Origin of the sequence: Sphaerisporangium rhizosphaerae, from assembly GCF_042665155.1 — a bacterium.
Taxonomy (GTDB): domain Bacteria; phylum Actinomycetota; class Actinomycetes; order Streptosporangiales; family Streptosporangiaceae; genus Sphaerisporangium; species Sphaerisporangium rhizosphaerae.
Genome location: NZ_JBHTCG010000002.1, coordinates 227,000 through 284,249 on the forward strand (window position 1 = coordinate 227,000; position 57,250 = coordinate 284,249).

Annotated in this window: 48 protein-coding genes (2 of these 48 cut by a window edge); 30 read left to right on the plus strand and 18 right to left on the minus strand. The window is 72.4% G+C overall.

What is annotated here, in order from left to right; all coding sequences use genetic code 11:
- Positions 1 to 1,123, plus strand: partial view of a PH domain-containing protein gene (locus tag ACFQSB_RS03710; protein ID WP_380824218.1) — the 3' portion only. The gene continues 476 nt to the left of window position 1, outside the view; only the last 1,123 of its 1,599 coding nucleotides appear in the window; the start codon falls outside the window, past its left edge; its stop codon occupies positions 1,121 to 1,123.
- A gap of 225 nt (positions 1,124 to 1,348) precedes the next feature.
- Here the strand turns inward: ACFQSB_RS03710 and sepH are convergent, their stop codons facing one another.
- Entirely contained in the window at positions 1,349 to 4,141 is a 2,793-nt protein-coding gene (sepH, locus tag ACFQSB_RS03715; RefSeq protein WP_380824219.1) for a septation protein SepH, read from the minus strand.
- Positions 4,142 to 4,671: 530 nt separating this feature from the next.
- Here sepH and ACFQSB_RS03720 point away from each other — a divergent pair.
- Positions 4,672 to 5,646 (plus strand): hypothetical protein, encoded by a 975-nt coding sequence (locus ACFQSB_RS03720; protein WP_380824220.1) that lies wholly within the window; start codon positions 4,672 to 4,674, stop codon positions 5,644 to 5,646.
- A gap of 28 nt (positions 5,647 to 5,674) precedes the next feature.
- On the opposite strand, the gene ACFQSB_RS03725 is transcribed toward ACFQSB_RS03720, so the two are convergent.
- Positions 5,675 to 6,955 (minus strand): D-arabinono-1,4-lactone oxidase, encoded by a 1,281-nt coding sequence (locus ACFQSB_RS03725; protein WP_380824221.1) that lies wholly within the window; start codon positions 6,953 to 6,955, stop codon positions 5,675 to 5,677.
- 173 nt (positions 6,956 to 7,128) lie between these two features.
- Positions 7,129 to 8,343 carry an MFS transporter gene (locus ACFQSB_RS03730; protein ID WP_380824222.1) on the minus strand — a complete coding sequence of 405 codons (1,215 nt, stop codon included), beginning with the start codon at positions 8,341 to 8,343 and terminating at the stop codon, positions 7,129 to 7,131.
- Positions 8,344 to 8,477: 134 nt separating this feature from the next.
- Here ACFQSB_RS03730 and ACFQSB_RS03735 point away from each other — a divergent pair, with 134 nt between their 5' ends.
- Complete coding sequence (locus tag ACFQSB_RS03735) at positions 8,478 to 10,052, plus strand: lytic transglycosylase domain-containing protein (protein ID WP_380824223.1); 1,575 nt, start codon at positions 8,478 to 8,480, stop codon at positions 10,050 to 10,052.
- Positions 10,053 to 10,067: 15 nt separating this feature from the next.
- Here the strand turns inward: ACFQSB_RS03735 and ACFQSB_RS03740 are convergent, their stop codons facing one another.
- Positions 10,068 to 11,030: a ferrochelatase gene (locus ACFQSB_RS03740; protein ID WP_380824224.1), complete on the minus strand. Its 963-nt coding sequence runs from the start codon at positions 11,028 to 11,030 to the stop codon at positions 10,068 to 10,070.
- Between the two features lie 195 nt (positions 11,031 to 11,225).
- Between ACFQSB_RS03740 and ACFQSB_RS03745 the strand changes: the two genes are divergently transcribed.
- Together ACFQSB_RS03745 and ACFQSB_RS03750 are read left to right on the plus strand one after the other, a co-directional pair.
- Positions 11,226 to 13,211, plus strand: coding sequence for a S9 family peptidase (locus ACFQSB_RS03745; protein WP_380824225.1), 1,986 nt, complete (start codon positions 11,226 to 11,228; stop codon positions 13,209 to 13,211).
- Entirely contained in the window at positions 13,208 to 14,023 is an 816-nt protein-coding gene (locus tag ACFQSB_RS03750; protein ID WP_380824226.1) for an inositol monophosphatase family protein, read from the plus strand. Before ACFQSB_RS03745 ends, ACFQSB_RS03750 begins: the two co-directional genes overlap by 4 nt.
- Before the next feature lie 95 nt (positions 14,024 to 14,118).
- Here ACFQSB_RS03750 and ACFQSB_RS03755 read toward each other — a convergent pair whose 3' ends face one another.
- Positions 14,119 to 14,283, minus strand: coding sequence for a hypothetical protein (locus tag ACFQSB_RS03755; RefSeq protein ID WP_354851015.1), 165 nt, complete (start codon positions 14,281 to 14,283; stop codon positions 14,119 to 14,121).
- A 324-nt stretch (positions 14,284 to 14,607) separates the two neighbouring features.
- On the opposite strand from ACFQSB_RS03755, the gene ACFQSB_RS03760 reads away from it, so the two are divergent.
- From ACFQSB_RS03760 to ACFQSB_RS03780, 5 genes are all read left to right on the plus strand, one after another.
- Entirely contained in the window at positions 14,608 to 15,261 is a 654-nt protein-coding gene (locus tag ACFQSB_RS03760; RefSeq protein WP_354851018.1) for a response regulator transcription factor, read from the plus strand.
- Between the two features lie 416 nt (positions 15,262 to 15,677).
- Complete coding sequence (locus ACFQSB_RS03765) at positions 15,678 to 16,955, plus strand: sensor histidine kinase (RefSeq protein ID WP_380824514.1); 1,278 nt, start codon at positions 15,678 to 15,680, stop codon at positions 16,953 to 16,955.
- Positions 16,956 to 17,230: 275 nt separating this feature from the next.
- Positions 17,231 to 17,530: a DUF4193 domain-containing protein gene (locus ACFQSB_RS03770; protein WP_114029376.1), complete on the plus strand. Its 300-nt coding sequence runs from the start codon at positions 17,231 to 17,233 to the stop codon at positions 17,528 to 17,530.
- 16 nt (positions 17,531 to 17,546) lie between these two features.
- Complete coding sequence (locus tag ACFQSB_RS03775; RefSeq protein ID WP_354919569.1) at positions 17,547 to 18,380, plus strand: hypothetical protein; 834 nt, start codon at positions 17,547 to 17,549, stop codon at positions 18,378 to 18,380.
- Between the two features lie 254 nt (positions 18,381 to 18,634).
- Positions 18,635 to 20,047, plus strand: coding sequence for an alpha,alpha-trehalose-phosphate synthase (UDP-forming) (locus ACFQSB_RS03780; protein WP_354851025.1), 1,413 nt, complete (start codon positions 18,635 to 18,637; stop codon positions 20,045 to 20,047).
- 24 nt (positions 20,048 to 20,071) lie between these two features.
- Here ACFQSB_RS03780 and ACFQSB_RS03785 read toward each other — a convergent pair whose 3' ends face one another.
- Positions 20,072 to 20,377 carry a DUF4235 domain-containing protein gene (locus tag ACFQSB_RS03785; protein WP_354851027.1) on the minus strand — a complete coding sequence of 102 codons (306 nt, stop codon included), beginning with the start codon at positions 20,375 to 20,377 and terminating at the stop codon, positions 20,072 to 20,074.
- A 78-nt stretch (positions 20,378 to 20,455) separates the two neighbouring features.
- Here ACFQSB_RS03785 and valS point away from each other — a divergent pair, with 78 nt between their 5' ends.
- The 6 genes from valS (at position 20,456) to ACFQSB_RS03815 (ending at position 27,005) form a co-directional block, all read left to right on the plus strand.
- Positions 20,456 to 23,008, plus strand: coding sequence for a valine--tRNA ligase (valS, locus tag ACFQSB_RS03790; protein WP_380824227.1), 2,553 nt, complete (start codon positions 20,456 to 20,458; stop codon positions 23,006 to 23,008).
- 159 nt (positions 23,009 to 23,167) lie between these two features.
- Complete coding sequence (locus ACFQSB_RS03795; protein WP_380824229.1) at positions 23,168 to 24,487, plus strand: AI-2E family transporter; 1,320 nt, start codon at positions 23,168 to 23,170, stop codon at positions 24,485 to 24,487.
- A gap of 195 nt (positions 24,488 to 24,682) precedes the next feature.
- A complete protein-coding gene (dut, locus tag ACFQSB_RS03800; protein WP_354851036.1) occupies positions 24,683 to 25,117 on the plus strand; it encodes a dUTP diphosphatase in 435 nt (144 codons plus the stop codon).
- A 22-nt stretch (positions 25,118 to 25,139) separates the two neighbouring features.
- Positions 25,140 to 25,808 carry a DUF3710 domain-containing protein gene (locus ACFQSB_RS03805; protein ID WP_380824231.1) on the plus strand — a complete coding sequence of 223 codons (669 nt, stop codon included), beginning with the start codon at positions 25,140 to 25,142 and terminating at the stop codon, positions 25,806 to 25,808.
- A 55-nt stretch (positions 25,809 to 25,863) separates the two neighbouring features.
- Positions 25,864 to 26,253 (plus strand): OB-fold nucleic acid binding domain-containing protein, encoded by a 390-nt coding sequence (locus ACFQSB_RS03810; protein WP_354851042.1) that lies wholly within the window; start codon positions 25,864 to 25,866, stop codon positions 26,251 to 26,253.
- 74 nt (positions 26,254 to 26,327) lie between these two features.
- Positions 26,328 to 27,005, plus strand: a complete 678-nt coding sequence (locus tag ACFQSB_RS03815; RefSeq protein ID WP_380824232.1) for a DUF3159 domain-containing protein — start codon at positions 26,328 to 26,330, stop codon at positions 27,003 to 27,005.
- A gap of 176 nt (positions 27,006 to 27,181) precedes the next feature.
- On the opposite strand, the gene ACFQSB_RS03820 is transcribed toward ACFQSB_RS03815, so the two are convergent.
- Both ACFQSB_RS03820 and ACFQSB_RS03825 read right to left on the minus strand, forming a co-directional pair.
- The gene (locus ACFQSB_RS03820; RefSeq protein WP_354851047.1) at positions 27,182 to 27,841 is read right to left on the minus strand and encodes a potassium channel family protein; all 660 of its coding nucleotides are present in this window, start codon (positions 27,839 to 27,841) and stop codon (positions 27,182 to 27,184) included.
- Entirely contained in the window at positions 27,841 to 28,509 is a 669-nt protein-coding gene (locus tag ACFQSB_RS03825; RefSeq protein WP_354851050.1) for a potassium channel family protein, read from the minus strand. Before ACFQSB_RS03825 ends, ACFQSB_RS03820 begins: the two co-directional genes overlap by 1 nt.
- 138 nt (positions 28,510 to 28,647) lie before the next feature.
- Between ACFQSB_RS03825 and ACFQSB_RS03830 the strand changes: the two genes are divergently transcribed.
- The 4 genes from ACFQSB_RS03830 (at position 28,648) to ACFQSB_RS03845 (ending at position 33,036) form a co-directional block, all read left to right on the plus strand.
- Positions 28,648 to 30,660 (plus strand): APC family permease, encoded by a 2,013-nt coding sequence (locus tag ACFQSB_RS03830; RefSeq protein ID WP_354851053.1) that lies wholly within the window; start codon positions 28,648 to 28,650, stop codon positions 30,658 to 30,660.
- Positions 30,657 to 31,922, plus strand: coding sequence for a class I SAM-dependent RNA methyltransferase (locus tag ACFQSB_RS03835; protein ID WP_380824233.1), 1,266 nt, complete (start codon positions 30,657 to 30,659; stop codon positions 31,920 to 31,922). The genes ACFQSB_RS03830 and ACFQSB_RS03835 overlap by 4 nt, the downstream gene beginning before the upstream one ends.
- 96 nt (positions 31,923 to 32,018) lie before the next feature.
- Positions 32,019 to 32,573 carry an SDR family oxidoreductase gene (locus ACFQSB_RS03840; RefSeq protein WP_380824234.1) on the plus strand — a complete coding sequence of 185 codons (555 nt, stop codon included), beginning with the start codon at positions 32,019 to 32,021 and terminating at the stop codon, positions 32,571 to 32,573.
- A gap of 13 nt (positions 32,574 to 32,586) precedes the next feature.
- Positions 32,587 to 33,036: an NUDIX hydrolase gene (locus ACFQSB_RS03845; RefSeq protein WP_380824235.1), complete on the plus strand. Its 450-nt coding sequence runs from the start codon at positions 32,587 to 32,589 to the stop codon at positions 33,034 to 33,036.
- A 215-nt stretch (positions 33,037 to 33,251) separates the two neighbouring features.
- Here the strand turns inward: ACFQSB_RS03845 and ACFQSB_RS03850 are convergent, their stop codons facing one another.
- Together ACFQSB_RS03850 and ACFQSB_RS03855 are read right to left on the minus strand one after the other, a co-directional pair.
- The gene (locus tag ACFQSB_RS03850) at positions 33,252 to 34,010 is read right to left on the minus strand and encodes a protein phosphatase 2C domain-containing protein (protein WP_380824237.1); all 759 of its coding nucleotides are present in this window, start codon (positions 34,008 to 34,010) and stop codon (positions 33,252 to 33,254) included.
- 168 nt (positions 34,011 to 34,178) lie between these two features.
- Positions 34,179 to 34,880 carry a hypothetical protein gene (locus ACFQSB_RS03855; protein WP_380824238.1) on the minus strand — a complete coding sequence of 234 codons (702 nt, stop codon included), beginning with the start codon at positions 34,878 to 34,880 and terminating at the stop codon, positions 34,179 to 34,181.
- A gap of 459 nt (positions 34,881 to 35,339) precedes the next feature.
- On the opposite strand from ACFQSB_RS03855, the gene ACFQSB_RS03860 reads away from it, so the two are divergent.
- The 5 genes from ACFQSB_RS03860 (at position 35,340) to ACFQSB_RS03880 (ending at position 41,972) form a co-directional block, all read left to right on the plus strand.
- Entirely contained in the window at positions 35,340 to 35,537 is a 198-nt protein-coding gene (locus ACFQSB_RS03860; RefSeq protein WP_354851071.1) for a transposase, read from the plus strand.
- 635 nt (positions 35,538 to 36,172) lie between these two features.
- The gene (locus ACFQSB_RS03865; protein WP_380824240.1) at positions 36,173 to 36,343 is read left to right on the plus strand and encodes a hypothetical protein; all 171 of its coding nucleotides are present in this window, start codon (positions 36,173 to 36,175) and stop codon (positions 36,341 to 36,343) included.
- Between the two features lie 2,640 nt (positions 36,344 to 38,983).
- Complete coding sequence (locus ACFQSB_RS03870; RefSeq protein ID WP_380824242.1) at positions 38,984 to 39,439, plus strand: hypothetical protein; 456 nt, start codon at positions 38,984 to 38,986, stop codon at positions 39,437 to 39,439.
- 397 nt (positions 39,440 to 39,836) lie between these two features.
- Positions 39,837 to 40,217, plus strand: a complete 381-nt coding sequence (locus tag ACFQSB_RS03875; RefSeq protein WP_380824243.1) for a hypothetical protein — start codon at positions 39,837 to 39,839, stop codon at positions 40,215 to 40,217.
- A 279-nt stretch (positions 40,218 to 40,496) separates the two neighbouring features.
- Positions 40,497 to 41,972 carry a S1 family peptidase gene (locus ACFQSB_RS03880; RefSeq protein WP_380824245.1) on the plus strand — a complete coding sequence of 492 codons (1,476 nt, stop codon included), beginning with the start codon at positions 40,497 to 40,499 and terminating at the stop codon, positions 41,970 to 41,972.
- A gap of 163 nt (positions 41,973 to 42,135) precedes the next feature.
- On the opposite strand, the gene ligD is transcribed toward ACFQSB_RS03880, so the two are convergent.
- Positions 42,136 to 43,101 (minus strand): non-homologous end-joining DNA ligase, encoded by a 966-nt coding sequence (ligD, locus tag ACFQSB_RS03885; protein ID WP_380824246.1) that lies wholly within the window; start codon positions 43,099 to 43,101, stop codon positions 42,136 to 42,138.
- Positions 43,102 to 43,214: 113 nt separating this feature from the next.
- Here ligD and ACFQSB_RS03890 point away from each other — a divergent pair, with 113 nt between their 5' ends.
- Positions 43,215 to 44,138: an LLM class F420-dependent oxidoreductase gene (locus tag ACFQSB_RS03890; RefSeq protein WP_380824247.1), complete on the plus strand. Its 924-nt coding sequence runs from the start codon at positions 43,215 to 43,217 to the stop codon at positions 44,136 to 44,138.
- A gap of 75 nt (positions 44,139 to 44,213) precedes the next feature.
- Here ACFQSB_RS03890 and ACFQSB_RS03895 read toward each other — a convergent pair whose 3' ends face one another.
- The 5 genes from ACFQSB_RS03895 to ACFQSB_RS03915 all read right to left on the minus strand — a co-directional run bounded on the left by ACFQSB_RS03895 (position 44,214) and on the right by ACFQSB_RS03915 (position 51,024).
- On the minus strand, positions 44,214 to 45,545 hold the full coding sequence (locus ACFQSB_RS03895; RefSeq protein ID WP_380824249.1) for a hypothetical protein: 1,332 nt from the start codon (positions 45,543 to 45,545) through the stop codon (positions 44,214 to 44,216).
- 11 nt (positions 45,546 to 45,556) lie between these two features.
- A complete protein-coding gene (locus ACFQSB_RS03900) occupies positions 45,557 to 46,825 on the minus strand; it encodes an OmpA family protein (protein ID WP_354919603.1) in 1,269 nt (422 codons plus the stop codon).
- Positions 46,822 to 47,634 (minus strand): hypothetical protein, encoded by an 813-nt coding sequence (locus ACFQSB_RS03905; protein WP_380824250.1) that lies wholly within the window; start codon positions 47,632 to 47,634, stop codon positions 46,822 to 46,824. Before ACFQSB_RS03905 ends, ACFQSB_RS03900 begins: the two co-directional genes overlap by 4 nt.
- Positions 47,635 to 47,758: 124 nt before the next feature.
- Complete coding sequence (locus tag ACFQSB_RS03910) at positions 47,759 to 49,966, minus strand: hypothetical protein (protein ID WP_380824252.1); 2,208 nt, start codon at positions 49,964 to 49,966, stop codon at positions 47,759 to 47,761.
- The gene (locus tag ACFQSB_RS03915; protein WP_380824253.1) at positions 49,963 to 51,024 is read right to left on the minus strand and encodes an AfsR/SARP family transcriptional regulator; all 1,062 of its coding nucleotides are present in this window, start codon (positions 51,022 to 51,024) and stop codon (positions 49,963 to 49,965) included. The genes ACFQSB_RS03910 and ACFQSB_RS03915 overlap by 4 nt, the downstream gene beginning before the upstream one ends.
- A gap of 106 nt (positions 51,025 to 51,130) precedes the next feature.
- Between ACFQSB_RS03915 and ACFQSB_RS03920 the strand changes: the two genes are divergently transcribed.
- A complete protein-coding gene (locus ACFQSB_RS03920) occupies positions 51,131 to 51,340 on the plus strand; it encodes a DUF397 domain-containing protein (protein ID WP_354919614.1) in 210 nt (69 codons plus the stop codon).
- Positions 51,341 to 51,396: 56 nt separating this feature from the next.
- On the opposite strand, the gene ACFQSB_RS03925 is transcribed toward ACFQSB_RS03920, so the two are convergent.
- Positions 51,397 to 52,272: a helix-turn-helix domain-containing protein gene (locus ACFQSB_RS03925; protein ID WP_354919617.1), complete on the minus strand. Its 876-nt coding sequence runs from the start codon at positions 52,270 to 52,272 to the stop codon at positions 51,397 to 51,399.
- A 347-nt stretch (positions 52,273 to 52,619) separates the two neighbouring features.
- Between ACFQSB_RS03925 and ACFQSB_RS03930 the strand changes: the two genes are divergently transcribed.
- The 3 genes from ACFQSB_RS03930 to ACFQSB_RS03940 are packed head-to-tail and all read left to right on the plus strand — an operon-like array spanning position 52,620 to position 56,991.
- Positions 52,620 to 52,853: a hypothetical protein gene (locus ACFQSB_RS03930; protein WP_380824255.1), complete on the plus strand. Its 234-nt coding sequence runs from the start codon at positions 52,620 to 52,622 to the stop codon at positions 52,851 to 52,853.
- Between the two features lie 60 nt (positions 52,854 to 52,913).
- Positions 52,914 to 54,485, plus strand: a complete 1,572-nt coding sequence (locus ACFQSB_RS03935; RefSeq protein ID WP_380824256.1) for a 3' terminal RNA ribose 2'-O-methyltransferase Hen1 — start codon at positions 52,914 to 52,916, stop codon at positions 54,483 to 54,485.
- A complete protein-coding gene (locus tag ACFQSB_RS03940; RefSeq protein WP_380824257.1) occupies positions 54,478 to 56,991 on the plus strand; it encodes a polynucleotide kinase-phosphatase in 2,514 nt (837 codons plus the stop codon). Before ACFQSB_RS03935 ends, ACFQSB_RS03940 begins: the two co-directional genes overlap by 8 nt.
- Before the next feature lie 29 nt (positions 56,992 to 57,020).
- Here the strand turns inward: ACFQSB_RS03940 and ACFQSB_RS03945 are convergent, their stop codons facing one another.
- On the minus strand, positions 57,021 to 57,250 hold the 3' end of the coding sequence (locus ACFQSB_RS03945; RefSeq protein ID WP_354838798.1) for a DUF6879 family protein. 418 nt of this gene lie beyond the right edge of the window; 230 of the gene's 648 nt are visible here — the last part of the coding sequence; its start codon lies off the right edge, out of view; the stop codon is at positions 57,021 to 57,023.

The window sequence follows — 57,250 nt, forward strand, 5'->3', positions numbered from 1 at the left end:
GGGTGCGACGGCCAGGGCGGACCTCGAGGACATGGCGGGCACGACCGGCACGACCGGCACGGCGGGCGCGGCGGGCGCGGGGGGTGCGGCGCGTGCGGCGGCGTCCGGCTCCGTTCCCGGGGCCTGGCCCGCGCCGATGGCCACGCCCGTCAGCGAGCCGGAGCAGGTGTACGCGCGGGTTCCCTGGCGTTGGCTGCTGTACGGCCCGCTGTCCGGGGCGTTCCTGTTCACCCCGTTCGCCCTGCTGGGCGGCGCGGTCGGCCTGGCGTTCCAGTGGGGCAACGAGTTCGGCCTGAGCGAGCGCGCCGCCATCGGCGTGGGGGAGTGGCTGTGGCACCGACCTCTCCTGCTCGTCGCGGTCGCCATCGCACTGGTGCTGGCGATGCCGGTGGCCGGGGCCGTCATGTACGCGGTATTCAACTGGCACTTCACGCTGAGCCGGCGCGGATCCTCGCTGGTGGCCGAACGGGGGCTGATCACACGGCGCAGCGTGGCGCTCGAACACGCCAGGATCCGTGGTTACGAGATCGCCGACGGCGTCCTCGAGCGGCGCGTGAAGATCGTGCGACTCTGGGCGATCGTCACCGGCCTCGGCGACTCACGGACACGAGGCCAGTTGCTCCCCGTCGCGCCGCGTGACTTCGCCGTCCGCGTGGCGGCCGAGGCGATCGGCCCCTTCGGCGCGGCGCTGCGTCCGCACCCCCCGAAAGCACTGCAGAGGCGGCTCTTCCGCGCCGTGGCCCCCGGCGCCGCCGTCGCCGTGGTCGCCTTCCTGCTCGGCTGGGTCGTGGTCGGCGTCGTCGCGGTCATCGTCGCCGCGCTCGGCGTACCCCTCGGGCTCGACCGCTATCGCTCGCTCGGCCACGCCTACGACGGCGCCCGCCTTGCCGTGCGGTCCGGGTCGCTTCCCCGGTCGCAGGCCGTGGTGGAACGCCGCGCCGTGGTGGGCTGGACTCTGCGGCAGACCTGGTTCCAGCGGCGGTCGAGGGTCCTGACGGTCATCGCCGGCGTTGGCGCCGGAAGCGGAGGCTACGCCGCGATCGACACCGGCGAGGAACAGGGCGTCCGATTCGCCGCCGAGGTCACCCCCGACTGGATCACCCCCTTCACCACCGAACGCTGAACCGACGAACGCCTCCCAAGTCGAGGCCCAGCTCACCGGTCCATCGATCGGCCCCCACTCAAGGTCGACTCTCACCGGGCCCTGGGCCGGCCGGTCCGAAGTCGAAATCCGCGGGCCATCGGTCGGTGAAGGGTGAGCCGGCCGGGGGAGTGGCGCGGGTTCTTGGCAGGCCCGCCGGTTGGGGGCCGGTGGACCTGCCATGGGTGGTGCCGTTGGGTGGTGAGGTCAGTCCTGGCGGCGGGCGCCGAACATGATCTCGTCCCAGGTCGGGACGGAGGCACGGCGGCCACGCGACCCCTTGCGCGCGGGCCGCGGCTTGGGAGCCTGCGGAGGAACGGCGGGTTCGGCGGCCTTCGGCTCCTTCTCCGGCTGCTCGGCCTTCTCGGGTTCGGCGGCGGCCGCGGGACGGTCGGCCGCCTCGCCGCTGGTGCGCGCCGCCGGGACGGCGACCGCGGCATCCTCCGCCTCGGCCTTCCTGGCGGCCGCGGACTTCTTGGCGCCGGGCGCCGGGCGGGCCACCGGAGCGGCCGAGGGCGCGGGTCGCGCGACCAGCGCCGCCGAGGGGGCCGGTCGGGCGACCGGGGCGGCCGTGGGTGCGGGCCGGGCGACCGGGGCGGCCGTGGGTGCGGGCCGTGCCACGGGGGCGGCCGTCGGTGCCGGGCGTGGCACAGGGGCGGCGGTCGGCGCGGGCCGGGCCACCGGGGCCGCTGCGGGAGCGGGTTCGGCAATGGTCGCCGCGGCCGCTGGGGCGGGAGCAGCTTGGGGAGCGGGCTGCGCCACCGGTGCGGCGGGCACGTCCTGCCGCGTGGCCTCGCTTTCGGGCCGCTCCGCATCGGCCGGCGTCCGCTCGGCGTCTGCCGCGTCCGGCGCGACGGTCGTGGCCGACTCGGCCGACGGCGTCCGCGTGCCCTGGGCGGCCGGGATGGCGGCCTCCCGGCGCGTCTCGTCCGCCGGCGAAGCAGCCGAGGCCGCATCAGGCTCCGCTGTGGCCGCTGTGGCCGCCGGGGCGCTGATGGCCGGTGCCGCCGGCACGTTCGCGGCGGCCTGCTGAACGGCGGCCTGCTGAACGGCGACCGGCTCGGCCGGGTCCGTTTGTACGACCGGGTTCGCCTGCGCGGTCGAATCGCCCTGCGAGGTCGAATCCGCCTCGACGGGTCGCTGAGCGTGCGCCGATTCCGTCCGGGCGGTGGCCTGCGCGTTCGTGGCGGGTTCGGCGTGCGCCGTCGACTGAGCGTGCGGAGCCGGTTCCGTCTGGGCGGTCGGCTGAGCGTGCGCGGCCGGTCCGGGCTGGGCCGTCCGCTGGGTGTTCGCGGGCTCCGCCTGGGCGGTCGGCTGCGCGTGCGCGGCGGGTTGCGTCTGGACGGCCGGCCGCGTGTCGGGGGCCGAGTCGGCGTGCGCGGCCTGCTGCGCGTGCGCGGCTGGTTCCGTCTCGACCGTGGTCTCAGCCCGGGCGACGGGCCGCGCCGTCATCGGGGCGGGCGCGTCGTGGGGCTGGCCGGCTGCCGGGTGCTGGGAACCCTCGGACGCGGCGAGTGCCGTCAGGTACGGCTCGGCCGCTTCGGTGGCATGCCGCGGCTGCTCCTGCTCGGACTCCAGGCGCTCGTGCTGCGGCTGCTCGTGCCGCAGGTGCTGGACGTGCGCCGGGTCGTGGGCGGGCACCGGCTCGGCGTGGGACGGCGCGGCCGGCTCCTGGCGGTAGGCCGCCGGTTCGTCGTGCCGCGGGGTGGCGGGCTCGTGCGGATCCGCCTGTGCGGGCTGGCGCAGGTCCGCGTGTGCGGGCTCGCGCAGGTCCGTACGCGCGGGCTCGCGCAGGTCCATACGCGCGGGCTCGCGTGGGCCGGCCTGCGTGGAGTCGCGTGGTTCCGTACCTGCCGGCTCGCGTGGGTACGACTGCGCGGGCTCGCGCAGGTCGGCCCCTGCGGAGGCGCGCGGGGACGCGGGCGCGGGCTGCGGGAACTCGTGGAGATCGGCGCGTGACGGCTCCGCAGTGGGCGCCTGGCGGGCGTGCGGGGGGAGGGCCGAGTAGGTGGGCTCGAGGCGATCGCCGCGCGGCGGCTCCTGGTGGATGCGCGCGGACTCCGAGTAGGGCCGGGGTGCCTCGGGGGAGGTCCGTGGCGCCTCAGGATGGGGCCGGAAGGCGTCCGGGTGGGTCCGTGAGGTGTCCGCGTGGCTCCGGGGAGCGTCCGGGTGGTCGTGGGAAGATTCCGGGTGGGGCCGGGAAGCCTCTGCGCCGGCGCGGGAGACTTCGGGGCGCGAGTGGTCGCCGTGGTCGCGGGGGTACTCCGCCCGCGGCTGCTCCGAGTGGTCGCGCAGGCCGGAGTCGTGTCGCGGGACGCCGGGCAGGGATGAGGGCGCCTCGACCGGGATGGCCGGGACGGGCGCGAGCTTGGCGGCGAGCCTCGGCACGAAGGGCGTCACCGTCGCTTCCTCGGATGGCTCGACGTACTCGGTGGCCGACAGCCGCAGCGCCTCGTCGTCGTAGGGGGTGACATGGCGCCGCCGCAGGTCGAACAGCCACTCGGCGTTGCGGGTGTGACCGTTCCAGACGAAGCCCAGCTTGATGCGCCACAGGCCGTCGTCACGCTTGCAGGAGTCCCAGTCGATCTCGTCGGCGGGCACGCCGCGGCGGCTCAGCCGCTCGGTCACGAGTTCGCCGAGGGTGGGTCCGGGGGTGGACTCGCCGGGCAGTCGCACGGCGACGCGCTGAGCCTGCTGCGCGGTGTACTCGCGTTCCTGCAGAACCGGTCCTTCGAACCAGCGGACACGCTCCACCGGAATACCCGCGGTGGCGGCGATCTCCTCCGCGGTCTCCCCCGCACGGATGCGGGCCTGGATCTCCTTGGGGCGCAACGGACTCTCCACTTCGATCTCGTACTGGCCGAGACGGGAGAAGTTGCCGCGGACCGCCGCTCGGAGCCGTTCGTCGACGGGAAGCGTGAACCGCGTACCCCTGCCGGCCGTGGCCAGCACGAGGTATGTTCCGTCCTCGCTCACCGCGACGAGTCGGAGCTCCTGCATGCGAGTCCCTTCGTCGTCGTGCTCAATCTTCCCCCGGACCCTTGAGTCTCTCGCGTGAGCCGGTTGCCTGCCAGCACCGTACCCGGCATGTCCGAACATCGCCTTCCTCAAAGACGCGGGAAGCGATGAGAGGCGGTTCAAATGTCGCATTCACCCTATCCACCGGCTGCTCGATATGCAGCAAACGGGGTTAGGCGTCCTTCCCAGATTCTCGCGAATCACGCGACTCCGCACCCTCCACTTCACTGAACGGACACCGGATCGGCATGGAGCGATCCGTCCCGCGGTGCGCCGGGGGACGGGCGAGCGGGGACGGTGAGAAGCGGTCGATCGCCGACTGACCGGCCAAAACAGGGTGAAATGGTTGTTTCGTTCCATCCCGGATAGAAGCGATGCGGCGGTGTTCCGATCTCTCCGGCGCGCCCCGAGACGCCCCGTGCCGCGCGCGGCCACGGCGGCGCCGTCGCGGGGAGGCCGGGGGGAGCGGGCCGCCGTGGACGCGGGACGACGAACGGCGGGCGAGGAGACCGATGGGCGACAAGCAAGGGCTGGACCTGAGCGCACCGCAGATCGCGGGCAGTGCACTGGCGGCGGCCACGGCGGCCGTGGCGGCGTCCTTCCTCGGGGTCCACGGGACGGTGATCGGGGCGGCGCTGGCCAGCGCCGGCACCACGGTCGGCAACGCGATCTACACCCACTACATCCACCGCACGAAGGACCGGCTCCTGGAGGCGCACTCGCTGATCACCGGGCAGCGGGAGAGCGACGAACTGGCCGAGCGGGCCGAGGAGACGGTGGTCGCGCGGGCCGGAGACGAGGGCCTGGCGACGGCCGTGCACGCCACCGTCCGCGATCACGGGCCCGCCGATCTGCCCGTCGGCGCGGGCGACCCGGTGCGGCTGAGCGGGCGCGACGGGGAGCCCGTCCGGCTGGCCGGGGGCGACGGGGACTCCCGCCCGGCCGGCGGGAATGACGGCGATCCGCTTCCTCCGCACCGGAAGACGGGACGCAGGCCGCTCTGGGTGACGATGATCGCCGCGGCGGTGGCCACCTTCGGGCTGAGCATGGGCGGGATCGTGGCCTTCGAGCTGGTCAGCGGCAAGCCGCTGACCGCGACCGTGCACGGCGCGCAGGGCTCGGGGACGAGCTTCGGCGGAACGGTGTCCGATCGGGAAGACCCCTCGCCGGCGCCGTCCGCTCCCGGAGAGGAATCCGGCAAGGCGCCGGCGGGCGAACCTTCGGCCGGCGGGTCCGCCAAGCCGACCACGGACGAGTCAGGGCAGACCGGCGGAGGCTCGCAGAAGCCGTCGGTCGAGCCGTCGGACGTCGCGTCGCCGCAGAGCACCGGCGGCGCCACCGGGGGGCCGACCGCCGACCAGGACACCGGCGGTCAGCGAGACTCCTCGGGCGGGACGGACGGAGGCTCCGGCACCTCCGGTACGTCCGGCACCGGCACCTCGGGCACCTCGGGAACCTCGGACGGCTCGGCGGTCACTCCCAGGTAGGGGCCACCGGCGGTGACGGGATCCGGCGTCAGCCGAGGACGCCGGTCAGGTAGTCGTTGGCGAACAGGCGGCCCGGATCCAGTTCATGGCGCAGGGCCGTGAAGTCGGTGAAACGCGGATAGACCGTCGCTAGATAGGCGGCGTCCCGGGTGTGCAGCTTCCCCCAGTGCGGGCGCCCGCCGAGCCGCGTCATGATCGCCTCGACGCCCTCGAAGTACGCGGGGTTGGGCGTCGGGCGGTAGACGTGGCAGGCGATGTACGCCGACTCCCTGCCGTACGCCGTGGACAGCCACGCGTCGCTGGGCGGGGTGACCCGCACCTCGATGGGGAAGGTGATCAGCCAGTCGCTGAGCTCGATGAGGTCGCGGGTCTCGCGCAGCGCCTGGCCGAGCCGCTCGCGCGGGATCGCGTACTCCATCTCTAGAAAGCGCACATTGCGCACGCTGGTGAACACCTTGTACGCCTTGTCGGTGTGACAGGAGGCGGACAGCGCGCCCGCGGAGATGCCGTTCAGCGTGGGGATCGCCTCCGGGAAGCGCCCGCCGACCGCGCACAGCGCGTGGAAGAGCGTGTTCTCCATGAAGACGCTGTCCAGCCAGTGACGCAAGGCGCCGGGCGGCGCGGCGGGGCCGGGCGTGCGGTTGTTGCGCTTGGTGAGGCAGGTGTCGGTGTGCGGCAGCCAGAAGAAGTCCAGGTGCTCGTTCTCGCCGGTCATCTCCGGAAGGGAGTCGAGCATCTCGCCCAGCGCCATGGGCCGCCGGTCGCTGCGCAGCAGGAACGACGGCTCGACCTTGAACGTGACCGCCGTGAGGATGCCGAGCGCGCCGAGGCCGACCCGGGCCGCGTCGAACAGGTCACCCTGGGACACCGTGACGACCGATCCGTCGGCGAGCACCATCTCCAGCTCGGTGACCTGGTCGGCCAGGCCGCCGACGTCGCGGCCGGTGCCGTGGGTGCCGGTCTGGATCGCGCCGGCGACGGTCTGCTCGGTGATGTCGCCCATGTTGGCGAGCGCGAGCCCCCGCCGGTCGAGTTCCTCGTTCAGCACGCGCAGCGGCGTGCCGGCCGCGACCCGCACCCGGCCGTCGCCGGCCTCCTGGACGCCGGTGAGCGCGTCCGGCCGCAGCAGGATGCCATCGGTGATCGCCACTCCGGTGAAGGAGTGCCCGGTGCCGACCATGCGGACCCGCAGGCCGCGCGCGGCGGCGTCCCGCACGGCCTGGGACACCTCGCCGGCGGAGGCGGGGGTGCGGACCTCGGCGGGGACGGCGGACTGGTTGCCGGCCCAGTTGCGGAAGACGGCCTTCATGCACGAGCACGATAACCACGTGGCACGCCGAAGACCAGAGATGTGAGCGGCTCTCATGTGCGTCGCCCGCGGCCGGATCCGCCGGCCTCGCCGCCGGGCTCCGGCGCCGCCGTCGGGCTGCGGCCCCGCGACGAACGCGAACGGGACGCGGGGGCCGGAGGGTGGGGGGAAGATCAGGTGGCGGGGGAGGTGGCCTCGGCATGGCCGGCCTCGGGCGTGCGCAGCAAGGGGCTGCCGCCGAGGCCGATCGCCACGGCCAGCAGTGCGCACACGAACGAGAACGCGTAGGCGTTGGACGCGCCGAAGGCGTCGGTCAGCCGTCCCGCCGCCCAGGCGCCGATGGCGACGCCGAAGCCGACCGCCGTGGACACCCACGACATGCCCTCCGTGAGCAGGTGACCCGGCACCAGCCGCTCGATCAGCGCGTACCCGGTGATGATCGTGGGGGAGATGGCCAGCCCGGCGAAGAACAGGGCGATCGCCATGACCTTGATGTCCCCGATCAGCAGGATCGGCGTCAGGCCGACGGCGAACACCGCGATGCCGCGCGTGAACCGCCGGCGCAGCGAGATGCGCCAGTGCCGCGACCCGTACCAGAGCCCGGAGACCATGCTGCCGCCCGCGAACGACCCGAGCAGCAGGCCGGAGGCCGCCTTGGCGCCGTGGTCCTCGGCGAAGGCCACGGTGATCAGGTCGACCGATCCGAAGACCGCGCCCATCGCCAGGAACACGCACGACAGCAGCGCGACGCCGGGGATGGTGATCGGGCTGCCGGACTGCGCGTGCGCCGGGCGCACGGGCGGCTCGGTGCCGCGCTGCAGCGAGAACGCCACCGTGCCGACGACGGTGGACACCAGGGCCAAGATCAGGCCTGCGTACAGGTTCACCAAGGTGGTCAGGCCGGTGACCAGGGCGGGCCCGGCCACGAAGATCACCTCGTCGGCCACCGACTCGAACGAGAACGCCGTGTGCAGCTTGGCGGAGCGGCCCAGGATGTGCGACCAGCGGGCCCGCACCATCGAGCCGAGCGAGGTCGCGGCGCCGCCGACGACCACGGCCGACACGAACAGCGCCCACATGGGCGCGCCCAGGGCGGTGCACAGCATGAGCACGATCAGCGCGGCGCCGTGCAGCAGCACCAGCGGCATGAGTACCCTGGCCTGGCCGAAGCGGTCGACCAGCCGTCCGGACAGCGGGGCGGCGACCGCGTAGGCGATGGCGACCGTCGCCGAGATCGCTCCCGCGGTCGCGTACGAGCCGGTGAGGGCCGAGATGAGCAGCACGATGCCGATGCCGAGCATCGACATGGGCATCCGCCCGACGAACCCGGCGATCACGAAGCCTCTGGTGCCGGGCGCGCTGAACAGATCTCGATACGGCCCGACCACGATCTCGCCCCTTTCGCACGCCCCCGGCGCACGTCTTACGGTGTCGCATCACCTTCGCGCACCATCGAAGCGCGGCTCAAGTGATTTTCCGGCAACGTACACGAATACGGACTCCTGGGGCTAACGTGGGTCAAGTGTCCCCTCCCCCTCGGCCGCTGACGGCGCGCGCCGTCATGGCCGGGCTGGCACTGCTGATCGTCCTCGGCGTCGCGGCCGGGGGAGCCTTCCTGGTCAGCCGTGGCACGGCCGGCGCCGTTCCCGCCGCCGCCCGCACCCAACTGGCCGGCGTCGGCGACCTGTCCACGCAGGTGTCGCCGTTCCCCGTCCTCACGCCGGGCCCGATCGTGGCCGGGTCGCCGCTCCCGTCCTCCGCCGCCACCGTCCCGGACGGCGGCACCGGCCTCAGGACGACCGCCGACCCGAGCACGACGGCGAACCCCACGGCGACCCCGGACCTCAGGACGCCCGCGGCTCCGAGAACCACCGTCGACCCCAGGACGAGTCCGGGACCGAACATGACGGCGGGACCGAAGAGCGACACGGGACCGAAGACGACGACCCCCACGCGCGATCCCGACGCGAACGCCCGTCCGGACGCGACCGCTGGTCCCGACGCGAACACCGGTCCGGACGCGACCGCCAGGCCTACGACGACCCCTTATCCCGAGGCGACCGCCTCCGGCTCGGCGGCGTACCAGCGGGTGGCCGCCACGCCGCCCCGGCTGATCGCCGTGGCCCGCGCGCCGGTGACCGAGGCGGCGCTGCGGCGGATCGCCGCGCTGAAGTACGTCGGCAAGGTGACGCCGGCCGACGCCGGGGCGGTGCGCTTCTCCACGGCCACGCTGAACCTGCTCGCCGTCGACCCGGCGGAGTTCCGCCCGTGGGCGCCGAAGGCCGTGGCCGAGGAGCCCGAGGTGTGGAGCGCGCTGGCGCGCGGGGAGTTCATCGCCGAGTCAAGGACGGCCGACCGTTACCTGCTCCAGCTCGGCGGCGAGTACGAGGCGGGCGCCGGTTCGCGGTTGCGCGTCGCCGCGTCGGCGCCGTTCGGGCTGCCGGGCGTCGACGGGCTGGTCGGCAAGGAGGTGGGCCGCGCGCTCGGCCTGGTCCCCGGTGTGGCGGTTCTCGTGCACACCCCGGCGGGCAAGGCGGCGGCCGTGGGCGTGCGGGTGAGGCGGCTGCTGGGCGCGGGCGCACAGGTGGTGGTGGTCGGCGCCCGGAGCGCGGCCGGCACGCCCGTGCCGGTGGCCCCGCCGAGCGCTGCGCCGAGCGCTGCGCCGAGCACCGCCCCGCTGACGGCGCAGGCCCAGCCGGGGACCTACCGGGTCGGCCGGCCGGCCGGCTACCTGGACCTCTACAAGCTCTCGGCCCAGGGCTGCCCTGGGCTGTCGTGGACCGTCCTGGCCGCCATCGGGCAGGTCGAGAGCGGCCACGGGCGCAACAACGGCCCGTCCTCGGCGGGCGCGCTCGGCCCGATGCAGTTCATGCCGGCCACCTGGAAGGCCTACGGCGTGGACGGCGACGGGGACGGCAGGTCCGACATCTGGAGCCCGTACGACGCCGTGCCCGGCGCCGCCCGCTACCTGTGCGCCAACGGCGCCGGGCAGGGCGGCGCGAAGCTCCGCTCGGCGGTCTTCCGCTACAACCACTCCTGGGACTACGTGAACAAGGTCCTCGGCATCGCCGACGCCTACGCCCGCGCCTACGCCTGAGCGCGAGGTCCGCGCCTACGCGTGGGGGCGGGGGCGGGGGGCGGGACAGCAGGTGGCGAGGCAGGCCGCGGGCTCGGGTTCGTCCAGCAGTTCGCGGACCATGGAGACGAACCGCGGATGGGTGCCGGCCGTCGCGGCGCGGGTGAGGTGCATGCCGAGGTCGCGGGCGACGGCGGCGGCCTCGGTGTCGAGGTCGTAGACGACCTCCATGTGGTCGGAGACGAACCCGATGGGCACCAGCACCACGGCGCTCGTGCCGCCCTCGTGCAGGGCGGCGAGGTGGTCGCACACGTCGGGTTCCAGCCACGGCACCTGGGGCGGGCCGCTGCGGCTCTGCCACACCAGGTCCCACGGCCGGTCGCCGGCGACCAGCGCGGCGGCGGCGCGCAACTGGGCCTCGTACGCCCCGCCGGACGGGCCGGAGGAGGCGGCCATGGACACCGGGATGCTGTGGGCGGTGAAGACCAGCCGGGCGGCGTCGCGGTGCTCCTGGGGGAGCCGTTCGACGGCCTCGCGGGTGTGGTCGGTCATCGCGGCGATGAAGCCGGGGTGGTCGTAGTAGTGGCGCAGCCGGACGATCTCCGGAGCGCCGGGGACCTCGGCCCTGGCCCGGGCGATGTCGTCCAAATATTGACGGCAGCTGGAGTAGGAGCTGTAGGCGGCGGTGATGAAGGCCGCCGCGCGGGTGACGCCGTCGGCGGCCATCTTGCCCAGCGTGTCGCGCAGGAACGGGTGCCAGTTGCGGTTGCCCCAGTAGATCGGCAGGTCCACCTCGGGGCGCAGCGCCTCGATCAGGTCGCGGCACTGCTGATTGATCGGGCTGACCCCGCCGAAGCCCTGGTAGTGGGCCTCCACCTCCAGCAGCCGCTCGCGGGGGACGCCCCGGCCGCGGACGACGTTCGCAAGGAACGGCATGACGTCTTCGGGCTTCTCGGGCCCGCCGAAGGAGACGATCAGCAACGCGTCGTAACGAGCCATGCCTCCATCCAACCCCATCGCGCGGGATGCGGTGTCGGCGAGCACCGTGCGAAGGCGAGGCGGCGCCCGCGCGAGGCACGGAGGGAGGGGTGTGCGGCGGCGCGAGGCGCGAAGGGCAGGCTCTGCGGCGCCGGCGCGAGGTGGGGTGGGTGTGGTGTTGGGGCGGCGGCGGGAGAGGGGGGTAGGTTCGGGGAAGTGAGCCTCTTCAAGGACATACGCCAATTTGTCGCCATTCCCCGAGTGCTGTCGCTGCAACTGTCCCCGGACGGGTCCCGGTTGGTGTCCGTCGTCCAGTCGCTGAACCCCGATGGGAAGTCCTACGGAACCTCCATCTGGCAGGTGCCGGTCGAGCCCGAGGGTGAGGCGTTCCGGCTGACCCGCTCGGCCAAGGGGGAGACCGGCGCCCGGTTCACCCGGGACGGCGACCTGCTGTTCGTGTCGCGGCGTCCCGACCCGGACGTCAAGGACCAGCCCGAGGACGAGGTGCCCGCGCTGTGGCTGCTGCCCGCCAAGGGCGGCGAGGCGCGCAGGGTGGCCGACCGGCCCGGCGGCATCGGCGCCGTCGAGACCGCCGGCGACGGCGTGGTCTTCACCGCGGACGTGCTCGACGGCGACGCCGCCTCCGAGGCCGAGCGCCGCAAGGCCAGGAAGGACGCCGGGGTCAGCGCGGTCCTGCACGAGGGATACCCCGTCCGCTTCTGGGACCACGACCTCGGCCCCGCGCGGACGCGGCTGTTCGCCGCCGCGCTCCCGGCGCTCGCCGAGCCGCGCGATCTGACCCCCGACCCGGGTGGCGCACTGCAGGAGGTCTCCTTCGCGCTCACCCCCGACGGCTCCACCGTCGTCACCTCCTGGGGCGTGCCGCTGCCGACCGGCGGCGTCCGGTTCGAGCTGGTGGCGATCGACGTGGCCACCGGCGAGCGGCGCACCCTGGTGTCCGACCCCGCCCTCGAGGTCGCGGGACTGGTGACCGTCTCCCCGGACGGCCGTCACGTCGCCTGCCTGATGATGCGCCCCGGCGCCGTGGACCGGCCGGTCGAGTACACGGTGTGGATCGGTCCCCTGGACGCCGGGCATGACGGCGGGCAGGCGAGCACCGTCGCCCTGCCGGCCGCGGGCCTCGCCTGGGCGCCCGACTCGGGCTCGCTCTACGTCGCCGCCGACGACCACGGCAGGCGTCCGATCTTCAAGGTGGGCCTGTCCGGCGAGCACGAGCGCCTCACCCCGCCCGACGGCGCCTACCAGGAGCTGTGCCCCTCGCCCGACGGGCGGCGCCTGTACGCGCTGCGCAGCTTCCCCGACGCCCCGCCCGCCCCCGTCGCCATCGACCTGGGGAGCGGCGAGATCACCGAGCTGCCGTCCCCGGCGCCGAAGGTCGAGATCCCCGGGACGCTCACCGAGGTGTCCGCGGTCGCCGACGACGGCGTGGAGATCAGGGCCTGGCTCGCGCTGCCCGCCGGCGCCTCGGCGGACAACCCCGCGCCGCTGCTGCTGTGGGTCCACGGCGGCCCGATGGCGAGCTGGAACGACTGGATGTGGCGCTGGAATCCCTGGATCATGGCCGAGCACGGCTACGCCGTCCTGATGCCCGACCCGTGCATGTCCACCGGGTACGGGCAGGACATGATCGCGCGCGGCTGGGGCAAGTGGGGCCCGCGCACCCATGCCGACCTGATGGCGGTCACCGACGCGTGCGTCGCCCGCCCGGACATCGACGGCGGGCGCACGGGCATGATGGGCGGGTCCTTCGGCGGCTACATGGCCAACTGGATCGCCGGGCACACCGACAGGTTCCGCGCCGTCGTGACGCACGCCTCGCTGTGGAACCTCGAGCAGTTCGCCGGCACCACCGACGCCTCCGACTACTGGGAGCGGGAGTTCGGCCCGGTCGGCGCCGATCTGTACCGGGAGCTGTCGCCGCACCACTGGCTCGGCGAGATCACCACCCCGATGCTGGTGATCCACGGCGACAAGGACTACCGCGTGCCGATCGGCGAGGCGTTGCGCCTGTGGTGGGACCTGCGCAGGTCGCAGGTGGAGTCGAAGTTCCTGTACTTCCCCGACGAGAACCACTGGATCCTCAAGCCGGGCAACGCGGTCGCCTGGTACGAGACCGTGCTGGCCTTCCTCGGTCAGCATGTGCTCGGCGAGAAGTGGAAGCGCCCGGAGTCGGTGGCATGACCGACTTCCTGTGGCTGGCCGCCGACATCGCGCGCGAGGCGGGGGACATGCTGCTCGCCAAGCGCACCGCGCGCCCGGAGGCGATCGAGACCAAGTCCAGCAGGACCGACGTGGTCACCGCCCTGGACCGCGCCTCCGAGGAGCTGATCAGGCAGCGGGTCAGGGCCGAAAGGCCGCATGACGCCTTCCTCGGCGAGGAGGAGGGCGAGACGGCGGGCGCCGAGACCGGGGAAGGCCGCGTCCGCTGGATCGTCGACCCCATCGACGGCACGGTCAACTTCATGTACGGCCTGCCGGACTGGGCGGTCAGCATCGCCGTGGAGGTCGACGGGGAGGTGGTCGCCGGCGTGGTGAACGTGCCGCCGCGCGGCGAGCTGTACGCGGCGGCCAAGGGCGGCGGGGCCGAACTGCTGCGCGAGGGCGTCGCGGCCGAGCGGCTGCGCTGCACCGCCGGGGTGCCGCTCGCCGAGGCGCTGATCGCCACCGGGTTCGGCTACCTGCCCGAGCGGCGGGCCGTCCAGGCCGAGGTGCTGACACGGGTGCTGCCGGTGGTGCGCGACATCCGCCGGGGCGGGTCGTGCGCGGTGGACCTGTGCTCGGTCGCGGCCGGGCGGGTGGACGGGTACTACGAGCGAGGCCCGCAGATCTGGGACTTCGCGGCCGGCGGCCTGATCGCCGTCGAGGCGGGGGCCAGGATCGGCGGGCTGAACGGGCGGCCGCAGAGCCGCAAACTGACGCTGTGCGCGGCGCCCGGCCTGTTCCAGGACCTGCACGACCTGCTCGTCCCGCTGAACCCCGAGCGCGACCTGTAGCCCGGCGCCGCCGGACGTCCGCGCGGCTCCCCGGCATGCGAAGGGCCCGCCCCATGGGTGGGGGGCGGGCCCGGCGCCGTGGGCGAGGAGGCCGGTCAGGTCTGGATCGGCACGCCGTTGTCGACGGCGATCCGGCGCAGATCCTCTATCTCGGCGGTGAGAGTGTCGGCGAGGAAGTCGTCGCCGCTCGTGCGCGCCTCCTGGAGACCTTTATAGGCCTGGTCGAGCCGGTATGTGATCGTGCTGGTGAACTCGCCCATCTCACCTTCTTTCTCGAGGGGCGAAGGAGCAGTGTGGCCACCTACCGCCTGGGGAGAGCACAAGGTCTTCCCCGGCCGTGTGAGTGGGTCTTGCGGGTCTACCCACCGCTCTGTCGCGCTTAAACCCGCCATGCCTTATGTCCAGGGTGTGCTTTATGTCACGCGTCCGGCGCACGGTGGAGGAGTGCTTACCATGCGCTTAAGCCGGATGTGGCAAGAATGGGCCTGCGCGGGGTACGGCCACGGGCGCGGGAAGCGCAACCGCCCGGCCGTGGAGCAATGACCGATCGCGCGAGGTCGCGACTAGCAGGAGGTGCCAGGGCCGTGCGAGTGCTTGTGGTGGAAGACGAGCGGGTGCTCGCGGATGCGATCGCGACGGGGCTGCGCCGGGAGGCGATGGCCGTCGACGTCGCCTACGACGGCGCCGGCGCGCTGGAGCGCACGGGGTACATCGACTACGACGTGATCGTGCTGGACCGCGACCTGCCGAAGATCCACGGGGACGAGGTGTGCCGGCGCCTGGTGGCCGGCCGCACCGCCTCGCGCATCCTGATGCTCACCGCGTCGGGCGAGGTGGACGACAAGGTCGAGGGCCTGGAACTCGGCGCCGACGACTACCTGGCCAAGCCGTTCGCCTTCATGGAGCTGGTGGCCCGCGTGCGGGCGCTCGGCCGCCGCTCCGCGCCGGCGCTGCCGCCGGTGCTGGAGCGCTCGGGCGTCCGCCTGGACCCGGGCAAGCGCCTGGTCACCAGGGACGGCAACGAGATCGCGCTGACCAAGAAGGAGTTCGCCGTCCTTGAGGAGCTGATGCGGGCCGAGGGCGCCGTCGTCAGCCAGGAGGACCTGCTCGACAAGGCCTGGGACGAGAACATCGACCCCTTCACCAACGTGGTGCGGGTCACGATGATGACGCTGCGCAAGAAGCTCGGCGAGCCGGCGGTGATCGAGACGGTGCCGGGAGTGGGTTACAAGCTGTGAGCGACGAACACGACGCGGCGCGGGACGCCGAGGCCGGGCGTCCCACCTTCGCCGCCCCCCAGCCGGTCATCGTCCCGCCCGGTTCCCCGCTGCCCGCGGGCGCCGAGGACGCCGGCGCCGCGCCGGGACCGGCGGCCCTGTCGGTCCGCGCGGGCGCCCAGAACGCCGCGCAGGTCCGCACGGGTTCCCAGAAGGCCGCACCGGTCCGCGAGCGCGCCCAGAACGCGGCGCCGGTCCGCGCGGGCGGGCAGGGCACGGCGGCGGGGCAGCGGCCGGCGGGCTCACCGCCGCGCGCGGCCACGGCCACCCCCGTCGCCCAGCCCTCGTCCTCGGCGGGCGCCGCCGAGCCGGGCCCCCGCGTCCCCGCGCAGCCCGACAAGACGCAGGCCGCCTGGGGAGGCGGCCGGCGGAGCGAGGTGTTGTCGTCCGAGGGCGGCCGCCAGCCGTTCCGCCCCAAGGCGGCGCCTCCGCCGCCGAGCGGGCCGCCCGCCTGGGACGGGCCGCCGCCCATCGCCCCGAGACCGGTCGCCGAGCACCTCCTGGCCCGGCTGAGGCGGGTCACCGGGCGCATGAGCATCCGGGTGCGGCTGACGCTGACCTACGGCGCGCTGTTCTTCGCCGCGGGCGCCCTGCTGCTCTTCGTGATCTACTCCTTCGTCGGCAAGGCGATCTGGGATTCCTGGCCCGCCTTCCCGTTCGACCTGGAGAACGTCCGGCCCGACTACGCCGCCATCCTCCAGGACAAATGGGCGAACTTCCGCGCCGACACGATCACCGCCGCCCGGCACCAACTGCTGATCAGGTCGCTGCTGGCCCTCGGCGGCGTGGGCATCCTGGCGCTGCTGTTCGGCTACTTCGTGGCCGACCGGGCGCTGCGCCCGATCCAGAAGATGACCACGACCGCGCGCCGGCTGTCGGAGACCTCGCTGGCGCACGAGCGCATCGACCTCCAGGGCCCCAACGACGAGATCAAGGAGCTCGCCGACACCTTCGACGCGATGCTCACCCGGCTCAACCGGGCCTTCGACGCCCAGCGGCGCTTCGTGGACAACGCCTCCCACGAGCTGCGCACGCCCCTCGCGATCAACCGCACCGTGCTGGAGGTCGCGCTCGGCGACTCGCGCGCCTCGGAGGACCTGAAGGTCCTCGGGCGCACCCTGCTGGGCACCAACGCCAGGAACGAGCACCTCATCGAGGGTCTGCTGCTGCTCGCCCGCAGCGAACGGGAGCTCGCCACCCGCAAGCCGGTCGACCTGCGCGACGTCGGGCAGACCGTGGTCGAGCAGCACGCGTCCTTCGCCGAGGAGACGCAGGTGAGCGTGCACGCCGACCTGCGCCCCGCGCCCACGATGGGGGACCCGGTGCTGCTCGAACGCCTGGTCGCCAACCTGGTGGAGAACGCGATCAAGCACAACATCGGCGAGTCCGGAGAAGTCTGGCTCCGTACGGGAATGGTGGACGGCACTCCGGTTGTTCAGGTGGCCAACACCGGGCCGCACGTTCCCGCGTACGAGGTGGACGACCTGTTCGAACCTTTCAGGCGCCTGCACTCCGACCGCGTGGAATCGGCGCGCGGTGCGGGGCTCGGGTTGTCCATCGTGCGCGCGGTCGTCCGCGCTCACCAGGGGACCGTGAAGGCGATCCCCAGGGAAGGCGGGGGACTGGTGATGACGGTGAGACTTCCGGCGGGCTGATACGGCGGGGGGCGTCTCGTTCGCGCCAGACATGTGGTTGGATGTGCCGTCGAACACGGTGGGTCCTGTCGCCAATGCTTAGGTTTTCGCCATATTTGGCTAACCGTGCGGCGAAGGCGGCAAGACCCTCACGTGTCAGGAGGTTCGTCCACCGTTCCGACGGGGTACCGATTGCAAAATTCCCCGAGAGATGCGGGCACAAGATGGATCGCCCAGACGTTACAGACGCGCGACGCGCGACGCGCACGCAATAGATGAGGGGGATGAATACGCAAATGGCCACCGATTACGACAGCCCGCGCAAGACCGACGACGACCTGAGTGAGGACAGCCTCCAGGAACTCCAGGCGCGGCGGACCGACAAGTCCTCCGGCAGCATCGACATCGACGAGACCGATCTGGCCGAGTCGCTCGAGCTTCCCGGTGCCGACTTGTCCAACGAGGAGCTCTCGCTCCGGGTGATCCCCAGGCAGGCGGACGAGTTCACCTGCTCGCGCTGCTTCCTGGTGCATCACCGCAGCCAGCTCGCCTCTGACAAGGGCGGGCAGCAGATCTGCCGGGAATGCGCCGCCTGAGACTCTTGGAGGGTCCGTGACATCTGGAACGGATCGAACACCGCAGGACCAGCCCGGGCGGCCGGAGCTCCCGCCCCCGGGGGACCAGACCGGAGCGGAAGCCGAGGTCGCCGAGCTCGTCGGCAAGCTTTCCGGCGGCGGCGACATTGACGGGGCCGAGCGGCGACGGCTGCTCGGCCGCCTCAGCGCGGCGCTCATGACGGCCCAGAAGCGGGCCCGCAGGTCGGGCGCCGCGCGGGGCCGCTGGCTCGCCGACATGTTCGCCGCGATCGCGCCGCGCCTGCCGATCCGCGACCTGGCGACGCTGCAGGAGCACCACTACGGCCTGTCCGGCGACGCGCTCGCCGACGACCTGGTGCGCACCGCGGGCAAGGCGACGATGGCGGTGGGAGCGGTCGGCGGGGTTCTGGCCGCCGCCGAGTTCGCCGCGCCGCCGCTGCTGCTGTCGGCGCCCGCGCAGCTCGTGGCCGAGACGCTCGTCGTCGCCGCCATCGAGGTCAAGCTCATCGCCGAGCTGTACGAGGTGTACGGCGTGCAGGTGCCGGGCAGCGGCAGCCAGCGGGCGATGGCGTTCACCGTCGCCTGGTCCAAGCAGCGAGGGGTCGACCCGCTCGCCCCCGCGTCGGTGCAGGTGGCCCTCGGCGCCGCCGCCAAGGCCGCCCTGCGCAACCGGCTGATGCGCACGCTCGGCCGCCACCTGACCACCTTAGGGCCGTTCCTGACCGGCGCCGTCGCCGGAGGCGCCCTCAACAGGGCCGCCACGAAGCGCCTCGCCGAGGCCGTCCGCAAGGACCTCGGCCGCCAGCTCGCCCTCCCCGCCCCCGACCAGCGCTCCTCCATCACCGACTGACCCCCGTCGACCCCCCGGCCGGCGTCCTTCCCCTCACCGCGACGGCGCCGCGCTCTTCCACCTCCCCGGGCACCGAACGGCCCTCCGCACCGCCGGCCCCCTGACCCCCGGCCCCGGCGCCGCTCCGCACCCCCTCGCCGTGACCCCCGCGAGCCGGTCGATCTCTCTCGTCGCGCCCCGCGCCGTCGCCCGCCTGTGACGCCCGCCACCTGAGGCCCCGTACAGAGAGCCACACCCGGTTTCGTATGGTGGTCATGGACCGATCACAAGGCAACGAGGGAGGACGTGTGCGCAGCTCGTTTCTGATCGTCGCGAACCGGTTGCCCGTGGACAGGACCATCACGGCGGACGGCACCGCCAGTTGGCGGCGCAGTCCCGGGGGCCTGGTCACGGCGATCGCGCCCGTGATGCAACGCCGCGACGGCGCGTGGCTGGGCTGGCACGGGGCTCCCGACGAGGAGCTCAAGCCCTTCGAGCACGACGGCATGAACCTCATCCCCGTCCCGCTCTCGGCCGGCGAGGTCGAGCTCTACTACGAGGGGTTCTCCAACGCGACCCTGTGGCCGCTGTACCACGACGTCGTGGCGACGCCCGTCTTCTCCCGCGTGCTGTGGGACGCCTACCGCGCGGTCAACGAGAGGTTCGCGCGGGCCGCCGCCGACGCCGCGGCCGAGAACGCCGTTGTTTGGATCCAGGACTACCAGCTCCAGCTCGTCCCCTCGATGCTGCGGGCCCTGCGGCCCGACCTGCGCATCGGCTTCTTCCTGCACATCCCCTTCCCGCCCGCCGAGCTGTTCTGGCAGCTCCCCTGGCGGCGCGAGATCCTCGAAGGGCTGCTCGGCGCCGACCTGGTCGGCTTCCAGCGGCCCGGCGGCGCCTCCAACTTCATCCGGCTGTGCCGCCGCCAGCTCGGCCTGCAGAACCAGCGGCAGGAGATCTTCGTCGGCGACCGCACCGTCCGCGCCGAGGCGTTCCCGATCTCGGTGGACTTCGGCGAGCTGGACTCCCTGGTGCGCGAGCCGCACATCCTGGCCCGCGCCAAGGAGATCCGCGCCGAACTGGGCGAGCCGGAGCACGTCCTGCTCGGCGTCGACCGGCTCGACTACACCAAGGGCATCGGCCAGCGGCTGAAGGCCTTCGGCGAGCTGCTCGCCGACAAGACGATCAGCCCGGGCGAGGCGGTGTTCGTCCAGATCGCCACGCCCAGCCGCGAGCGGGTCGAGAGCTACCGCGCCCTGCGCGACGAGATCGAGCTGCGGGTGGGGCGCATCAACGGCCAGCACGGCGTGCTCGGCGTCCCGCCGCTGAACTACTTCCACCAGTCCTACGACCGCGAAGAGCTGGCCGCTCTGTACTGCGCCGCCGACGTCATGGTGGTCACGCCGCTGCGCGACGGCATGAACCTGGTCGCCAAGGAGTACGTCGCCTGCCGGCACGACCTGCGGGGCGCGCTCGTGCTCAGCGAGTTCGCGGGCGCGGCCGACGAGCTCAAGCACGCCTTCCTGGTCAACCCCTACGACGTCGAGGGGCTCAAGCGGCAGATGGTCGCCGCCATGCGGGCCACCCCGCACGAGCTGTCGCGGCGGATGCGCTCCATGCGCCGCCGCGTCGCCACCTATGACGTCGACCGGTGGGCGGGGGAGTTCCTGGCGGCCCTGGAGCGCTGACCGCCCTACGACCTGACGACCGCCCTACGACCTGACGACGCGCTCGGCCTTCTCGGGGATGGCCTTCCACGCCCGGTACCTCTTGTGGGCCGAGCGCGTCACCACGATGCGGGCGACCTCCATGCCCACGCCCAGCACCACCGCGAAGCCCACCGCCTCGGCGAGGCTGGTCTCCAGCGAGTTGGGGTCGGCAGGCGGCTTCTTGCCGGTGGTCTTCTGCCAGCCGATCTCGATGGCCTTGCGGGTGGCGTACCCGACGCCCAGCGCGACCACCGCGCCGATGAGCCGCCACGCCATGTCGGGCTTCTCGACCTCGTCTGATTTGGCCATGACTTCTCCCCTCGTCGATCTAGATGAACCCTAGCCCCTCGTGCCGGAGGGCGGGGTGACGCCATACCATAGGGCGCCATGACCCAACAGCGACCGCGCCATGTCACCGTCCCCGAAAGGCCCTCTCTCGATGGCCTGGAGCCGGTATGGGCGGCCCGCTGGGAGGCCGAGGGCACCTACCGCTTCGACCGGGCCAAGACCCGCGAGCAGGTGTACTCCATCGACACCCCGCCGCCGACCGTCTCGGGCGCCCTGCACGTCGGCCACGTCTTCTCCTACACCCACACCGACACGATCGCCCGCTTCCAGCGCATGCGCGGACGTGAGGTGTTCTACCCCATGGGGTGGGACGACAACGGCCTGCCCACCGAGCGCCGCGTGCAGAACCACTTCGGCGTGCGCTGCGACCCCTCGCTGCCCTACGACCCCGGCTTCCGCCCGCCCGGCAAGCCCGACCCCAAGCGCCAGGTCCCCGTCTCGCGGCGCAACTTCATCGAGCTGTGCGAGCAGCTGACCACCGAGGACGAGAAGGCCTTCGAAGAGCTGTGGCGCCACCTCGGGCTCTCGGTCGACTGGTCGCTGACCTACGCCACGATCGACGAGGCCTCCCGGGCCGCCTCCCAGCGGGCGTTCCTGCGCAACCTGGCGCGCGGCGAGGCGTACGTCGCCGAGGGGCCCACCCTCTGGGACGTGACCTTCCGCACGGCCGTCGCCCAGGCCGAGCTGGAGGACCGCGAGTGGCCGGGCGCCTTCCACCGCATCCGGTTCGGCGGGGTCCCCGGCACCGCGTACGCCGACGGCGTCGCCATCGAGACCACCCGCCCCGAGCTGATCCCGGCCTGTGTGGCCCTGGTCGCCCACCCCGACGACGAGCGCTACCAGCCCCTGTTCGGCAAGACGGTGCTCACGCCGCTGTTCGGCGTCCAGGTGCCCGTGCTCGCCCACCGGCTGGCCGAGCGCGACAAGGGCTCCGGCATCGCGATGATCTGCACCTTCGGCGACCTCACCGACGTCGTCTGGTGGCGCGAGCTCGACCTGCCGGCCCGCCCGGTCATCGGCTGGGACGGCCGCATGCTGGCCGATCCGCCCGAGGGTGTCCCCGCCGAGACCTACGCCCTGCTGGCCGGCCTGACGACCCACTCGGCCCGCGAGCGCGTCGTCCAACTGCTGCGGGACACCGAGGAGCTGGAGGAGGAGCCGCGCAAGGTCTCCCGCCCGGTCAAGTTCTACGAGAAGGGCGACCGGCCGCTGGAGATCGTCACCACCCGCCAGTGGTACATCCGCAACGGCGGGCGCGATCCCCGGCTGCGGTCGGCGCTGCTCGAACGCGGGCGCGAGCTGCGCTGGCACCCGCCGCACATGCGGGTGCGCTACGAGAACTGGGTGCAGGGCCTGGCCGGAGACTGGCTGATCTCCCGGCAGCGGTTCTTCGGCGTGCCCATCCCCGTGTGGTACCCGCTGGACTCCGAGGGCCTGCCCATCCACGACGCGCCGATCGTGCCGCCCGAGGACGCCCTGCCGGTCGACCCCTCGAGCGACGTGCCGCCCGGCTACGCCGAGGACCAGCGGGGCAAGCCCTTCGGCTTCGCCGCCGACCCCGACGTCATGGACACCTGGGCCACCTCCTCGCTGACCCCGCAGATCGTCTCGGGCTGGGAGCGCGACGACGACCTGTACCGGCGGGTGTTCCCCATGGACCTGCGGCCGCAGGCCCACGAGATCATCCGCACGTGGCTGTTCGCCTCGGTGGTCCGGGCGCACCTCGAGAGCGGCGTGCTGCCCTGGCGCGACGCCGCGATCGCCGGCTGGATCCTCGACCCCGACCGCAAGAAGATGTCCAAGTCCAAGGGCAACGTGGTCACGCCCATGGGCCTGCTGCGCGAGTACGGCTCCGACGCGGTCCGCTACTGGGCCGCCGGCGGCCGTCCGGGCACCGACACGGCCTTCGACACCGGGCAGATCAAGGTCGGCCGCCGCCTGGCCATCAAGATCCTCAATGCCTCCAAGTTCGTGCTCGGCCTGGGCGAGGCGGCGGGGGAGCAGGTCACCGAGGCGCTCGACCGGTCGATGCTCGCCCGGCTGGCCGGGGTGGTGGAGGAGGCCACGGCCGCCTTCGCGTCCTACGACTACACCCGCGCCCTGGAGGCCACCGAGCGGTTCTTCTGGGAGTTCTGCGACGACTACCTCGAACTGGTCAAGTCCCGCGCCTACGGGGACGACGCCGGAGCGGTGTCGGCCCGCGCCGCGCTGCGGCAGGCGCTCCAGGTGATGCTGCGGCTGTTCGCGCCGTTCCTGCCGTTCGTCACCGAGGAGGTCTGGTCCTGGTGGCGGGAGGGCTCGGTGCACCGCGCCGCCTGGCCGTCGGCCGGCGAACTGGACGCCTCCGGCGACGCGCGGGTCCTGGCCGCGGTGTCGCAGGTGCTGCGCGAGGTCCGCAAGGCCAAGTCCGCGGCCAAGCTGTCCATGCGCGCGGAGGTGGCGCGGCTGGACGTCCACGGCGCCGCGGTCGAGCTGGTGCGCCACGGGCAGGACGACCTGTGCGCGGCCGGAGCGGTCGAGGAGTTCGTCCTCGGCTCCGCCGACGGTGAGCCGGAGGTGACGGTCACGCTCGCCGAGGCCGCCGCCGGGTGACCCATTCACCAGCGAGACGGGCATATCGGGTGGCCTTCGGCGGGGGAGACCAGGCCGTCCCTTGAACCCGGCCGTAACCTGCGCGCGTTCGGCCGCCCGGCGTGCCAGTCTGTAGTGGTGATCGCGGAACGGGAGACTGACGGGCGCACTGTGCCACCGGTGCTTTCCGCCATGGCGGCCTGGAGCTGGCGGCTGATCGTCATCGGCGTGGTGATCTACTTCTCGGCGCAGATCATCGTCCACCTCAGCTTCGTGGCGCTGCCCCTGGCGGTGGCGCTGCTGCTGACCGCCCTGCTCTACCCGCTCACCGACCGGCTGCGCAAGGCGGGCCTGCGCCCCATCGGGGCGACGTGGGTCACCATGCTGTCCGCCCTCGCCCTGCTGGTCGCCGTCGGGTTCATCATCGGCACCCGGGCCAACGACGAGTTCCCCGGGCTGATCGCGCAGATCCAGAAGACCACCCGCGACGTGCAGGGCTGGCTGCTCACCGGACCGTTCCACCTCAAAGAGGCCCAGCTCACCGGCATGCTGGATGAGATCATCCGGCAGGTCAACGCCCAGCGCAGCGCGCTCACCGGAGCGCTGCTGTCCACGGCGGCGGTCTTCATCGAGGTCCTCGCCTCCATCGTGCTGCTGCTGTTCGTCACCTTCTTCATGCTCAAGGACGGCGACCGCATCTGGTCGTGGTTCCTGCGCGGCTTCGGCTCGGCCGCGCCCCGGGTCGACCGCGCCGGCCGCGCAGCCTGGCACACCCTCTCGCAGTACATCCACGGCACGGTCATCGTGGCCGCCATCCACGGCGTGATCATCGGCATCGTGCTGTTCGCCATGAGGGTGCCGCTGTGGGCGCCGCTCGCGGTCCTGATCTTCCTGGCGAGCTTCATCCCGATCATCGGCATCTTCATCGCCGGGGGCCTGGCCGCCCTGGTGACCCTCGGCGCGCAGGGGCCCATCTTCGCCCTGGTCTTCATCGGCATCCTGCTCGTCGAGCAGCAACTGGAGAACCACGTGCTCCAGCCGATGATCGTCGGGCGGGCCGTGAAGTTCCACCCCTTGGCGATCATCCTGGTGCTCGCGATCGGCGGCATCCTCGGCGGCATCGCCGGCGCGGCGATCGCCGTGCCGATCGCCGCCGTGGTCTACCGCGCCCTGCCGGAGCTGCGCAGGAGCCCGCGTGAGCTGCCGCCCGCCGCCCCGCACGAGCCGCCCGGGCCGCAGCCGCCGGCCGGGCCCGCCGCGCCACAGGAGCCCGCCCAGCCCGGGAAGCCCGCCGAGCCCGCCGAGCCCGCCGAGCCCACAAAACCCACAAAGCCCGCCGAGCCCGGGGCGCCCGACGCGCCGCGCCGGCCGCGCGAGTCCGCCGATCCGCCCCCGCCGCGCCGGCCGCAGGAGCCGCACGAGGCCGCCGGACCGGCCGCGCCCGCCGCGAGCCGTGCGCCCGCCGCGGGGGAGGACGTGTCGCCGCAGCACAGCGGGTAAGGTCTCCGTTCGTGACACCTTGCACGCCCCGCCCGCCCCGGTACGCTTCAGGGCGTACCTTGAGGCTGAGGGCTTGGCCCGCGCGCCCGCGGGCCGCCGCGCCGGCGTGCCGGTCCCGGTGGGCGCCCGGCGGCCCGGCAGGCGAGGTCACACCGACGTCAGCCGAGCGCGGCTCCACGACCACGAGGTGAATCCATGATCGAGGTGCTGATCCAGCGGCTCGACCCCGGCCTTCCGCTCCCGTCCTACGCCCACCCGGGTGACGCGGGGGCCGACCTGCACGCCGCCGCGGACGTCGAACTGCTGCCGGGCGAGCGGGCCGTCGTGGGCACCGGCGTGGCGATCGCGCTGCCGGACGGGTACGCGGCCTTCGTGCACCCGCGTTCCGGCCTCGCGGCCCGCCACGGCGTCACGCTCGTCAACGCGCCCGGCACGGTGGACGCCGGCTACCGCGGCGAGATCCGGGTGACGCTGATCAACACCGACGCCAAGGACGCCGTGCGGCTGCGCAGGGGCGACCGCATCGCCCAGCTCGTCGTCCAGCGGGTCGAGAAGGCAGCTTTCTACGAGGTGGAGCGGCTTCCCGGGTCGGCGCGCGGCGCCGACGGGTTCGGCTCCACCGGCCGATAAGTCGACAAGGAGTGTGAACGAAGTGTTCCGACGCCGCCGTCATGCGGAGCAAGAGGAGACGGCACCGGCCGCCGAGGCGCCGGTCCCCGTCCGCGAGTCGGGACCGTGGGACGCCGACGAGCCCCACCCCGACACCGAGCGGGTCGACCTGGGCGGCATGCGCCTGCCCATCGGCTCCGGGTTCGAGATCCAGCTCAACGTCGCCGGCGACCAGATCGTCGGCGCCGTCGTCATGGTCGAAGAGAGCGCCCTGCAGGTGCACGCGTTCGCCGCGCCCAAGAAGACCGGCATCTGGGACGAGGTCCGCGGCGAGCTGTCGCGCGAGCTGACCGCCGCCGGGGGCACCTGCGAGCAGCGCGAGGGCCCCTTCGGCGCCGAGCTGGCCGCCGAGATCATGCAGGACGGCGCCACCCAGCCCGTCCGGTTCATCGGCGTCGACGGCCCGCGCTGGTTCCTGCGCGGGGTCATCAGCGGCCGGGCCATCGCCGACCCCGCCGTCGCCAAGACCCTGGAGGACGTCCTGCGCGACATCGTGGTCGTCCGGGGTGACCTGCCCATGGCGCCCAAGGAGCCCATCGAGCTGCGCCTGCCCGCCGAGGCCCGCCAGGCCGTCGAGCAGCAGGCCGCCCAGGAGGGCCGGCCCTCGCTCGATCCGTTCGAGCGCGGACCTGAGATCAGCGAGACTCGCTGACGTAAGCTGCGGGCAGGACGGTCAGGACCACAGGGCTCGCGAGGAGTGAACAGAGATGAGTACGGCAGAGCCCGTCAAACGGGGGCTGCGCGGTTTCCTGCGGCGGCTGACGACCAGCCAGGCCGAGCTGGAGGCGGCGGAGCTCCAGGAGGACCTCGACCAGTACGGGGCGACGCCCATCGCCTCCTGCGGCCAGCGCAGGAGGTTCTGCGTCGCGGGCACCCTGCGCACGGTGACGCTGCGGCCCCGGGGCGGCGTCCCGTCCCTCGAGGCCGAGCTGTACGACGGGTCGGACGTGGTCGACCTGGTGTGGCTGGGCCGACGGAAGATCGTGGGCATCGAGCCGGGGCGCGTCGTGCGCGCCGAAGGGCTCGTCAGCGTCCAGGACGGCCGTAAGGTGATGTTCAACCCTCGTTACGAGCTGCGGCCGGCGAGCGGCCAGTGACCACGGTTCCCCCAGGCGAGGAGACCAATGACCATGCAGCCGCCCAAGGACGCGCCGGCCACGGGAGCGCGCCGGTGAGCACGTCCTCCGAGACGGCCCGCGAGGCGGCCGCGCACGACACCGTCGAGGCCGCCATCCGCGCCCAGCTCACCAAGGCGCTCGGCGGCGTGCGGGGCATCGTCGAGGCGGCCGTGCCGACGATCGCCTTCACCGTCTCCTGGATCGTCACCGAGCAGCTCAAGACCTCGCTGATCATCAGCATCGGCGCGGCCGTCCTGCTGCTGGTGGTGCGGCTGGCGCAGCGCTCCACGCCGCAGTTCGTGCTCAACAGCCTGGTCGGCATCGGCATCGGCGCGTTCTTCGCCTCCCGCACGGGCGAGGCCAAGGACGTCTTCATGCCGGGCATCCTCTACAACGCCGCCTACGCGGCCGCGATGACGCTGTCGATCATCGTCCGCTGGCCGGTCGTCGGGTTCCTCATCGGCTCGGTGACCGGCGACCCGACCGGCTGGCGGCGCGACGTCGGCATCGTCCGGCTCTGCTCGCGGCTGACCTGGCTGCTCATCCTGCCCTGCCTGCTGCGCGTGGTGGTGCAGCTCCCGCTCTACTTCGCCGACCAGGTCGCCGCGCTCGGGGTGGCGAAGGTCGCGCTCGGCTGGCCGGTCCAGGTGGCCGCGCTGGCCGCCATGGTGTGGGTGCTGGCCCGCGGCCGCACCCCGATCAGCCCCGCGCCGCCGCCCACCGGCACCTGACCCCCGCCGTCCGGGGCCCGTTCCGCGGGCGTCCGGACGACGACCGTCCCCGCCGCCGAGGGCAGGGACGGCCGTTCCCGTGGCGGGCCGTTCCGCGGCGGCGACCCACGGCCGCGACGGCGACGGCCGCGCCCCTGGCGGGTGCGCGGCCGTCCGCTGCGGTCTCGGCGGGTGTCTCAGTGCGGGGACAGAAGGTGCGCGAGGTCCTCCTCGACCTCCTGGCTGGCCACGAACAGCAACTCGTCCCCGGCCTCCAGCGGATCGTCGTCCGAAGGCACCAGCACCCGGCCCTCGCGCAGGATGGCCACCAGGGCCGAGTCCTGCGGCCAGGGCACCGACCCGGCCCGCTGCCCGACGACCGGGGCGTCCTCGGGGAGCGTGAGCTCCACCAGGTTGGCCTGGCCCTGCCGGAAGGTCATCAGCCGCACCAGGTCGCCCACGCTGACCGCCTCCTCGACCAGGGCCGAGAGCAGGCGAGGGGTGGACACCGCGACGTCCACGCCCCACGACTCGTTGAACAGCCACTCGTTCTTCGGGTGGTTGATGCGGGCCACCACGCGCGGCACGCCGTACTCGGTCTTGGCCAGCAGCGACACCACGAGGTTGGCCTTGTCGTCGCCGGTCGCCGCGATCACCACGTGGCAGGCGTTCAGCCCCGCCTCGTCCAGCGCGGAGATCTCGCAGGCGTCCGCCAGCAGCCACTCGGCCTGCGGCACGCTGTCGATCTTGATGGCCGACGGGTCGGCGTCGATGAGCAGGACCTCGTGGCCGTTCTCCAGCAACTCGGCGGCGATGGACCGGCCGACCGCCCCCGCGCCCGCGATCGTGACGCGCATCAGTGGGACTCCTCCTCAGGCGCCGAGGACAGCACCTTGTTGATCCGGTCCATGTCGGTGTCGGCGGCGATCACGTGCAGGATGTCGCCCTCCTGCAGGACCGTGTCGTCCTTGGGCAGCAGCGCCTCGCCCATGCGGTTGACGAAGGCGACCCGGGTGGCGGCGAGTTCCTGCACCTTCTTGGTGCGGGTGCCGATCCAGCCCTGGTGGTAGGCCACCTCGGCGAGGGTCACGGTGCCGGTGGGGTCGCGCCACAGCGGCTCGGCGCCCTCGGGGAGCACCCGGCGCAGGATCTGGTCGGCCGTCCATCGCACCGTCGCCACCGTCGGGATGCCGAGACGCTGGTACACCTCGGCCCGCCGCGAGTCGTAGATGCGGGCCACCACGTTGTCCACGCCGAAGGTCTCGCGTGCCACGCGGGCGGAGATGATGTTGGAGTTGTCGCCGCTGCTGACCGCGACGTACGCGGCGGCCGACTCGATGCCGGCCTCCTCCAGGACGTCGCGGTCGAACCCGACGCCGGTGACGCGGCGCCCGCGGAACCCGGCGCGCAGCCGCCGGAACGCCTGCGGGTCCCTGTCGATGATCGCGACCGAGTGGCCGCTGTCCTCGAGGATGTGGGCGAGAGTCGATCCGACCCGGCCGCATCCCATGATGACGATGTGCATGCTCCCCCGCCGTTGGCATCGAGGCGGCAACTGGACGTTATACAGCTACCAGGCCAAGTATGGCCGGTTCTGGGAGCGCCATGTGATGCGCACCGCACCTGAGGACTAGCATCGTCACTCGTGGTCAAGGTTGCAGATATGGTCAAGCGACTACTCGTGGGCCGCGCCCTTCGAAGCGCGCAGGCCCACGAGCAGTTGCTGCCCAAGCGCATCGCGCTGCCGGTGTTCGCCAGCGACGCGCTCTCCTCGGTGGCGTACGCCCCGCAGGAGATCCTCATCACCCTCGGCATCGCCGGCATCGCGGCCTACCACTTCACTCCGTGGATCGCCCTCGCGGTCGTGGTGATCCTGCTGACGGTGGTCGCCTCCTACCGCCAGAATGTGCGGGCCTACACCAGCGGCGGTGGCGACTTCGAGGTGGCCACCGAGAACCTCGGCAACAACCAGGGCCTGGTCGTCGCCAGCGCGCTCATGGTCGACTACGTGCTCACCGTCGCGGTGTCGGTCTCCTCCGGCGTGGAGAACCTCGGCGCGGCGCTGCCCTTCCTGGCCGACCGCAGGGTCGCGGCGGCCATCGTGGTCGTCGCCCTGCTGACCGTCATGAACCTGCGGGGCATCAGGGAGTCCGGCCTGGCCTTCGCCATCCCCACCTATGCCTTCATGCTCAGCGTCTTCGGCCTGATGATCTGGGGTGGGGTGCGGCTGGCGCTCGGCACCGAGCTGACCGCCCCCACGGCCGGCTACACCGTCACCGGTGAGAGCGTCGGCGTGGGCGGCTTCGCCCTGATCTTCCTGCTGCTGCGCGCCTTCTCCTCCGGCTGCGCCGCGCTGACCGGCGTCGAGGCCATCAGCAACGGCGTGCCGGCCTTCAAGAAGCCCAAGGGCAAGAACGCCGCCAACACGCTGCTGGCGCTCGGCGCGCTCGCCGCGACGATGTTCGTCGGCATCACCGCCCTGGCCTACGTCACCGGCGCCAAGTTCGCCGACCCCTCCCAGGGCAGCACGCTCCTCGACGGGTCGGGCAGGCCCGTGGAGAACCCGGCCCCGGTGATCGCGCAGGTCGCCCAGACGGTGTTCAGCAACTTCACCCCCGCCTTCTACTTCATCACGGCGATGACCGCGCTGATCCTCGTGCTCGCCGCGAACACGGCCTTCAACGGCTTCCCGGTGCTCGCCTCGGTGCTGGCGCAGAACCGCTACCTGCCGCGCCAGCTCCACACGCGCGGCGACCGCCTGGCCTTCAGCAACGGCATCATCATCCTGGCCACCATGGCGGGCCTGCTGATCTACGCCTTCCACGCCGAGACCACCCGCCTGGTGCAGCTCTACATCGTCGGGGTGTTCGTGTCCTTCACCATCAGCCAGACCGGCATGGTGCGGCACTGGAACCGGCTGCTGCGCACCGAGGACGAGGCCAAGAAGCGCGCGCAGATGCAGCGGTCCAGGGTGATCAACGCCTTCGGCGCGACGGTGACCGGCCTGGTGCTGGTGGTCGTCCTGATCACCAAGTTCACCCACGGCGCGTGGATCGCCTGCGCCGCCATGGTCGTGCTGTTCGTCATGATGCGCGGCATCCGGCGCCACTACGACAACGTCGCAACCGAGCTCACCGTGCCCGAGCAGCACGAGGTCGACGAGTCCATGCTCCCGGCCAGGAACCACGCCATCGTCCTGCTCTCCAAGATCCACAAACCGACGCTGCGCGCCCTGGCGTACGCGCGCGCCACGCGCCCCTCCAAACTGGAGGCGATCAGCGTCGCGGTGGACCCCGACGAGGCCCGGCAACTGCAGGCCGACTGGGAGGAGCGGGGCATCCCGGTGCCGCTGAAGGTCCTGGACTCGCCGTACCGCGAGATCACCCGGCCGGTGCTCGAATACGTCAAGAGCCTGCGGCGCCGGTCGCCGCGCGATGTCGTCACCGTGTTCATCCCCGAGTATGTCGTGGGCCACTGGTGGGAACATCTGCTTCACAACCAGAGTGCGCTGCGGCTGAAGGGCAGGCTGCTCTTCCAGCCGGGCGTGATGGTCACCAGCGTGCCGTGGCAGCTGGCCTCCTCCGACCGGCTCCGGGGCCGTCCGGAGACGTTCGCCCCCGGCTCGGTGCGCCGGCCGTACGCTGTGGCTCGTAAGGATGACCAGGTCAAGACGTGAGCGGGGGGACCGGAGTGCCGATCGAACTCAATGTTGAGCGCGTCGCCAACGGGGGATGGTGCGTCGCCAGGCACGAGGGCCGGGTGGTCTTCGTCCGCCATGCCCTGCCAGGTGAGCGGGTGCTGGCAGAGGTCACCGAGGAGACCACGCGGTTCCTGCGGGCCGACGCCGTGGAGATCCTCCAGGCGTCGCCCGACCGCGTCACCCCGCCGTGCCCGTTCGCCGGGCCGGGCCGCTGCGGCGGCTGCGACTGGCAGCACGCCACCCTGGAGGCCCAGCGCCGCCTCAAGGGCGAGGTCGTCGCCGAGCAGCTCCAGCGGCTCGCCGGCATCGACATGAAGGTCGACGTCGAGGAGGTCCCCGGCGCGGTCAGGGGCCTCGGCTGGCGCACCCGCGTCCAGTTCGCCGTCACCCCCGACGGCGTCCCCGGCCTGCGCCGCCACCGCTCCCACGAGATCGAGCCGGTCGACGCCTGCCTGATCGCCCACAAGGAGGTCGAGCGCGTGGGCGTCGAGCGGGCCGACTGGCGCGGCGCCGCCGCCGTGGAGGCCATCGCCACCTCGACGGGGGAGCGGGCCGTCGTCGTCACGCCCAAGACCCACCGCACGGTCGCGGTGCCCGAGCTCGGCGCCGACGCCTACGTGCTGGTCGACGAGGGCCGGGGCCAGGCGCGGGCCGTGCGGGGGCGCACGGCGCTCACCGAGCGGGCCGGCGGACGCGACTTCCGGGTCACCGGCAGCGGCTTCTGGCAGGTCCATCCCGGCGTGCCGGGCGTGCTGCTGGAGGCGGTCCTGGAGTACGCCGCCGTCCGGCCTGGAGACTGGGCGCTCGACCTCTACTGCGGCGTCGGGCTGTTCGCGGCGGCCCTGGCGGAGGCGGCCGGTCCCGAGGGCGCCGTGCTCGGCATCGAGTCCGACGCGCGCGCCGTGCAGGACGCCCGCCACAACCTGCGCGACCTGCCGCAGGCGCGCGTCGAGCGCGGCCGTGTCGAGGACACCCTCGACCGGCTCGGCGTCGAGCGGGCCGACGTGGTGGTCGTCGACCCGCCGCGCACCGGACTCGGCCGCGACGTGGTCGGCCGGGTCGCCGGCCTGGACGCCGGCCGCATCGTCTACGTCTCCTGCGACCCCGCCACACTGGCCCGCGACCTGTCCTGGTTCGCCGACCACGGCTACCCCGCCGTCGACCTGCGCGCCTTCGACGCCTTCCCGATGACCCACCACGTCGAAACCGTGGTCCTCCTGGTAAAAGATGTGACCTAGGGTCTGACCAGCAGCGATGTACCACGCCATCAGTCGGCATGGGTGCCCGGCTATGGGTACGGGGGCGCGTCGTTGCCCCAGGACGCCGAGTACGAGGTGACGTACAAGGTGACCGGCGGCGATGACCCGCAGATCAACACCTTCACCCTGTGTGGCGACGGTGAGGCCACCATCGATGAGAGCAGCTTTACCTCCACGCCCTCATCAGGTTCTGGGAGCCGGGCGGTGGATCTCAACCTCACCGCGCACTACCGGTGCACCCGGGCGTTCACCCCGGGTATGGTGACCCGGCGCAGAGGGCGCGTCATCACCATTGGGTCGATCACTGCCCGCTCCGGCCGCCCCGGCCTGGCCGCCTACGCAGCGGCCAAGGCCGGCCTGATCGGGCTTACCCGGTCCCTGGCTCGCGAGCTCGGCCCCCACGCCATCACGGTCAACATCGTGATCCCCGGACCCATCCAGGTCGAGCGGGAAACCCGCCTGCCCGCCGACCAGCGCACCGCACCGGACCAGCAGATCGCACGCCAGTGCCTGCCCCGGCGTGGCCAGCCTGACGATGTCGCCGGAGCTGTAACGTGGCTCGCAGGGCCCGGTGCTTGCTTCGTTACCGGGCAGTCCGTACACGTCGACGGCGGGTACCTACTGCACTGAAAGGAGGTGATCCATGACCGATCGCGTACGGGCCGTCCTGGTCACCCCCAGCGGCATGTTGCTCACCGTCAAACGGATCCGCCCTGACGTCGAGCCGTACTGGGTGCTCCCCGGTGGGGGCGTCGAGCAGGCGGACGCGACGCTGGAGGACGCGCTTGCCCGGGAGATCCACGAAGAGCTCGCCGGCTGCGCCCGCATCCACTCCCTCATCCACGTCGAGGAGATCAACGGCGAGCGGCAGTACTTCTTCCTCGCCCGCATCGACCACTGGGACCCGGCGCGCCGCTCCGGCCCGGAGTTCACCGACCCCGCGCGAGGAGCCTACATCGTCGAGGAGATCCCACTCACCCCCTCAGCCCTCGCGCGCATCGCGCTCAAGCCGGAGTCGATAGGTGACCTGCTCAGCCGGCATGCCTCCGAGCTGTTCGGCCTGGCCGACGTATGCTCGCCCCACCCCGCCTGAGGGTCGACCACAGCCGAACGACGCAAACGCCTCCGCTCCTGGCGGGGCGGGAACCGCCGGGCGCCGGTGATGCGCGCGTTGTCGTCGGCGGCCGCGGTGCCGGGGCGCAGAGTCGTAGCCGGGGAACGTAGGTGGTCATCGCAATAGGTGGCGGTTGGGCCTGGTTCGCCCCTGCTGGTACGTACTTTGTAAAGGGGCTGGCACGGTGAGCGGAGTTACCAGGATGCCCAGGCGGCGGTGGCGTCGTCGTGGGGCTTGGCCCGGCCGGGCACGCCATGGCGTCGTTCAGCCTCGCGCACCTGGCTGATCAGCTCGGCGGGCCCGGCCCCGGCGGCGGTCCGCACCAGGTGCTCCCAGGTGTGGCCGTACCACTCGACCAGGCGGGTCACGCCGTCGGTGGCCAGCAGGACGCCGCTCAGCCCGGCGGCCTCCACCGAGCCGGCCACGGCCTCGCCGGCCGCCTCCGGGAGCGCGCCGGCGACCCAGAACCCGCCCGGCCTGTTGCGCACCGAGCGCACCAGCGCCAGGCTGTACGGCCGGCCGCCGGGCAGGTGGTCGATGCGGTCGTCGTCGATCACCGTGACCACGCCGTCCCTGCTGTGCAACACGACCGGCGAGTCGCACAGCACCAGGTAGTCCAGCATTTCCGCGCGCCTCCGGACCATCGCCACCGTGGAGGACGGCGAGTCCGCGTTCGCCAGGTCGCATGCCCCTTCGTGGGCGTCCATCGCCTCGCCGATCGCGGCGGCGAGGATCTGCCGCAGGCCGGCGTCCGGCTCGGCGGCGAGCCCGCGCGCCAGCCCCGCGCCCAGCCGGGCGACGTACCAGGCGACGTCGTGCCGGCATCCCGAATCCACCCCGGCCGCGGCCGTGGCCCCGTCCAGCACGGCGACCCACTCGGGCCCGGCGATGACCAGGTCCTCATTGCGGCGGCCCGGGACGGGAGCGGCCGCCGTGGAGAAGGTGACGTGCAAGGGACTCCTCACCTGAGATCGGACGCCGGCCAGGCCGGCACGGCGTGCCGCCTGTCACCGATTATGCGTCCGCGACGGCAAGGGCCAGGACCGCCGGGACGCGCTCGGGCCCGAGGAGACGGTCGCCGGCCGCGACCGGTGCCGGCGAGTCAGGTGAGGACGAGGGCGTCATGGGAGGGCGTCGTGGTCCGGGACGCGCTCGCTGGCGCCGTAGATGGGGCCTCGGGCCCACTGGAGCAGGCCGGTCGGGGGCAGGCCGGGGATGGGGTTGCGAACGGGGTCGAAGCGGGTCGGCTCAGCGGCGTCCGACCGGGCGGGGCCGGTGAGCGTCAGCGTCCCGAACCGCTCCCAGGGGCCGAGAGGGGAGGCGACCACCAGGTCGAACCGCAGTGGACCTGCCTCCGCGGCCCGTCTGAGCGCCGCGAGGCCCGCCGGCGGGCCGGGCCATCTCGCGACCGCGCCGAGCAGGACATGACCGCCGCCGGCCGCGTACGGGAGGAGCGAACCGTACATGCCGGGCGACCATCTGGTCGCGGGGCGCAGCAGGCGGCGGCCAAGCAGGGTGTGCCCTGTGGTGGCGAGCAGGAGTTCCGCGGTGACCTCACCGGTGCCGTCGTCGGAGGCGGCGGAGGTCCGCCGGCGCAGGGCCTGGCCGAGGATGTCGGGCAGGGGAGGGGGCAGGCCGGCGGCGCGGGACAGGCGGGCGACGCCTCGAAGGTCCGCCGGCTCGTCGAGGAAGGCGGCGCCCCTGCGGCGGGAGGCGCCGTGCAGGGCGAGCGTGGCGTCGAAGACCAGCCCGTCGGGGTGCAGCGGACGCCCGTGCCGCAGCCGTGCCACCGCCTGGAACACCGCCGCCGCTCCGCCGGCCACCGCCGCCACCACCGTCCGGACCGGCCCACCGTCTTCGCGCCCGAGCGGGCGTATCGGCTCGGACGGCCGGATCGGCGTGTTCTCGCCTCGTCCGGACGGCTGGACCTGCGCGTCCTCTGCGTGCCCGGGCGGTCGGTTCGGCTCGCTCTCGCCTTGTCCGGGCGGCCCGATCGGCTCGCTTTCTCTTCGTCCGGACGGCTGGGCCGGTTTTGTCTTCGCCTGTTCGGACGTATGGACCCGCGTGACATCGCCCTGCTGGTGTGGGGGCCGTCCATGTCGCTGCACGCGTTCCTCCTACGGCCCGAACGCGAAGTCCCTGGGATGTCCGGTCAACTCTGGCGCTACCCGTGGGCGGGCTCGCGAATCCCCGCGCGAGGCGTGTTGCCACGGGCGAGCGGGGAATCTGGGCGACGAAGGGCTTTGCTGCGCCTTGACCTGCGGTTTCTTATCATTTCCGGCATGTCGAAATGGGTCGGGGGAGAGGGATACGAGGTCGAGCCGATCAGGCTGGACGGCCACACGCTGCTCCGGGTGCGCCAGCACGGAGTGCTGATCGCCTACTGCCGCTCGGTCGCCGAGGTGGCGTCCATCGTGGACCTGGACGAGCTGGTCGAGCTGGTCATCCTGCCGCAGGCAGCCGCCGGCGGCCGGAACTGAGTACCGGGAGCCGTACCAGAAGACGGTGGCCGGGACCCTGGCGGCCGCTCGCTCGGATCGGGTCCTCGGTGGAACCACATCGTCGCGAAGCGGCCGCACATCCGCGTGCCCCGTTTGCCCATTGGTGATCAGGAGCTGGTCGTACGCGCCCGCTCACCGTGGTGCTTCACGGCTCGCCCGGTCAAGCCGTCGCCGGGTCGCCGGATCGCGAGGGACCTTCCACGTGCCAGTGAGGCACGTGGCCGGCGCCGGGCCCGAGGGGCCGTTATACGCCCGGTCGGCCCGGTGGCTGCTGGATCGGAAGTTGCGCGTCACGCACGCCCGGCTGGCTCGGCCCCTGCGAGCCGCCGGCGATCGGCAGGGCCGGCGCCGGAAGGATGTGCGGTCGCGGCCCTGACGGGTAGTGCGGACCGGGGATCGGCCTCGGGTAGTGCGGGTACGGCCTTGGCCACCAGCCCGGCCGGGAGTACGGGTAGGGGTACGGATACGGGTACGGCAGGACGTACGGAGGGGTCACGGGATAGCCGCCTCCGACGGCGACGCATTCATACTGCGGACAGGGCAGCGTGAAGCACTGCTTGGGCGAGTACACGCAGGTGTAGCCGGGCGGGCACACTACGTCGCCGCAGCCTTGCTTGGAGCACGGGGCCTTCGGGGCCGAAGCCGTGGCGGACGATGCCGGCGCCATCGTAGACCCGGCGGCGGCAAGGCTGCCCGCGTTGGCCGAGGCGGTCAACGCGGAGAACGGCAGCGCCGCCAGAGCCGCCGTGATGACGAACGATATTCGGATCATGATGAATCCCTGAACCCTTCTTGGTTCCCCCGGTGCAACCCCCGCGCGAACCCGCCGGGCAACCGTGGATTCGCCGGTATCTCGTGACAGGCCTCGCGGCCTACCGGGATCGTCGCATTCGGCGGCCGGAATCCATTGGCAGCCACGCCATCACCGGGACCAGGAAACAGTAAGAATGGCGGTTGCCTGAACAGAGCCCCGCTGCCGCGAACCCTACCCAGCGCTATGTACCGATTGTCGGGAACGTAGGCGCTTCTGGTCGAATACGCTTTTTGTGGAGACGCAGGCAATGGTCTCCGATGCGACGTCGGAAGGGCCCGGGACCGCTTGGCCGGGACCGCCTGGCCGGGACCGCCTGGCCGGGACCGTGACGGTCGGACCGGCGCTGGACGGTATCTCCCGTGAGCACGCGACCTATTCCCGAGGCGTCAACCGGCGAAGGCCGACGCTTCCGGCCCTTTCGGCGGGAAGCGTCATTATGACATCCGCCCCACGCCGCGACGAACGGCGCGCAGAACCAGGAATTCGATGTCCTTCTCGCCGTGAGATAACCGGGATCGCCCGGATGCGGTTTCGAGCGCCTTCGGACAGGATGTCCAGTCTGACGTGCGGTCATCGGAATCGGGGCATCCGCCGAGGACCTCCGGGAGCCGTCGCGAACGCCGCACCGGCGGCCCGGCATTGTGAGCGGCCGACGTCGCGGCGCGTTTTCCGGGTGTTCGGCGCCGTCGGCCGCCTGTGCACGACTTCGCGGCGCGTGCGGCACTTCACCGGCCGGCGCCTCGCGACCGCTCAGCTGTCCTGCGCTTCCATGGCCACGCCGGAGAAGTGAGCGGTGGCATTTCGCGAGGACCGTTGATCCGTGCAATCAGGGCGACACGCCGCGAATATCGATATGACGAGCTTGCGGCGGCGCTCATCGACGGGTCGGGCGGAGAAGTCCGCGATGTCGGGCAGGAGATCCGGCCGGACGGGGAAAGCGAACTTAATGACATCATCATCCTGGCAAAGAGCCGCGCGTGCGAGCGCTTCACCTCGAATTCCGAGGAGAGAATGAAGAGTGGCTACATTGATGAAACGGACCCTGCTGAGCGGCGCGCTCGCCGGGGTCGTTATCGTTTACTCACCTGCCGTGGCAGGTGCCGAGGCAAAGACCCCCTGGCCACCAGGTCAGGCGGTCATCGACTATACGATGAGCGGCACATACTACGGAGCACCGATGTGGGGCCATTTCGTGGCTCAACGCGCCTGTGTTCCCACGCTCTGCCCGCCGGCGAGTGTTCAGGTGGTCAGGCCGCAGGCCGCCCCGGTCGCGCCCGGCGCGATCCCGCTGTGCGCCTGGCTCGGTCTTCCCCAATCACTCTGCAAGGTGCCGCCGGGTCCCGCCGGTCCTCCCGGTCCTCCCGGTCCGCCCGGACTGCCCGGACCCAGGGGTTTCCCGGGACGACCGGGGACGGACGGCGCCCCAGGTCCCGCCGGTCCGCAAGGTCCCGCAGGTCCTGAGGGTCCCGCCGGCCCCGCCGGTCCTCAGGGACCCGCCGGTCCCGAGGGGGCTGAGGGTCCCGCTGGTCCCGAGGGCCCTGCGGGTCCCCAAGGTCCCGAGGGTCCGGGGGGTCCTGCCGGTCCTGAAGGCCCTGCCGGTCCTGCGGGCCCGCAAGGTCCGGGGGGTCCTGCCGGTCCTGAAGGTCCCGCCGGTCCTGCGGGTCCGGAGGGCCCCGCCGGTCCTGAGGGTCCCGGCGGTCCTGCCGGTCCTGCGGGTCCCGCTGGTCCCGAGGGCCCTGCGGGTCCCCAAGGTCCCGAGGGTCCGGGGGGTCCTGCCGGTCCTGAAGGCCCTGCCGGTCCTGTGGGTCCGCAAGGTCCGGAGGGCCCTGCCGGTCCCGAAGGTCCCGCCGGCCCTCCCGGTCCTTCCGGCATTTCCGGCCCTTCTGGTCTGACGGTCTTCCCGGTCGTCGCCCCGCAGGTCACCGGGTTCACCGTGTATCCGGATTCGTGTCCGGGAGCACTGGGGTACGGGGTGGCCTACCCCGTGTGCGGCTGACCGCCATCGATGCCCGCCAACTGAGATGAACCGAAGAGGTGTGCGCCGCGAGCGGCGCACACCTCTTTCGTGCGTGCGAGGAGTTCCGGCTGTCGAGCAGCGGCCCCGGCGGTCTCGCCCGCCGACCCGTGGACGTCCGGAGTGTCCTCTCTGAGCCGTGGACATCCGGCGTGCCCTCACCAGGCTTGGACGTCTTGTCCTGCTCTTACCGGGCCGTGGAGGCCCGGCGTGCCTTCAGCGGCGGGCGTCGCCGGTACTCCGATGCGAGCCGGGTCACCGCTCCCGGCCTCCTGTGCCCCCCGCGACACCGCGGACGTCGCGGGCGCCCGGCCCCTGCCCCCACCGCTCCAACTCGGCCTGGGCCATGCTCGCCACGGGCCCGGAACACCTGCGTGCAGCCAGTGCGGCGTGACCGTCCGCCTTCGCCGGGTGGCCGCCCTTCCCCGGCCCCGACCGAGGTGCGATCGGCCGCACCAGCTCCAGGCTGGCTGTCCGCGAACGTTCACCGGTCGGTCGCCGTAGCCGGCGCCGGCATGGCCGTACGACGACCCGCCGACCCGGCGCCGATCCCCTCCAGCACACACCGGGGTGGAGGGCCGCACCTGGTGAACGCATGTGGTCACCGAACCGGCCGCCCGACAGCCGCCCGAAGGCGAGCCACTGCCGACGAAGACGGTGACGACGGCGACAGTGGCGGCGGCGGCGGTGACGGCGGCGGTGACGGTGACGGCGGTGGCGGTGGCGGTGGTGGTGGCGGCGGCGACCGTGGCGGTGACGGCGGTGGCGGTGGCGGTGGCGGCGGCGACCGTGGCGGTGGCGGCGGCGACCGTGGCGGTGACGGCGGTGACGGCGGTGGCGGCGGTGACGGTGGCGGTGACGGTGGTGGTGGCGGTGGCGGCGGCGGTGGTGACGGTGACAGTGGCGGCGATGATCGGGGGCCTTCGCCCTTGCTTTTCGCCTTTCTTCGGATCCGTGGTCGCGGACGATGCTGAGGGCCCACGGAGGATCAGTCGGCTGCGGATCGCGATTTATGGGATATCTGGCGTAGGTGCATTCCGGGGGTCGCCGTGAAAGACCGGATTTCCTCTCGGCCGGCCGGAGTGAGAATGTTATGTCGTGATCTGTCGCGCTACCGGTGAATTGGGATAGACGCGTCCGCCGGATGCGGGGGCATTCGGCGCGAGGGCCCGAGCCGAGGGTATGCCACCTCGTGATCATGGCCATGACCTGTGGTTTTGTGGAAATGCCCGGTGGAAGCCACGTGGATCCCCCTGGCAAGGCGTTGCGTTGAGCGAAGGCGCTATTGGTCGCGGCGCCTCTAACTTTACCGTCATCTGACTCTCTCGCACCCTTATGGCTGATCGGGCGTTGGGTACTCTCTGAGCGGTCACATTCGGTAATCGCCGTTCAACGCAGTCCGCGTACGGACGGGCTGTTGCGGCGATTTACTAATAGGGAGAATTCAAGAATGATTCGCCGCCTTCTGGTCACCACGGCATGCGTCGGTATGGCCGTCATCGCCCCGGCCGCCGCCGCCTCCGCCGACGCGGTGCACGCGAAGAGCGCCAAGACCTCCGCTCGGGCCAACTGCTGCCCCTGTGGCGTCGGTGTCGTCCCGACGGTGGTCCCGACGGTCATCGGCTCCGCCTGCCCGGGCGGCTACTACGGCGCCGGCTACGGCGTCGGCTACGGGGCCGGCTACGGCTACGGCGCCGGTTACGGTGCCGGTTACGGCTACGGGGCCGGCTACGGGTCCGGCGGCGGCTACGGCGTCGGCGTCGGCTACGGCAGCGGCGGCGGCCGCGGCCTGGGCCTGGGCCTCGGCCTGGGGCTGGGTCTCGGCCTCTGACCTGCCTAGCAGGAAGACAGGCGGCGCTTTCACGAGTCGTACTCGTGGAAGCGCCGCCTTCACTTTTGTGCCGGATGCGGTCCGGTACGTCGATCGTCTCAGCGATCGCTTCCGGCGTGGCGCGGGGCCTTTCAGCCCTGATCGCCATGAGCTGCCTTAAGGTGGCGTAGCGCGCATCCGGTGATCTTCGAGCGGTGCGCGGCGATCTCCCCCTGCTCTGGCGGTCGAGGTCGAGGAGAGATCATGTCGTGCGGACGCACAGCCCTCATGGGATGCGCTTTGACGGTCAGCGCGCTTGTCGTGGCGGCCACTCCGGCCGTCGCCCAGCCCCGGACGGCCGGCGTCGCGGTCACCGCGGTCACCGCGGGCGCCCACAGACCGCTGCCGGGCATGATCGAGGCACTGCAGCGCGACCTTCATCTCACCGCCGCGCAGGCCGAGGCCCGCATGCTCAACGAGATCCGCCTGACACCGATCGCGGCCCGGCTCGCCCGCGGACTCGGTGACCGTTACGGCGGGTCCTGGCTCACGGGGGCCACCGCCCAGACGCTCATGGTCGCCACCACCAGCTCCGCCGACATCCCCCAGATCCTCGCGGCCGGCGCGCGGCCGCAGGTGGTCAGCGGGTCGTTGGCCCAGCTCAACATGATCAAGGACAAGCTCGACGCCGCACTGCCCGCCCATCCCGCCACCGTGGGCGGCGTGCGCTTCGTCGACGTGCGCACCAACAGCGTCACGGTCCTGTCCGAGGAGCCCGGCAAGACCCATGACGTCATCAGGAGCATCGGACTGGACGGATCGGCGGTGCGGGTCGTGGCGTCCGCCGAGCGGCCCCGGCCCCTCTACGACCTGATGGGCGGTGACGCCTACTACATCGGGACCACGACCCGCTGCTCGATCGGCTTCCCGGTCGTGCGCGGCACCCAGAAGGGGTTCGTCAGCGCCGGTCACTGCGGCAGGGCGGGCCAGGCGACCTTCGGCTTCAACCGGGTCGCCCAGGGCACCTTCCAGGCGTCGGTCTTCCCCGTCGGCGACTTCTCCTGGGTCGGCGTCAACGGCAACTGGACGCCCAGGCCATCGGTGAAGGACGGCAGCGGCGGCGTGGTCAACGTCGCGGGGGCCAGGGAGGCCATCGAGGGCGCCTCGGTGTGCCGGTCCGGCTCGACCTCCGGCTGGCACTGCGGCATCATCCAGCAGCGCGACACCAGCGTCACCTACTCCCAGGGCACCGTCTACGAGCTCACCCGGACCAGCGTCTGCGCCGAGCCCGGTGACTCCGGCGGCCCCTTCATCTCCATCGACCAGGCGCAGGGAGTCACCTCCGGCGCGGCGGGCAACTGCACTTCGGGCGGGATCGGCTACTTCCAGCCGGTCAACCCGATCCTGTCGGCCTACGGCTTGAGTCTGGTGACCACCGCCGGCAACCCGCCGCCGACCACCGGCGCCTGCACCGGCTTTCCGCACACCGTCACCGGCTCCCTGACCGGCGGCCGGTACGCCTACCAGCCGGACGACCTCTACTACAACTCGGCCGTGAGCGGGGTGCACTCGGCCTGCCTGGACGGTCCAGAGGGCGCCGACTTCGATCTCCACCTGCAGAAGTGGAACGGCCGGAGCTGGGTCACCGTCGCCTCGGCCGCGGGACCGAACCCCGACGAGAGGATCGGCTACACCGGGACGGCGGGCTACTACCGCTACCGGGTGGACGCCGCGAGCGGGTCCGGCTCCTACTCGCTGGCTTACCGGGCCCCGTAGCGGCCCATGTGCATGGATCCCAGGCGCAAGACCGCCGCCGGGACCGAGGCGACCCCCGTCGTCATGGCCCGTCGTCATGCCCCGGCGACGGGCCGACGCCGGGGATCGACGGGCCGGGAGGCCGAGCGTTCGTGACCCGCGGTTCACCCGACCGCCGCGGGGGTCAGCTCGCCAGTTGGGGAGGCTCTCCTTCGCGGGTGACCTCGGTGGGGTGCTTGTCGTCGCGCAGGCCGCGCCAGGACGGGTGGCGCAGCCGCCGGTCGTGGGTCCACTCGGCGTACTGGACCTCGCCGACCAGCACCGGCTCCACCCAGTGGGCGCCTCGCGCCTGCTCTCGGGGCACCAGGTCGTCGAAGGGGCAGGCCGGTCGTCCGAGCGGGCCGAGCACCTCGCCCAGCTCGCGCAGCGTCTCCTCGGTGAACCCTGTGCCGACGTTGCCGGCGTACACCAGCCGTCCGGCCTCGTAGACGCCGACCAGCAGCGAGCCCATCGTCGCCGACCGGCGGCCACGCCCGGTCGTCCAGCCGCCGATCACCACCTCCTGCGCGCGGAAGTTCTTGACCTTGGTCCACTCGGGCGACCTGCGGCCGGGCCGGTAGGGCGACTGCAGGCGCTTGGCGACGACGCCCTCCATGCCGAGCTGCCGGCTCAGCCGCATGGCGTGCGCGCCGTCGTCGTGGAACCAGGCGGGCACCTGCCAGCGCGCGCCCGCGGCCACCACGTCCTCCAGCAGTTCCCGGCGCTGGACGTAGGGCAGGTTGATCGCCGGCTCGGCGTCCAGGTGCAGGATGTCGAAGAGCATGAACGTCACCGGGATCGTCCGGGCCAGCTTGCGCACCCGTTCCTCGCGGCGCTGGTGCATGCGCGGCTGCAGCGCCGAGAAGCTGGGGCGGCCGGCGTCGTCGAAGGCGACGATCTCCCCGTCGAGCACGACGTCGTGGCCGCCGACCGCGCCGGCCAGCGCGTACAGCTCGGGGTAGGCCACGGTGACCTCCTTGCCGTTGCGCGAGATGAGCCGGAGTGCGGAGTTCTCGACGTAGGCGAGGGCGCGCACGCCGTCCCACTTCATCTCATGGCCCCAGCTCGCGTCGTCGCCCGGCGGCGGCAGCGTGCCTAGCTGGGCGAGCATCGGAGTATAGGTAGGAAGTCCCCCCATGGGCGTTTTCTTACCCTGATGTGGGGGCTGTCCGAACCCCTATCCCACCCCGGAGATTCATCGGGTGACATCGGGATAATGGGCGTATGAGATTAAGGATCTTCACGGAGCCGCAGCAAGGCGCCGGCTACGAGGACCAGCTCCGCGTGGCGCAGGCCGCCGAGCGGCTCGGATATGACGCCTTCTTCCGCTCCGACCACTACCTGCGCATGGGGGACGGCGACGCCTCTCCCGGCCCCACCGACTCCTGGGTGACGCTGGCGGCGCTGGCCCGGGAGACCACGACGATCCGCCTCGGCACGCTGGTCACCGCGGCGACCTTCCGCCTTCCCGGACCGCTCGCGATCAGCGTCGCGCAGGTGGACCAGATGAGCGGCGGCCGGGTCGAGTTCGGCTTCGGCACGGGCTGGTTCGACGCCGAGCACAACGCGTACGGCATCCCCTTCCCGCCGCTCGGCGAGCGGTTCGCCCGGTTCGAGGAGCAGCTGGAGATCATCACGGGGCTGTGGACCACCAAGCCGGGTGACACCTTCTCCTTCGAAGGCGCCTACTACCGGGTCGCCGACTCGCCCGCGCTGCCCAAGCCCGCGCAGAGCCCCCGCCCGCCGGTGATCATCGGCGGCACCGGCGCGAAGCGCACGCCCCGGCTGGCCGCCCGCTTCGCCGACGAGTACAACGTGCCGTTCCACGGGCTGGGGGACACCGCGGCGGCCTACGACCGCGTGCGAGAGGCGTGCTCGGCGGCCGGACGCGAGCCGATCGTCCTGTCGGCCGCCCAGGTGCTGTGCGTGGGCGCCGACGAGGCCGAGCTCGCACGAAGGGCGGCGGCGATCGGCCGGGAGGTCGGCGAGCTGCGGCAGAACGGCCTGGCCGGCACCCCGCAGGAGGTCCTGGACAAGATCGCGACGTTCGCCGAGGCCGGCTGCGAGCGCCTGTACCTGCAGGTCCTCGACCTGTCCGACCTCGACCACCTCGAACTGGTCGCCGCCGACATCATGCCCCACGTCTGAGCCTCAGACTCCACCCTGGTGCCGCTCTCAGCCGGAAGGGCGGTGGCGCACCATGCCACCGCCCTTCCGAACCTCTCATGAGGCCGGAGGCAGGGCCCGGTGCCCGATGGCCGGCGGGGCGCCATCGCGGCCGGTCACCTGCCTGCCGTAGGTCTCGTCCAGCAGTCGCTTGCGTTCCCTTAGACGGTCGGGGTGCCGATCCTCCACCAGGCGGCACACTTCGAGCAGCGGGCCGGCCTCCATCTGCGGCTGGGCGATGCCCTGGAACTCGGGACCGGTCAGCGAGGGACCCGGGCCGCTCCGCGCCTCGGCCACGGCCACGTTGCCCGTCTGCCGGTGCAGGCTGCGCACCCGGAGGATGAAGCCCTCCCACGCCGAGATCATTTTCAGCCGGAGCAGCCCGATCAGCTCGTCGCGCAGCGTCCGCAGGTCGCTCCACCTGGAGTCGTAGGCCCCGATGAGCCGATCCGCCCGGCGGGACTGGAAGGAGTAGGCGGTCTTGGTCCACCACAGGCGCCGCCGGGCCACGGCCAGGTCCTCCGCCTCCTTGTCCGACGCGGCGACCTTCACCGCCATCGCGCCGAGCGACAGCATGACGATGAGCAGGATGACCGACATCATCGGGTATCCACCGGAGGGCGGTGTGGGGTACCTGGCGCGCAGCCCGGCCCAGGTGCCGATGACGACCAGGAGCATGAGCAGGAAGCAGATCGGCAGCGACCACCAGGCGAGCCGCAACGCCCAGCGGCCGGCCGCGCCGAGGTAGGCGCCCGCCCTGCCCTGCCGGACGGGCGGCCGCCGGAAGGCCGCCGCCCGCCAGGCGCCGAGCGGCCTCAGCATCATCTCGCCCGTCGCGGCGATGATGACGGCCAGGGCCACGCCGGGGACGATGGCGGCCAGCAGCTCCCACATGTGCAGGATTCCCCCCGCCCCGCCCTGGTCGGCGTCGCCGGTCTGCGAGGTCAGGTAACGGAAGACCTGGTTGAAGTACCAGACGTCGAACATGCCGATGCCGATGACGACCGGCCAGCGCACCCGGCGCAGCCAGCGGGCGCGCCGCGGCGTGGCGTCGGCGGCGTTCTGCGCCCTCGCCAGCCGCGCGGCGGTGTCGCCCATGTGACCGGTGGCGAGCATGAGGCCGAGCCGGTTGAGCTGGCGGTCGGCTCGGGCGTAGGCGTCGGAGGCGGCATGCCGCCGTGCCGGGATGCGCCCATCCCGGCAGATGGTCTCGAAGCCACTGCGCACGGCCGACAACATGGCCCGCATCTCGGTGGCGTCGATCTCCTCGGCCTCGCGCCACCCGGTGTCGGCGGCCCGCGCGACCAGTTCGCGCACGCCGCAGACGCATCCCGAGGGGCACTGCGAGAAGGGGTCGGGAGAGGTCGCGGGCGGAGAGGGATGGCTCATGTGATCCTCGGTCAGGTGTAGACGATGATCTCGACGCGCCGGTTGCAGGCCATGGCGACGCGATCGGGAGTGCCGTTCTTGTACTCGGGAGCGCACGCGGGTTTGCGCGAGCCGTACCAGACGGCCGTCGACTCGGTGATCCCGCGGTCGCGCAGGACCTTGAGCACGGCCTTGGCGCGCTTCTCCGACAGCCTCCGGTTGTAGTCGGGAGATCCGGTGGAGTCGGTGTGACCGGCCACCACGACCCTTCGGTACCGGAGCTTGTCCAGCTCCTCCACGACCGATCCCATGGTGTCCTGGGCGCGAGGCGCCGGCCGTGCCGAGTCGACGTCGAAGAGGATGGACGCCGGCACCGTGATGACGGTGGGATTTCCCGGCGTGATCCGCAGCCCGGGCATGCGGACGTCGGCGTCGGGGGACAGCGCCGTGGCGGAGGCGGACACGTCGGCCACCGCCGGCGCCTCCGCGGTCGGTTTCGGACAGTTCGCCCCGGTCGCCGCGCACATCTGCTTCCACAGTTCCAGCAGCCACACCCGGTGCGGCGTCTTGACGTCGGACCAGCCGTCGGCCGGGTTGCCGATGCCGATCAACTGCACCGTGTAGCTGCGGTCCAACTGCGGCAGCTCCGCCCGGCAGCCGCGCACCAGGCCGGGAATCACCGAATGGTCGCCGATGTCGGCGGCACGCAGATCGGCGCAACCGGTGTTGCTCAGCCCGTCGGTGGCCACCATGATCGTCTTGGGGGTCTTGTCGCCGTACTTGCCGATCTGCTGGGCCGCCGTGGTCACCGCGCGTAGCACGTCGGTCTGCGGCTTGGCCGAGCCCGCACCCAGCTTGTCCGTCAGCTCGCCGGACAGGCAGGCGCGCGCGTCCTTCCTGTCGTTGTGCGTGCGGGCCGCATCCTTGCTGTCGCCGGGGGTGATCTTCTCGATCCGCCAGTCCACCGCTCCGCCGAAGACCCCCGCGGCGACCAGGTTCCTCGGGGCGTCGGGCAACCGCTGGGTGAGCAGCGCGCCCCAGTCCTGGTGCCGGCGCGGCTCGCCTCGGGTGTAGCTCGTCGCCGAGCCGTCGACGAGCAGGACCGTCACGCTCGTGACGTCGGGAATCCCCGTGGGCACCTTGAGCAACTGCTCGCAGCGTCCGGCCGCAGGTGCGGCCTCCTGCGAGCCGGCGCCGGTGCCGGAGCCGTCGCCGAGCAGAGCCTGCTCCATGGCCCCGCAGCCCGTGACGCAGAAGACGACCAGAGCCAGGAGCAGGGCACCCCGCCTGCCGTTCCTCATGAGCCGTTCGCCTCCTCCGGCTCGTCGAACCGGCTCTGGGGGCCGGGCTCGGGCTCGGCGATGCCGAGCAGCTCGTAGGTCTTGCTGAGCGCGCTGTCGGAGGCGAGCGCGAACTCCAGCAGGTCCATGCGCTCGTGCCCGCTCGCCACCTGGACGACCGTGTCGACCAGGCCCCGGGCCTCCTCCTGGCGGTCCTCGCGCATCTTGAACAGCGTGGTGGCGGTCTGCGCGGGCTGCTGCGCCATGAGGACGGCGTACGGGGTCTCCCACCTCGGCAGGCCCGCGGCGATGAACGCCGTCCACACCTCGCGCAGCTCGCCGAGCCGCTGGGCGGCCTGCTCGCTCAGCTCATAGCGGGCCTCGAACTGCACCTGCTCCGCGACCGAGCGGCGCTGCAGCTCCCGTATCGCGGAATCCATCTGGACACGTACGGTAGCCGAGCAGTCGAACACGACGCCGTCCTCGTCGGGGGAGTCGGTCAGCGCCCGGTCGACGGCGGCCTGCACGACAGCGGTGATCGCGGGCTCGGCGGCTCCGGGACGGAAGGGCGGGAACTCCCTGGCCTTCCAGCGGGCGGCGTTCCGGGTCACGGTCCTCAGGTCGGCGAAGCGGGCGTCGATCTTCGTGTCGAGCGCCTCGTCGCGCAGTGTTCCCGTGGCGCACAGGCACAGGTCGACCTCGAGGGTGAAGTCGTAGGCGTCGCCCTTGGCGGGCGTGGGGAAGGTGAAGTTCTTGGTCCTGCGCGTGGTCGAGGTGACGGGCAGCAGCGGTGCCGGCGTCCGGGTGTCGAGCGGTTCGCCGCCGAACATGGCTCGCCTCACCCGGGATAACCAGCGGCGTAAGGGGCCCTTGCGGGGCTGGGAGGGATCATGGTCACGGTCGGACACGGGTCCACCTCCATTGGGGTCGGGGGGATCGGACTGTGGTGGTCGTCTAGCGTCGGTCGTCGCGGAAGCGCCACACCCGCAGGTGGAAGTCCAGGCTGGCGGCCAGCGAGGGACCGTCGGCCCTGATGCCGGCGAGCAGCCTGTCCATCAAGCCGTCGAGCCCCGGAGACGCGACGCGGGCACGGGAGGTGTCAGGTAGGGCGCCGGCCAGGACGAGCCAGCGGTGCAGCGCGTCCCATGCCTTCTCATCGCCCTGCTCCCGGCTCAGCGCGTTGCACCAGAGCCGGACGAGATCGTCGTGGACGGACGGCTGGTCGACGGCGAGCTCGGCCAGACGGGGCCAGCCCCGGTCCCTGCCCTTGCGGGGCGCCAGGCGCAGCAGGCACCGCGCCGCCGCCTGCCGCCAGCGCCAGTGCGGCAGCCGGGTCCACTCGGCCAGCTCGTGGACGATCTTCTCCTCGACGCCGTCCCGGAACACGTTGAGCAGCGCCTGCTGCACAATGCTCAGCAGCTCGCGCTCGGCACGGTCCATCGAGGAGTCGCGCCGGCCGTCCAAGCGCTGGATGCGGCCGCCGACGATGTCGCGCATGGCGTTGAGCGCCTCGTCGGGGTCATTGGCGCCGAGCAGGGTGCCGTAGGCGGCTATGGCGGTGGCCCGCAGCTGGACGTTGCCCTCGCGCGCCCACCTGCGGACCAGCCCCCGCGCCTTCCTGGCGAACCGACCCTCGCTGAGCCATTCCAGCGCCCATGCGGCCGTCATGCGCGGGCGGTAGCCGCCGTCGCCTGCCCAGGGCTGGATGACCTCGCGGGAGATGACGTCGAAGTCGTAGCAGGCGAGCCGCGCCGCGGCGTGGGCGGCCTTGACCCGCACCGGCGAGCGGGGATGGTGACCGAGCGGGCCCAGCCACTTCACCAGAGTGTCGCGCTCGCCCAGGTGGTCCTGCCAGACGACCTGGAGGATCCAGGTCTCCAGCTCCTCATGGGAGAGCCGGACGGTGCGTCCCATCCCGTCGCCCGAGACCTCTCCCGCCAGTTCTACGCACTTGGACCATTCGCTCATCGGCCCGGTGAACCACTCGCTCCGGCGCATGCCGTCGTTGCCGGTGCCGGCCAGGTGCAGCGTGGCGAACCGCGACGCCTCACGGGTCGCGGTTCCGGCCGCCTGCCGATGCAGAACGGCCGAGCAGATCAAGAAGCTCTTCTGCCACAGCTCGGGGCCGCGCAGCTCGTCCGCCGCCTGTTCCAGGTCCTTGGCCGGATCCCTCCGGGCGAGCAACCGGTCGTCGGGCACTCCGCCCTGCACCTCCGACAGCACATCGGCAGCCAGCGCGGCGGCCATGCGAGGGGAGGCGCAGCGCTGGACCTGGCGGCTCACCGCGGGCAACTTGAGGATCTGCCGGGTGCGGGACTCCTCCAGCCTGGCGGACAGGTGCCGGGAGAACACCGCCTCCGGCGCGGGGGGCACGTGCCGCACCATGCAGTCGGACTTCAGGACGCCGGGGCCGACCGGCTCGGTGGCCGTGACGACGATCAGGACACTGCCCAGCGGCCGAAGCTCCGCGGCGATCGGGGCCAGCCACGACAACTCCGGCGCGGGCTCGTCCGGCCCCAAGATGAGGATCATCGCGGAGTCCTTCGGCATGGCCCCCGCCTCGATGGCCGCGAGGCCCCGCTCGGACGCCAGGATGCGGACGTTGCCCGCCGCGGCGCGGCCTCTGTTCCGCAGGAAGGCGATGGCGGCGGCGATGGCGGCGGTGGTGCGGCCTTCGCCGGGCTCGCCGACGTAGCACTGGACGGGTGACAGATCCAGGGCCTCGCACAGCAGGTCCGCGCCCGGCGTTCTGGCGAAGGTCTTCTTCAGCTTGGTGATGAACGCGGCCCCCAGCGGGCCATGCCGGGGCCGCGCGGACACCTCGCCCGCGAAGTAGTTGAGCTCCTCGGCCTGGAAGACGCGTGCCCGCTCTCCATGGACGTTGGTCTCGTGGGTCCTGCTCCGCAGGCCTTCCATCCGGGCGGCGTAGGCGTCGTCGTCGTCGGCGGCGGAGGCGTCCGGGTCGGCGTCCTCCAGCTTCTCCTCCGGCTCGGTGGCCGCGGGGCCCTCCTCGCCGTCCGGCTTCGGCTCCTTGCCCAGCACGACCGCGGGAACTCCGTCCTCGCCGACGGCGACGACAGGCTCGGCGCCCGAAGACTCGGCCTGCTCGGGTAAGGGGACCTCCGGGGCCTCCTGCTGCGCCGGAGCGCCGTGGTCGTTCACGACGGCTCCGGTGCCTCGTTGTAGGTGGCGTGCGAGCCGCCCAGCTGGATGACCCTGGCGTGGGCGCCGGTCACGTGGGTGTCCCCGAAGACGCCGCGGCGCCGGACCTCGCCGAGGCCGGTGTCCTGGTCGGGGCCGGGGTCCTGGTCGGCGGGCTCCCCGCCGGCGCCTTCCGGCGCCCGGCCGGTGCGGTGGCGCGGATCGCCGGTCTGGCCGGGCGCCCCGCCCGGCCGCCCGGAGGAGGCGGCAGGCTGTTCGTTCCTGACGAGACGAAGCGTGCGGTCGTTCTTCATGATTCGCTCCAACAGATCGAGGGTTCGCGCACTCGGAGAAGTCTTCAGAGCGACCTCCATCGCCTGGCGGAGGTGCTCGAACGCGTTCACGGCCGCGGTCTTGTCTCCCATCCGGTAATGCACCACCATGCGGTGCCGCGCCAGTTCCTCGTCGACGGCGCCGTCCTCGTCCAGGGCCAATCGGTCGAGTTCTGGCGCCAGATCGTCCAGCAGGCCGCATTTCAACCGGGCCAGAAGGTGTCCGAGAAGGGTTCGGCGGTATTCATCGCGGAGTTTCCCGGTCCACGCCCTCATGGAGTAGGGGGAGTATCCGCCGAACGGGATCGGCCCCCTCAGGCCGGCCCTGGACGGCCCCCACTCCGCCAGGGCCCGCCCGCCGAGTTCGACGGCCTCTTCGGAAGAGAAGGAGACGGCGGCCTTGGCCGCCGCCGAGAGCTGGCGAAAGCGGTGATAGTCGACATTCTCCGTATGGACCTTCAGCTGATAGCCCAGGGAGCGATGGGTCATGAGCAGCTTCCCCGCCCCGGGCACCGCGTCGTCGAGCCCTTTCCGGATGCCCTTAACGCAGGTATCCAGAAGCGGCCGCGCTTTGTCAGGGTCCTTCTCCTCGTCCCATAGTGACGTGGTGAGCGTCTCTCGCCGCACCACCCCGGGTTCCAACGCCAGCAGAGCCGCCGCGAGAGGTTGCTTGCGATCTCCGAAAGACACCTTCCGCTCGTCCACGGAAACCTCGACGGTGGAGAGGACTTTGACTTCCAGATTCATTTCAGCCGAACTCCAGATCATCCTCGGCGGCTTACAGAAGGCCTTGGTCCTCTGTTCCCGTGACCGGCGGAATGGCCGCGGGAATCGAAAAGAGAAGAGGTCGGAAATGAGCGAGACCGAGCGTGGGATGCGCGGAATCAGGTTCCAGACCGCGTCCGCGTGCGAGGGTGGCACGTGCGTGGAGGTCGCGCAGTACGGCGAGGACGTCTACGTCCGCGACTCCAAGCACCCCGAGGGGCCGGTTCTCCGGTACACCAAGGCGGAGTGGGCCGCGTTCGTGATCGGCGTCAAGCTGGGCGAGTTCGACGTCCAGTGACCTCCCCCCTCCGGGGCCGGGTCGTACCCGGCCCCGGAGGGTCCCCTCGGCCGGCCTCACCGGCCGGTCCCCCGGAATTCGGCCATCAGCTCGTTCAGGAAGCGCCGGGCGTCGTCGCCGAACAGAGCCGACTCGCCGTACATGGTCCACCGGTTGCGGTAAAGCTCGATGTCGGCGGGGTGGCGAGCGGTGATCTCGGCATGGACGGTCTCGACTTTCACCTGTTCACCGGCCTCGTCGTCGGTGGGTTCGTAGATGGTGAACGCGTGGGAGTTCGGCACGCGCGCTTCGACGCCGAGGGGCAGCACGCCGATCGTCACGTTGCTGAGCGTGCTCAAGGTGCAGACGCGGTCGAGCTGGGCGGCCAGCATCGCCGGCGCGCCCGGCCGCCAGCGCAGGGCGCCCTCGGTGATCAGGAAGTGAAAGGACCGGTTCTCGTCGTAGAGCAGGAGCTGGCGTTCCAGCCGCACGGCGAGCGCGGCGGCGGCCTTCTCCTGGGTGTAGGGCACCTGGAACATCGAGAAGACCCGGCGGGCGTACTCGGCGGTCTGCAGGAGGCCGGGCACGACCGACGGCTGGAAGGTGAACGATCGCCGCGCGCCGGTCTCGATGGCCTGCACCTCGTCCTGCATGTGCGGCCGGTCGCGAAGCTCGGTCTTCCATGAGCGGACGTCGGTGTGGGCGTTCTCGGTCAGGGCCAGCAGCAGATCCCGCGCCTCTGGGGTGGCGTTGACGGCCTCGGCCCACTTCCGCACCTCCGGCAGGCTCGGCACCACCGCGCCGGACTCGATGCGCGAGACCTTGGACTGGCTGGTCTCGATCCGCTGGGCGAGGTCACGTCCGGAGAGTCCTGCCAGGTCGCGAAGGCGACGCAGCTCAGCTCCCAGCCGTCGTCGCCCTCCTTCAGGGCCCTCCGCGTACTCGTGAACCACTCTTGATCCCCTGAATCACTCTATATCGGGATGAATCGCCACATCTTGTTACCAGGGCGATTCGGGACTATTCGTTGGGATGCATACTAGATCAAGGCTTGATCGGAGTTGTCAAGCGATTTCTACCGTTCCAAAGCTGTATCTTCTGGTGACACAGAGTCAAGAGAGGAGGAAGGAATCGTGAATCGATGCGATTTGATTCATGGGCAGGGTGCGGGTGTGATGACCGCCCCGGTCCGGGGCGCCGCGGCCGCCTGTCAGAGCGGCTGCGCGGGGCCGGAGGGCAACGGTGGTGTCACCCGGCGGACAGCCCGGTCTCCGTCGGAGTCGTGGCCGGTCCCGGCCCGATGACCTGGGAGGCCGCCACGCTCGTGGTCATCGCCGTGACGGGGATCCTCACGCTGGTCCTGACCCAGGTGCGCGACATTCTGCTCAAGGTCGATGAGGTTCTGGACGCTTGGAGGCGGGTGAGGCGCACCATCACGATGCTCAGCGGGCAGAGCCGTGCAGGCGGCGGGAACGGCGGGGACGACACGTGGCGGAAGGCCGGCGGGCGAAAGGAGCGACGGGGAAGCCGGTAGCCGCGCAGCGTCAACGAAATCGGTGGCCGGTGGGGCGCGAATGGGGGAAGATCGGGCAGCGTGCTGCTGACCATCTCGACGACCACGCGGCCGGCCACCGATCTCGGCTTCCTGCTCCACAAGCACCCCGGCCGGGTGCAGGAGTTCGGCCAGTCGTTCGGCGTGGCCCGCGTCTTCTATCCCGAGGCCGCCGAGGAGCGCTGCACGGCCGCGCTGCTGCTCGAGGTGGACGCCGTGCGCCTGGTTCGCTCGCGCGGCCACTCCTCGCCCGACTTCAGCCTGGGCCAGTACGTCAACGACCGCCCGTACGCGGCCTCCTCGATGCTCGCGGTGGCGCTCGCCGACGTCTTCCGCACCGCGCGCGCCGGCCACTGCGCGTCCCGTCCAGACCTGGCCGCCGGGCCGATCGACCTGGAGGTCGTCGTGCCCGCGCTGCCCTGCCGGGGCGGGCCGGAGGTGGCGCACCGGTTGTTCGAGCCGCTCGGCTGGCAGGTGGAGGCGCGGCCGGTCCCGCTCGACGAGGGCTTCCCCGAGTGGGGCGACTCGCGGTACGTGCGGCTCACGCTGCGCGGGGCGGTCCGGCTGGCCGATGCGCTTAACCATCTGTACGTCCTGCTCCCGGTCCTCGACGACGCCAAGCACTACTGGATGGCCTCCGACGAGGTGGACAAGCTGATCCGCGCGGGGGAGGGGTGGCTGGCCACGCACCCGGAGCGCGCGTGGATCACCCGCCGCTACCTGGGCCGCCGCGCCGGGCTGACCCGCGCCGCGTTCGCGCGCCTGGCCGAGCTGGGAGACGACGTTGAGGAGGACCTGGAGCCCCCCGTCGAAGAGGAGCCGGCCGCCGAGACCGCGCCCCTGGACGCCGCGGACGCACCGGGCGCCGGGACGCCGGTCAGCACCGCACCGGTCGCCGACGTGCCGACCGCCGACGTGCCGACCGGTGATGGGCAGGCCGGTGACGGGCCGGCCGCGGACGCGCCGGTTTTCGACGCCTCCCTCGCCCAAGCGCCACCGGCGGTGGGCGGGGCGGCGCGGCCGTTGAACCTGGTGCGGCGGGACGCGGTGGTCCAGGCGCTGGCCGAGGCAGGGGCGCGCAGCGTCGTCGACCTCGGCTGCGGCTCCGGGCAACTGCTCGCCGAGCTGCTGGCCAGGCCCGAGATCACCCGGGTCACCGGCGTCGACGTGTCGGCGCGGGCGCTCGCCCTGGCCGCCCGCCGGCTCAGGCTCGACCGGATGCCCGAGACGCGCAGAGGACGGCTGGAGCTGTTCCAAGGCGCCCTGACCTACACCGACGCGCGGTTCGCCGGGTACGACGCGGCCGTGCTGATGGAGGTCGTCGAGCACGTGGACCCGCCGCGGCTGCCCGCGCTGGAGCGGGTCGTCTTCGGCGAGGCCAGGCCCGGCGTGGTGGTGGTCACCACGCCCAACAGCGAGTACAACGTGCGCTACGAGTCCCTGACCGGCATGCGGCACCCCGACCACCGCTTCGAGTGGACCCGCGCGGAGTTCTCCGCCTGGACCGGGGCCGTGGCCCGGGAGTACGGCTACCAGGTGGCGTACCGGCCGGTCGGCGAACCGGACCCCGAGGTGGGCCCGCCGACGCAGATGGGGGTGTTCAGCCGTGGTTGAGATCAGCGTCCCGGCGCTGTCGCTGGTCGTGCTGGTGGGGGTGTCGGGCAGCGGCAAGTCGACCTTCGCCCGCAAGCACTTCCCGCCCACGCAGGTCATCTCCTCGGACTTCTGCCGGGGCCTGGTCGCCGACGACGAGAACGACCAGGCGGCGACCCCGGACGCCTTCGACGTGCTGCACTACATCGTCGGAACCCGCCTGCGGCGCGGGCTGCTCACCGTCGTGGACGCCACCAACGTCCAGTGGGAGGCGCGCAAACGGCTGGTCGAGCTCGCCAGAAGCCACGACGTGCTGGTGGACGCGATCGTGCTCGACGTGCCCGAGGACGTCGCGGTGGCCAGGAACGCCCTGCGCCCCGACCGCGACTTCGGCGCGCACGTGATCACCCGTCAGCGCAAGGACCTGCGCCGCTCGCTGTCCAAGATCTCAAGGGACGGGTTCCGGCGGGTGCACGTGCTGCGCGGCGAGGACATCGACGCCGCGACGGTCGTCCGCGAGAAGGCGTGGACCGACCGCCGCGAGCTCACCGGCCCGTTCGACCTGGTCGGCGACGTGCACGGCTGCCGCGCCGAGCTGGAGGACCTGCTCACGGAGCTGGGGTGGGAGCTGCGCCGCGACGAGGCAGGGCGGCCGGTGGGCGCGGCCCACCCGCAGGGCAGGACGGCCGTGTTCGTGGGCGACCTGGTCGACCGGGGCCCGGACTCGCCCGGCGTGCTGCGGCTGGTCATGGGCATGGTCGCGGCCGGCACGGCGCTGTGCGTGTCGGGCAACCACGAGAACAAGCTGGTGCGGGCGCTGAACGGCCGCAAGGTCACGGTGTCGCACGGCCTGGAGCGCTCGCTGGAGCAGCTCGCCGCCGAGCCGGAGGAGTTCCGCGAGGCGGCGCGGGCGTTCATGGACGGGCTGATCAGCCACTACCAGCTCGACGGCGGCCGGCTCGTCGTGGCGCACGCGGGCCTGAAGGAGGCCTACCACGGCCGCGCCTCCGGGCGGGTGCGCTCCTTCGCGCTGTACGGCGACACGACCGGCGAGACCGACGATTACGGGCTGCCGGTGCGCTACCCGTGGGCGAAGGACTATCGGGGCCGGGCCATGGTCGTCTACGGCCACACCCCGATCCCCGACTCCGAGTGGGTCAACAACACCATCTGCTTGGACACCGGCTGCGTGTTCGGCGGCAGGCTGACCGCGCTGCGCTACCCCGAGCGCGAGCTGGTCGCCGTCCCGGCCCGCCAGGTCTGGTACGAGCCGGTCCGCCCGCTCCAGGCGGGGACGCTGCGCGACCCCGGCGTGCTGGACATCGGCGACGTCCAGGGCACCCGGTACGTCGAGACCCGCGCCGGGGGCAAGGTGAAGATCCGCGAGGAGAACGCCGCCGCCGCGCTGGAGATCATGAGCAGGTTCGCGGTGGACCCGCGCTGGCTGGTCTACCTGCCCCCGACCATGGCCCCGGCCGCCACCTCGCCGCTGGAGGGCCACCTGGAGCACCCGGCCGAGGCTTTCGAGGAGTTCCACCAGGCCGGGGTGGCCGAGGTCGTGTGCGAGGAGAAGCACATGGGCTCGCGCGCCATCGCCGTCCTGGCACGCACGCCCGAGGCCGCCGCCGCCCGGTTCGGAGTCGGCGACGGGACGCGCGGCATGGTGCACACCCGCACCGGGCGCCCGTTCTTCGACGACCCGGCGCTCATGGCGGGCCTGGTGGACGGCCTGCGGGCGGCGGTGTCGGCGGCGGGTCTGTGGGAGGAACTGCGCACCGACTGGATCGTGCTCGACGGCGAACTGCTGCCCTGGTCGGCCAAGGCGGGCGGGCTGATCCGCGAGCAGTACGCGTCGGTGGGGGCCGCGGCGCGCGCCGCGCTGCCCGAGGCGGTCGCCGTGCTCGCCGCGGCGGCGGGGCGGGGGCTGGACGTGGGCGACCTGCTGCACCGCACCCGGGCGCGCGCGGACAACGCGGCGCGGTTCAGGGACGCCTACGCGCGGTACTGCCGGCCGGTGTCCGGCCTCTCGGGGGTGAGCTTCGCCCCGTTCCAGATCCTCGCGGTGGAGGGGCGGGCGACGGCGGCGGAGGAGCCGCACGCCTGGCACCTGGACGCGCTCGGGCGCCTGTCCGGCGACCTCGTCACCCCGACCAGGCACGTCGTGGTCTCGACGGGCTCGGCGGAGTCCCGGGAGGCGGCCACCGCGTGGTGGGAGTCGCTGACCGGCGACGGCGGCGAGGGCATGGTGGTCAAGCCCGCCCATCCGGTGGCCGGTCGCGTGCAGCCGGGCGTCAAGGTGCGGGGGCGGGAGTACCTGCGCATCATCTACGGGCCCGACTACACCGGCGGCCTGGACCGGCTGCGCGGGCGTTTCCTGGGCAAGAAGCGGTCGCTGGCGCTGCGCGAGCACGCGCTGGGCATGGAGGCGCTGGCGCGGCTGGCCGGCGGCGAGCCGCTCTGGCGGGTGCACGAGGCGGTCTTCGCCGTCCTCGCCCTTTCGTCCGAGCCGGTCGACCCCCGGCTCTGACCCTCTCCCGTCCCGCCCGGGTGGGGCGCTCAGGCGGACCGGAGGGGGCGCTGGCGCGGGGCCGGCAGGGGCAGGACCTCGCGGCGGAAGTACGCGCCGAGGTCCTCGCCCCGCTCGTACAGCGCCACCACGGCGGCCAGGCAAGGCTCGACGGCGTCGGGGTCGGTGACGCGGCGGCCGCCCAGGTGGGCGCCCGAGCCGTCGTACAGCACCTCGTACATCAGCCCCGACTCGAACACCAGCAGCTCGGGCAGCGGGC

What these genes read in the sequence shown, in the direction of transcription:
- ACFQSB_RS03860 (WP_354851071.1), top strand. Translation starts at nt 35,340, where the DNA reads ATGTCGAAATGGGTCGGGGGAGAGGGATACGAGGTCGAGCCGATCAGG.
- ACFQSB_RS03810 (WP_354851042.1), top strand. Translation starts at nt 25,864, where the DNA reads ATGAGTACGGCAGAGCCCGTCAAACGGGGGCTGCGCGGTTTCCTGCGG.
- ACFQSB_RS03830 (WP_354851053.1), top strand. Translation starts at nt 28,648, where the DNA reads ATGGTCAAGCGACTACTCGTGGGCCGCGCCCTTCGAAGCGCGCAGGCC.
- valS (WP_380824227.1), top strand. Translation starts at nt 20,456, where the DNA reads ATGACCCAACAGCGACCGCGCCATGTCACCGTCCCCGAAAGGCCCTCT.
- ACFQSB_RS03875 (WP_380824243.1), top strand. Translation starts at nt 39,837, where the DNA reads ATGATTCGCCGCCTTCTGGTCACCACGGCATGCGTCGGTATGGCCGTC.
- dut (WP_354851036.1), top strand. Translation starts at nt 24,683, where the DNA reads ATGATCGAGGTGCTGATCCAGCGGCTCGACCCCGGCCTTCCGCTCCCG.
- ACFQSB_RS03920 (WP_354919614.1), top strand. Translation starts at nt 51,131, where the DNA reads ATGAGCGAGACCGAGCGTGGGATGCGCGGAATCAGGTTCCAGACCGCG.
- ACFQSB_RS03780 (WP_354851025.1), top strand. Translation starts at nt 18,635, where the DNA reads ATGGACCGATCACAAGGCAACGAGGGAGGACGTGTGCGCAGCTCGTTT.
- ACFQSB_RS03900 (WP_354919603.1), bottom strand. Translation starts at nt 46,825, where the DNA reads ATGAGGAACGGCAGGCGGGGTGCCCTGCTCCTGGCTCTGGTCGTCTTC.
- ACFQSB_RS03825 (WP_354851050.1), bottom strand. Translation starts at nt 28,509, where the DNA reads ATGCACATCGTCATCATGGGATGCGGCCGGGTCGGATCGACTCTCGCC.
- ACFQSB_RS03820 (WP_354851047.1), bottom strand. Translation starts at nt 27,841, where the DNA reads ATGCGCGTCACGATCGCGGGCGCGGGGGCGGTCGGCCGGTCCATCGCC.
- ACFQSB_RS03845 (WP_380824235.1), top strand. Translation starts at nt 32,587, where the DNA reads ATGACCGATCGCGTACGGGCCGTCCTGGTCACCCCCAGCGGCATGTTG.
- ACFQSB_RS03895 (WP_380824249.1), bottom strand. Translation starts at nt 45,545, where the DNA reads ATGAGCCATCCCTCTCCGCCCGCGACCTCTCCCGACCCCTTCTCGCAG.
- ACFQSB_RS03930 (WP_380824255.1), top strand. Translation starts at nt 52,620, where the DNA reads ATGACCTGGGAGGCCGCCACGCTCGTGGTCATCGCCGTGACGGGGATC.
- ACFQSB_RS03755 (WP_354851015.1), bottom strand. Translation starts at nt 14,283, where the DNA reads ATGGGCGAGTTCACCAGCACGATCACATACCGGCTCGACCAGGCCTAT.
- ACFQSB_RS03740 (WP_380824224.1), bottom strand. Translation starts at nt 11,030, where the DNA reads ATGGCTCGTTACGACGCGTTGCTGATCGTCTCCTTCGGCGGGCCCGAG.
- ligD (WP_380824246.1), bottom strand. Translation starts at nt 43,101, where the DNA reads ATGCTCGCCCAGCTAGGCACGCTGCCGCCGCCGGGCGACGACGCGAGC.
- ACFQSB_RS03770 (WP_114029376.1), top strand. Translation starts at nt 17,231, where the DNA reads ATGGCCACCGATTACGACAGCCCGCGCAAGACCGACGACGACCTGAGT.
- ACFQSB_RS03915 (WP_380824253.1), bottom strand. Translation starts at nt 51,024, where the DNA reads ATGAATCTGGAAGTCAAAGTCCTCTCCACCGTCGAGGTTTCCGTGGAC.
- ACFQSB_RS03725 (WP_380824221.1), bottom strand. Translation starts at nt 6,955, where the DNA reads ATGAAGGCCGTCTTCCGCAACTGGGCCGGCAACCAGTCCGCCGTCCCC.
- sepH (WP_380824219.1), bottom strand. Translation starts at nt 4,141, where the DNA reads ATGCAGGAGCTCCGACTCGTCGCGGTGAGCGAGGACGGAACATACCTC.
- ACFQSB_RS03785 (WP_354851027.1), bottom strand. Translation starts at nt 20,377, where the DNA reads ATGGCCAAATCAGACGAGGTCGAGAAGCCCGACATGGCGTGGCGGCTC.
- ACFQSB_RS03905 (WP_380824250.1), bottom strand. Translation starts at nt 47,634, where the DNA reads ATGTTCGGCGGCGAACCGCTCGACACCCGGACGCCGGCACCGCTGCTG.
- ACFQSB_RS03720 (WP_380824220.1), top strand. Translation starts at nt 4,672, where the DNA reads ATGGGCGACAAGCAAGGGCTGGACCTGAGCGCACCGCAGATCGCGGGC.
- ACFQSB_RS03890 (WP_380824247.1), top strand. Translation starts at nt 43,215, where the DNA reads ATGAGATTAAGGATCTTCACGGAGCCGCAGCAAGGCGCCGGCTACGAG.
- ACFQSB_RS03750 (WP_380824226.1), top strand. Translation starts at nt 13,208, where the DNA reads ATGACCGACTTCCTGTGGCTGGCCGCCGACATCGCGCGCGAGGCGGGG.